This is a genomic window from Methylohalomonas lacus (assembly GCF_024808875.1).
GTDB lineage: Bacteria > Pseudomonadota > Gammaproteobacteria > Methylohalomonadales > Methylohalomonadaceae > Methylohalomonas > Methylohalomonas lacus.
This window is the reverse complement of record NZ_JANUCT010000020.1, coordinates 1-50705: the sequence shown is the minus strand read 5'-3', so window position 1 is coordinate 50705 and position 50705 is coordinate 1. Positions and strand designations below refer to the sequence as shown.

Annotated in this window: 37 protein-coding genes; 21 read left to right on the top strand and 16 right to left on the bottom strand. The window is 47.1% G+C overall.

The features are described 5' to 3' along the window. Positions 1–141: 141 nt before the first annotated feature. Positions 142–3234 (bottom strand): efflux RND transporter permease subunit, encoded by a 3093-nt coding sequence (locus J2T55_RS11800; RefSeq protein WP_259057151.1) that lies wholly within the window; start codon positions 3232–3234, stop codon positions 142–144. Continuing rightward, positions 3231–4334, bottom strand: coding sequence for an efflux RND transporter periplasmic adaptor subunit (locus J2T55_RS11795; protein WP_259057149.1), 1104 nt, complete (start codon positions 4332–4334; stop codon positions 3231–3233). Before J2T55_RS11795 ends, J2T55_RS11800 begins: the two co-directional genes overlap by 4 nt. A gap of 165 nt (positions 4335–4499) precedes the next feature. Here J2T55_RS11795 and J2T55_RS11790 point away from each other — a divergent pair, with 165 nt between their 5' ends. Continuing rightward, complete coding sequence (locus tag J2T55_RS11790) at positions 4500–4973, top strand: MarR family winged helix-turn-helix transcriptional regulator (protein ID WP_259057147.1); 474 nt, start codon at positions 4500–4502, stop codon at positions 4971–4973. A gap of 175 nt (positions 4974–5148) precedes the next feature. Here J2T55_RS11790 and J2T55_RS11785 read toward each other — a convergent pair whose 3' ends face one another. Next, complete coding sequence (locus J2T55_RS11785; RefSeq protein WP_259057145.1) at positions 5149–5841, bottom strand: OmpA family protein; 693 nt, start codon at positions 5839–5841, stop codon at positions 5149–5151. Between the two features lie 298 nt (positions 5842–6139). Beyond that, positions 6140–6286 (bottom strand): lmo0937 family membrane protein, encoded by a 147-nt coding sequence (locus J2T55_RS11780; RefSeq protein ID WP_259057143.1) that lies wholly within the window; start codon positions 6284–6286, stop codon positions 6140–6142. 224 nt (positions 6287–6510) lie between these two features. On the opposite strand from J2T55_RS11780, the gene J2T55_RS11775 reads away from it, so the two are divergent. The 5 genes from J2T55_RS11775 to J2T55_RS11755 all read left to right on the top strand — a co-directional run bounded on the left by J2T55_RS11775 (position 6511) and on the right by J2T55_RS11755 (position 12120). Beyond that, positions 6511–7335: a Crp/Fnr family transcriptional regulator gene (locus J2T55_RS11775; RefSeq protein WP_259057134.1), complete on the top strand. Its 825-nt coding sequence runs from the start codon at positions 6511–6513 to the stop codon at positions 7333–7335. A 316-nt stretch (positions 7336–7651) separates the two neighbouring features. Next, positions 7652–8359: a Crp/Fnr family transcriptional regulator gene (locus J2T55_RS11770; protein ID WP_259057132.1), complete on the top strand. Its 708-nt coding sequence runs from the start codon at positions 7652–7654 to the stop codon at positions 8357–8359. A 190-nt stretch (positions 8360–8549) separates the two neighbouring features. Further along, positions 8550–9257 carry a Crp/Fnr family transcriptional regulator gene (locus tag J2T55_RS11765; protein ID WP_259057129.1) on the top strand — a complete coding sequence of 236 codons (708 nt, stop codon included), beginning with the start codon at positions 8550–8552 and terminating at the stop codon, positions 9255–9257. A 563-nt stretch (positions 9258–9820) separates the two neighbouring features. Then, complete coding sequence (locus J2T55_RS11760; RefSeq protein WP_259057127.1) at positions 9821–10828, top strand: NAD-dependent epimerase; 1008 nt, start codon at positions 9821–9823, stop codon at positions 10826–10828. Between the two features lie 5 nt (positions 10829–10833). Next, positions 10834–12120 carry a nucleotide sugar dehydrogenase gene (locus tag J2T55_RS11755; protein ID WP_259057124.1) on the top strand — a complete coding sequence of 429 codons (1287 nt, stop codon included), beginning with the start codon at positions 10834–10836 and terminating at the stop codon, positions 12118–12120. A gap of 144 nt (positions 12121–12264) precedes the next feature. Here J2T55_RS11755 and galE read toward each other — a convergent pair whose 3' ends face one another. The 3 genes from galE to J2T55_RS11740 all read right to left on the bottom strand — a co-directional run bounded on the left by galE (position 12265) and on the right by J2T55_RS11740 (position 17978). Then, positions 12265–13305 (bottom strand): UDP-glucose 4-epimerase GalE, encoded by a 1041-nt coding sequence (galE, locus tag J2T55_RS11750; protein ID WP_259057116.1) that lies wholly within the window; start codon positions 13303–13305, stop codon positions 12265–12267. 71 nt (positions 13306–13376) lie between these two features. Beyond that, the gene (gene prsT, locus J2T55_RS11745) at positions 13377–16127 is read right to left on the bottom strand and encodes an XrtA/PEP-CTERM system TPR-repeat protein PrsT (protein WP_259057114.1); all 2751 of its coding nucleotides are present in this window, start codon (positions 16125–16127) and stop codon (positions 13377–13379) included. 399 nt (positions 16128–16526) lie between these two features. Next, positions 16527–17978 carry a TIGR03013 family XrtA/PEP-CTERM system glycosyltransferase gene (locus J2T55_RS11740; RefSeq protein ID WP_259057112.1) on the bottom strand — a complete coding sequence of 484 codons (1452 nt, stop codon included), beginning with the start codon at positions 17976–17978 and terminating at the stop codon, positions 16527–16529. 457 nt (positions 17979–18435) lie between these two features. On the opposite strand from J2T55_RS11740, the gene prsK reads away from it, so the two are divergent. The 13 genes from prsK to J2T55_RS11675 all read left to right on the top strand — a co-directional run bounded on the left by prsK (position 18436) and on the right by J2T55_RS11675 (position 38186). Then, the gene (prsK, locus tag J2T55_RS11735; protein ID WP_259057108.1) at positions 18436–20541 is read left to right on the top strand and encodes an XrtA/PEP-CTERM system histidine kinase PrsK; all 2106 of its coding nucleotides are present in this window, start codon (positions 18436–18438) and stop codon (positions 20539–20541) included. After that, positions 20538–21893 carry a PEP-CTERM-box response regulator transcription factor gene (gene prsR, locus J2T55_RS11730; protein ID WP_259057107.1) on the top strand — a complete coding sequence of 452 codons (1356 nt, stop codon included), beginning with the start codon at positions 20538–20540 and terminating at the stop codon, positions 21891–21893. The genes prsK and prsR overlap by 4 nt, the downstream gene beginning before the upstream one ends. A gap of 74 nt (positions 21894–21967) precedes the next feature. Then, complete coding sequence (locus J2T55_RS11725) at positions 21968–22603, top strand: XrtA/PEP-CTERM system exopolysaccharide export protein (protein WP_259057105.1); 636 nt, start codon at positions 21968–21970, stop codon at positions 22601–22603. Between the two features lie 38 nt (positions 22604–22641). After that, positions 22642–24240, top strand: a complete 1599-nt coding sequence (locus tag J2T55_RS11720; protein ID WP_259057104.1) for an XrtA system polysaccharide chain length determinant — start codon at positions 22642–22644, stop codon at positions 24238–24240. Positions 24241–24244: 4 nt separating this feature from the next. Then, positions 24245–25225 (top strand): XrtA-associated tyrosine autokinase, encoded by a 981-nt coding sequence (locus J2T55_RS11715; protein ID WP_259057103.1) that lies wholly within the window; start codon positions 24245–24247, stop codon positions 25223–25225. After that, on the top strand, positions 25225–26676 hold the full coding sequence (locus J2T55_RS11710) for a TIGR03016 family PEP-CTERM system-associated outer membrane protein (protein WP_259057102.1): 1452 nt from the start codon (positions 25225–25227) through the stop codon (positions 26674–26676). The genes J2T55_RS11715 and J2T55_RS11710 overlap by 1 nt, the downstream gene beginning before the upstream one ends. A gap of 6 nt (positions 26677–26682) precedes the next feature. Then, entirely contained in the window at positions 26683–27561 is an 879-nt protein-coding gene (locus J2T55_RS11705; RefSeq protein ID WP_259057099.1) for an XrtA/PEP-CTERM system-associated ATPase, read from the top strand. A gap of 13 nt (positions 27562–27574) precedes the next feature. Next, positions 27575–28444, top strand: a complete 870-nt coding sequence (locus tag J2T55_RS11700) for an XrtA system polysaccharide deacetylase (RefSeq protein ID WP_259057098.1) — start codon at positions 27575–27577, stop codon at positions 28442–28444. A 30-nt stretch (positions 28445–28474) separates the two neighbouring features. Beyond that, positions 28475–29971: an exosortase gene (xrt, locus tag J2T55_RS11695; protein ID WP_259057097.1), complete on the top strand. Its 1497-nt coding sequence runs from the start codon at positions 28475–28477 to the stop codon at positions 29969–29971. 4 nt (positions 29972–29975) lie between these two features. Further along, a complete protein-coding gene (gene asnB, locus J2T55_RS11690) occupies positions 29976–31922 on the top strand; it encodes an asparagine synthase (glutamine-hydrolyzing) (protein ID WP_259057095.1) in 1947 nt (648 codons plus the stop codon). Between the two features lie 218 nt (positions 31923–32140). Continuing rightward, on the top strand, positions 32141–34558 hold the full coding sequence (locus J2T55_RS11685) for a GNAT family N-acetyltransferase (protein ID WP_259057093.1): 2418 nt from the start codon (positions 32141–32143) through the stop codon (positions 34556–34558). Between the two features lie 169 nt (positions 34559–34727). After that, a complete protein-coding gene (locus tag J2T55_RS11680) occupies positions 34728–36242 on the top strand; it encodes an oligosaccharide flippase family protein (RefSeq protein ID WP_259057073.1) in 1515 nt (504 codons plus the stop codon). A gap of 291 nt (positions 36243–36533) precedes the next feature. Further along, positions 36534–38186: a hypothetical protein gene (locus J2T55_RS11675; protein ID WP_259057062.1), complete on the top strand. Its 1653-nt coding sequence runs from the start codon at positions 36534–36536 to the stop codon at positions 38184–38186. A 145-nt stretch (positions 38187–38331) separates the two neighbouring features. Here the strand turns inward: J2T55_RS11675 and J2T55_RS11670 are convergent, their stop codons facing one another. The 9 genes from J2T55_RS11670 to J2T55_RS11630 all read right to left on the bottom strand — a co-directional run bounded on the left by J2T55_RS11670 (position 38332) and on the right by J2T55_RS11630 (position 49350). Further along, positions 38332–39303 (bottom strand): glycosyltransferase, encoded by a 972-nt coding sequence (locus J2T55_RS11670; RefSeq protein ID WP_259057059.1) that lies wholly within the window; start codon positions 39301–39303, stop codon positions 38332–38334. Between the two features lie 246 nt (positions 39304–39549). Next, positions 39550–40896, bottom strand: a complete 1347-nt coding sequence (locus J2T55_RS11665) for a phenylacetate--CoA ligase family protein (RefSeq protein ID WP_259057050.1) — start codon at positions 40894–40896, stop codon at positions 39550–39552. Positions 40897–41033: 137 nt separating this feature from the next. Beyond that, the gene (locus J2T55_RS11660; RefSeq protein ID WP_259057048.1) at positions 41034–42185 is read right to left on the bottom strand and encodes a glycosyltransferase family 4 protein; all 1152 of its coding nucleotides are present in this window, start codon (positions 42183–42185) and stop codon (positions 41034–41036) included. Then, positions 42182–43345, bottom strand: coding sequence for an O-antigen ligase family protein (locus J2T55_RS11655; RefSeq protein ID WP_259057046.1), 1164 nt, complete (start codon positions 43343–43345; stop codon positions 42182–42184). Before J2T55_RS11655 ends, J2T55_RS11660 begins: the two co-directional genes overlap by 4 nt. 621 nt (positions 43346–43966) lie before the next feature. Continuing rightward, positions 43967–45091, bottom strand: coding sequence for a glycosyltransferase (locus J2T55_RS11650; protein WP_259057043.1), 1125 nt, complete (start codon positions 45089–45091; stop codon positions 43967–43969). Between the two features lie 53 nt (positions 45092–45144). After that, complete coding sequence (locus tag J2T55_RS11645) at positions 45145–46146, bottom strand: polysaccharide deacetylase family protein (protein ID WP_259057033.1); 1002 nt, start codon at positions 46144–46146, stop codon at positions 45145–45147. After that, positions 46131–47273, bottom strand: coding sequence for a glycosyltransferase (locus J2T55_RS11640; protein ID WP_259057031.1), 1143 nt, complete (start codon positions 47271–47273; stop codon positions 46131–46133). Before J2T55_RS11640 ends, J2T55_RS11645 begins: the two co-directional genes overlap by 16 nt. Before the next feature lie 19 nt (positions 47274–47292). Further along, entirely contained in the window at positions 47293–48444 is a 1152-nt protein-coding gene (locus tag J2T55_RS11635) for a glycosyltransferase family 2 protein (RefSeq protein WP_259057029.1), read from the bottom strand. A gap of 12 nt (positions 48445–48456) precedes the next feature. Further along, positions 48457–49350, bottom strand: a complete 894-nt coding sequence (locus J2T55_RS11630; RefSeq protein WP_259057028.1) for a glycosyltransferase — start codon at positions 49348–49350, stop codon at positions 48457–48459. A 425-nt stretch (positions 49351–49775) separates the two neighbouring features. Here J2T55_RS11630 and J2T55_RS11625 point away from each other — a divergent pair, with 425 nt between their 5' ends. Together J2T55_RS11625 and J2T55_RS11620 are read left to right on the top strand one after the other, a co-directional pair. Then, complete coding sequence (locus tag J2T55_RS11625; protein WP_259057026.1) at positions 49776–50375, top strand: PEP-CTERM sorting domain-containing protein; 600 nt, start codon at positions 49776–49778, stop codon at positions 50373–50375. 100 nt (positions 50376–50475) lie between these two features. Continuing rightward, a partial coding sequence (locus J2T55_RS11620) for a transposase (RefSeq protein ID WP_259057024.1) occupies positions 50476–50705 on the top strand: 230 nt, incomplete at its 3' end.

The following is a 50705-nucleotide window of genomic DNA, read 5'->3' as shown; positions in this document are numbered from 1 at the left end:
CTTCAGCGACTGATGACGGACTCGGCCTTGTTCCCCGCCCCTGGCTCTATAGCAATATCCTATGACCACAGAGTTGCTGCAAGCATAGGATGACGGTTTGAAGTTCGCGGCGAGGTCGCCGCTCCCACCAATCAACCAGCCTCAATGCGCCGGTGATGGATCGTCATCCGGTACCTCGGCGGCCATTTCCTGTTCATGCTGCTTGACGTGGTCGCGAGCGAACAGGCAGTAGACTGCCGGCACCACGAACAGCGTGAACAGCGTACCAATGCCGAGGCCGGTGGCGATCACAAGGCCGATGTGGAAACGGCTGACGGCGCCGGGACCGGACGCCAACAGCAGCGGCACCATGGCGACGATCAGGGCGACCGAAGTCATCAGGATCGGTCGCAGGCGGATGGCCGAGGCTTCTTCAACGGCCTGGCGTTTGTTCAGTTGTTTGTCGATTTGTAGCTTGTTGGCAAACTCGACGATCAGAATGCCGTTCTTCGCGATCACACCAATGAGAGTAATCAGTCCCACCTGGGTGTAGATGTTGACCGTGGCGAAGCCGAGCGTGATGAATACCAGCGCGCCGGCAATGGTCATCGGTACCGACATCAGGATGATGAGTGGATCGCGCCAGCTTTCGAACTGGGCCGCCAGCACCAGGTAAATCACCAGCAGTGACAGGAAGAAGGTCAGCACCAGCGCGCTGCCCTGTTGGGCATACTGGCGGGATTCACCCTGATAGTCGTAACTGTAATTGTTCGGCAGTATTTCGTCCGCCTGGTTCTGCAGATAACTGATGACATCCCCCATGCTGTGTCCCGGTGCGGGAATGCCCTCCAGCGTCAGTGAGTTCAACTGATTGAACTGGGTCCGCATGCTCGGCTGCACGGTCTGCTCGAAACTGACCAGGCTGTCCATCGGTACCAGGTCGCCGCCGGCGGTTTCGATGTAATAATTGCTCAGCATGTCCGCATCGAGGCGCTGCTCGCGTTCGACCTGCGGGATGACCTTGTAACTGCGACCCTGCAGGCTGAAGCGGTTGACGTAGTTTTCGCCCAGCATGCCGGCCAGGTTCTGGCCGATTTGCTGCATGCTGATGCCGAGATCACCGGCGCGATCACGGTTGATGACGACCTTCATCATCGGCCGATCCATGTCAATGGACTTTTTCAGGAACATGAAATTGCCGCTCTGCATGGCTGGCCCCAGCAGTTCATCGGCAACCCGGTTGAGATCATCGTATGCGGCATCCGTGACAATCGTGAATTGCACCGGCAGGCCGCGGCTGGCACTGGGCAGGCTGGGGCGCGGAAATATGCCAATGTTGAATCCGGGATTATCAGCCAGAGCCGCCTGTACGTCCGGCATGACTTCCATCTGTGAGCGTTCACGCTCGGAGACCGGTGGCATCTTGAAGCCACCGAAAATCACGTTCGACTCGTTACCCTGACCGAGGATGTAGAAGCTTTCCTGGTACTCGGGAATCGTCTCGAAGGCTTCCTGAATCTGACGACCGTAAGCCTGGGTGTAGTCGATATTGGCGGTCTTCGGACCTTCCGCCTGGAAGAACAGAATGCTCTGGTCCTCGGTCGGTGCCAGCTCGTTCTGGCTGGTGATGAACATGAAATAAATGCTCGCCAGCACGATAAAGCCGAATACGATGGTGACCGGAATGTAGTTCAGCGTGTTGTGCAGCGTACGCTGGTAGCCGTTCGCCAGACCGGTAAAGAACCGCTCGACACCGCGCTCGAACGGCCCCGGATGATGATCGTCCTTCAGTACCTTGGAAGCCAGCATCGGCGACAGCGTCAGCGCCACCACGCCGGAGATCAGCACGGCGCCGGACAGGGCGAAGGCGAATTCCGTGAACAACGAACCGACCAGACCGCCCATGAAGCCGATCGGTGCGTACACGGCGATGATTGTCGTTGTCATGGCGATGATCGGCACGGCCAGTTCGCGCGCGCCCATCAGGGCTGCCTGCAGGCGCGTCTTGCCTTCCTCGATGTGCCGGTGCACGTTCTCGACAACGATGATCGCGTCATCCACCACCAGACCAATCGCCAGCACCATCGACAGCAGCGTAAGCAGGTTGATCGAGAAACCCATGAGCAGCATGAGGAAGGCACCGCCGATCAGTGACAAGGGTACGGCGACCGACGGGATGATTGCCGCACGCAGCGAGCCCAGTGACAGGTAGATCACCAGTAGCACGATTAATACCGCTTCACCCAGGGTCTTGAAGACTTCCTTGATCGAATCCTCGATAAACACACTGGCATCGTAGGCGATAAGCCCTTCCATGCCCTCCGGCAGCTGCGACTGGATCTCGGGCATGACGTCATGTACGGCCTGGGCCACGGTCAGCGGATTGGCGCCCGGTGTCGGCTCGATACCGATGAAGATTGCAGGTTTGCCCTTGTACCAGTTGAGCGAATCGTAGGTTTCGGAACCCAGTTCCGTGGTCGCGATGTCGCGCAGGCGTACCAGCGTGCCGTTCTCGGCACGCACTACCAGGTTGTTGAAGTCGTCCGGGTCGCTGACATCCGTGGTCGATGACAGATCGATGGAGATGAACGGTCCCTTGGTCTTGCCGATACCAGCCAGGTAGTTGTTCGAACTCAGTACCCGAGCGACATCATTGGCGGTTACGCCCAATGCGGTCATGCGTTCCGAATCCAGCCAGATGCGCATGGCATAGGTCTTGTTACCGATGATTTCCGCCTTGGAAATGCCCGGCAGTGCCTGCAGCTTGGGCTGGACCACGCGCAGCAGGTAGTCGGTGACCTGCGACGGTGACATGCTTTCGCTGTAGTAGGCGTGGTACATCAGCGCCGTGCTGTCGCCGGTAGTACTGTCGATGATCGGGCTCTCGGCCTCTTCCGGCAGGACATTGCGCTGGCTGGCGACCTTGGCCTGGATCTCGGAGACGGCATCGTTGGCGTCGTAGTTGAGATCCATGTGTGCCTCGATCACCGATTGCCCCTGGAGGCTGCGCGACAGCATGTAGTCGATACCGTCGGCCTCGGCGATGGCCTGCTGCAGCGGCGTCGTAATGAAGCCCTTGACCAGCTCGCTGCTGGCGCCGGGGTAGGGCGTCGTGATCGTGACGACCGTATTCTCGGTCTTGGGGTACTGACGCACTTCCATTTCGCCGATCGCACGCAGGCCGATCACGAGGATCAGCAGGCTGATAACGCTGGCGAGAACCGGGCGTTTTATAAATATATCGGTAAACTTCACGGTGAGCTCACTGCGTCCTTGTCATTGACCTCGATGTCGTTATTGATCTGCACGGGCTGGCCGTTACGCAGCTTGTTCTGGCCGGCGCTGGCAACTTCATCGCCGAGTTCCAGGCCTTCCAGTATCTCGACCCGGCCGTTGCGAACGGCACCGGTCTTGACTTGCCGGCGCTGCACGACCTTCTGGCCGTCCTGCTCCTCGATGACGAATACGGAGTCGCCGTACGGTGCGTAGGTGATAGCCTGTTGCGGCAGGGTCAGTATGTCGTTCTGTTCGGACAGCAGGGTGCGTATTTCGGCGAACATGCCCGGTCGTAGCGTGCCGTCGGGATTGTCGAGAACCCCGCGAATATGGATCGAGCGCGTACCGGGGTCGATACCGGGGTTCAGCGCCTCTATACGACCGCTAAAGGTCTGACCGGGATAGGCCTGCACATTCAGATCGATGGTCTGACCGACACTCAGGTCCGACAGATGGCGCTCGGGCAGTGTGTAGTCGACATAAATCGGATCCAGCGACTGCAGCGGTGCGATCTCGGAACCGGCGGCCAGATACTGGCCGAGATCGATCTGGCGGATGCCGATGATGCCGGAAAAGGGCGCGCGGATACTTTTTTTCACCATCTCCGCTTTGCTGGAAGCCAGGTTGGCCCTGGCGCTTTCCAGCCGCGCCTTGGCCTCGTCGAACTCCGACTGGGAAACCGTACGCTCCTTGACCAGCTTGGCGGCTCGATCGAACTGGACCTGGGCGAGCTGCAGATCGGCTTTCAGGCCTTCAAGCTGGGCGCGATCGACGTTATCGTCGATCTGCAGCAGTACATCGCCTTTTTCCACCCGCTGGCCCGATTCGAACTGGATTTCCTCGACGATGCCGGGGACCTCGTTGGTGACAGAAACGTCGTTGACGGCCACCATGCTGCCCACCGAGTTGAGTCGCGGTTGCCAGCTTTCCTCGGTGACGGTGGTGCTGGCAATGGTGGCCGGGGGCTGGCCCTGTTCGGCCATTTCACTCATGGCCTCCCACTGCTGCATTTTCATGTAGTACACGCCGCCGATAATGCCGCCGACGATCAGGAGCATGAGAATCAAGCGCAAAAACATGTCATAACCATTTGATCAGATTGGTAAAATACAGTCCATGTAAAGCGATCGGCGCAGTCGCCAACTCGGGAGCACCGACGCTGCCTGGAAATGATATTATCTTATAAATTCAGCTTATCATAAGCATGATTATAATTGTGCAAACAGAGAGTAATATAGCCGGCCATGAGTGAAAACCACGCCAATCAGAATTTCGGCTGCCTGCTGCATGATACAGCACGTCTGTTGCGGCGCGATTTCAATCGCCGTGCCCAGAAACTGGGCCTGACGCAGACCCAGTGGCAGGCTCTGTGCGTGCTGTCGCGCAATGAAGGCATTAACCAGGCCACGCTGGCGGAATTGCTGGAAGTCCAGCCGATTACTCTGGGCCGTCTGGTCGACCGCCTGGAAGCCACCGGCTGGGTTGAGCGACGTGCCCATCCGACCGATCGGCGCGCGACGACGCTTTATCTTACGGCCAAGGCCGAACCGATTCTTCTGGATATGGGCAAGCTCGCCGAAGAAACCCGCGAGCTGGCGTTGCAGGATGTGTCTGATGCGGAATGCAATCAGATCATGCAGGTACTCGAGCGTATCAAGGCCAATCTGCTCAGTCAGGAAGAGTCTACGGGAAATCCGGCACAGCGCCGGGCCCAGTAACAGAACGACGTAACAGAACGACTATAATCCGCCGGGGTAATCAAAGGCGGAGTTGATATGCTCGGGTGGCCGAGCACCAGGGCTGAATATCTTCTGTTACAGCTCCATATGGGACTGTAACAAAAGCCCCGGCTTAAGCCGGGGCAATCCCATATTGCTTTACTTCGTGCCTTGCTTATTCCTCGACAACAAACTCAACACGACGGTTCTCGGCGCGTCCTTCCCCGGTCTGATTGGTACGAATCGGTTCAGCCTCACCACGGCCATAAGCCCGAAGACGATTCGCATCGATGCCACGGGCTACCATATAGTCATGCACGGACTGGGCACGGCGCTTGGACAAGTCCTGATTATAGGCGTCACTACCGGTACTATCGGTATGACCCGTGATGGCAACCGTTACACCCTGGTTATCACGCAGTACGCGGATCGCTTCATCCAGGGTTGACCTCGCTTCAGAGCGGAGTTCAGACCTGTCGAAAGCAAAGTGAACACCCTCAATCGTGAAGATTTTTGTGCCGGCCAGCGGGCAACCATGTTCGTCAACCTCGGTATTGGCCGGAGTATTCGCGCAACGATCCAGGTAATCGGCCACACCGTCACCATCGGCATCCAGCGGGCAACCACGGCTGTCTACCTTGACGCCCGGCGGTGTCCCGGGGCAGGCATCCCTGCCATCCGGTACGCCATCACCATCGGCATCCTGCTCTTGCGGTTCCGGGTCCGGTTCGGCCTGTGCCATCAAGTCCGGATCACAGGCTTCCGTGGCCATATCGGGAGTCCAATGTCCGCCACGCCAGCATTCGCCGAAACCACTCCGCCAGACCTTGCCGGAAGAACTGTTCCAATAGCCGACGTCGTCAGCCATTACCGCTCGGCTGCCGCCGCCGGCGCCGATTGCAAGCATGGATAGAACCACTATTGCGCTCGTCAGACGTGCACAACAATCCCGATTTTGCCACGTTTTCAATAACTGTGTCAGTTGACTCATTGTTTTCTCCTGGCCTGATTGATCAAGCCTGAATCCTTCACTTCCGAATGCCGGAGTGCAGGAATCGCATCTCACGCTCAGTAGTTAGTGCCGCTATTTTAGAAACAGGCATATTGGTTTTTCCTGGAGCTTCAGCTGAAACCCAGACAGGTGATTACAGGACGGAGAGAAAAAATCATAACCTTCTACCCTGGATCACCCGAAGTAATATCACGACGATCGCAATGACCAGAAGAATATGAATAAGTCCGCCCATGGAATAGGACGTAACCAGTCCCAATGCCCACAGGATCAATAGAATGACGACGATTGTTTCCAGCATTGCTCCAACCTCCTATTGCTGTGCAAACCCAATTCGTATTGGGACAGATTGAATCAGGGTGAACGCAGTGTCTTAACAGGTCTGTACGCCAGCGCACGCAGACTAATGATCCGGTGCCGGGTCGGCCGAGGAGAGGCAAGCTTTATATGTGTTATAGCGAACACACAGGGTGGGTGGCCTTTGCTATAAATTTAAATATCGCATGCTTCCTAGGAGGAAGTGATATGCCCAAGAACGACGCCCTGCAAAAAAACCACCTGCTGGCCAATTTGTCAGGCGAGGTATGCCAGCGTGTTTGTCCATGCCTCGAACTCGTGTCTATGTCGCTCGGCCAGGTTCTGTATGAGTCTGGCGACACCTTGCGCTATGTCTATTTTCCCACCGACTCGATCATCACCCTGCTCTATGTCATGGAGGATGGCACGTCGACGGAAATCTCGGTGGTCGGCAACGAAGGCGTTGTCGGCGTCGCCCTGTTCATGGGCTGCGAGAGCACCACCACCCGCGCCGTTGTGCTAAGCACTGGCAGTGCCTATCGGTTACCGGGACGCTGGATCAAGGATGAGTTCAATCGCCATGGCGAAATGATGAATCTGCTCCTGCGCTATACACAATCGCTGATCGCGCAAACGGCCCAGACCGCGGTTTGTAATCGATATCATACGATCGACCAGCAGCTGTGCCGCTGGCTGCTGCTGTCGCTGGACCGGCTGCCGGGCAATCAGTTGATCATGACCCAGGAGCAGATCGCCAATATGCTGGGCGTTCGCCGCGAAGGCGTGACCCAGGCGGCCGGTAAGCTGCAGAAGCTCGGCGTTATCAATTACAACCGTGGTCATATCACGGTGTTGGACCGGCCCCACCTGGAAAAGCTGTGCTGCGAGTGTTATGCCGTGGTCAAGAAGGAAACCGAGCGCCTGCTGCCCTATCTACACAGGGTCAACGCGGAAACTCCGGCAGGTCCGTCCGGTGATGCTCATACGCAACTAAACATAGCTAACCATGTTGTTGGCAGAACTAACAGGTCATCATACGGAATTACCCGCTGATCGTTTCATAATTAAGAATTATGAATAAATCCGCCCATGGAACAGGGCGTAATTCGCTCAAATCTCCTATTACAGTACAAGCCCAATCCGTATTGGGACCGATTGAATCAGGGTGAACGCGGTCGCTTAACGGGTCTGTACGCCGGTACACACAAAATGGCGCGCTTGCCTGTCATCAGCGGGTGAGGCAACCTTACTATGTGCGATAGCGTACGCACAAGGGGGGGGCATTTGCTATAATTTAGGAAGATGACAGTAACGCACGCCTACGGGGGCTTGTATGCCTAAGATCGATGCTCTAGAAAAGAGCGACGCAATGCAAAGTAACCATCTTCTGGCCAGTTTGTCAGATGATGTGCGCGAGCGTGTTTTGCCACAACTGGAATACGTGTCCCTGCCGCTCGGCAAGGTTCTGTATGAATCCGGTGATACCTTGCGCTATGTCTATTTTCCCACCGACGCAATCATTTCCCTGCTCTATGTCATGGAGGACGGCTCTTCGGCGGAAATCTCGGTGGTCGGCAACGAAGGCGTTGTCGGCGTTGCCCTGTTCATGGGCGGCGAGAGCACCACCAGCCGTGCCATTGTGCAAAGCGCTGGCGGCGCCTTTCGTTTGCCGGGGCAATGGATCAAGGATGAGTTCAATCGCCACGGCGAAATGATGAATCTGCTCCTGCGCTACACGCAATCGCTGATTACGCAGATGGCCCAGACCGCGGTCTGCAATCGGCATCATTCCATCGACCAGCAGCTGTGCCGCTGGCTGCTGCTGTCGCTGGACCGGCTGCCGGGCAATCAGCTAACCATGACCCAGGAGTTGATTGCCAACATGCTGGGTGTGCGCCGCGAAGGCGTGACCCAGGCGGCCGGCAAGCTGCAGCGACTCGGCATTATCAATTACAACCGTGGTCATATCACGGTGCTGGACCGGCCCTATCTGGAAAAGCTGTGCTGCGAGTGTTATGCCGTGGTCAAGAAGGAAGCCGAGCGCCTGCTGCCCTATCTACACAGGGTCAACACCTGACAGCGGTGCTCCGGAAAGCCTGTCCAGTGGATTGCCAGGTATAACTAAACACGGCTAAACGGCCTGTGGTAGACTGCTTTGTGCTAGAACGAACAGATCATCATCCAGTCATTGGTTAATCTCAGTAGCTAGATTGGTGCTGCACTCTCCCAATTTAGCCTTTGGTTCCATGATCCGCACAGGATGATTCATGTCAGCTGCACTACCATCAGCAACCGAAAATACACTGATCAATCGCCTGCCCAAAAAGCAACGCAGTGACTTTATTGGCTGCTGCAGCCATGTCGATCTTCCTCTTGGTACGATCCTGTGTGAACGGGATGAACCTATCCGCCAAGTATATTTCCCGCTGGATGGTTTCATATCGATAGTGGAAATCATGGATGGCCATAATCCTCTGGAGGTTGGCCTGATAGGCAATGAAGGTATGTTCGGTTCGACGCTAACGCTCGGTATCAATTCCGCCATCCAGCGCGCTGTAGTTCAGGGCGTTGGTACAGCGTTGTGCATGAGCACGCGACAATTCATGTCTGAATTGAGCGACAGCATCGCTTTACAACGTACGCTCGAACGTTATATATATGTCATGATCTCACAGCTTTCCATATCTGCCGCCTGTACGCATTTTCATGGTGTCGAGAAACGCCTGGCGCGCTGGTTACTTATGACACATGATCGCGCCCATGCTGATAAATTTAGTCTAACTCATAAGTTGCTTGCCGATATGCTCGGCGTACGCAGAAGTGGTGTCACCATTGCCGCGGGCGCACTGCAAAAGAAAAAACTCATTAGTTATGTTCGTGGACAAATAACTATTCTCGACCGCAAGGAACTTGAAGCGGCATCCTGTAGTTGTTACAAGACGATAGTCAACGACTATGCGCGGATCTTGACTTGAACCTGACGGTTGAACTGCTGGCGGATCGATAGAATTGACCCGGCAGGGGAACTATCCAAACGCATACAGGATGATGGTATGCCGTAAATGTGCGATAGCGTACAGATTTGTTTCTTTCTTATAGCTATATTTAAGCTTGCTGAATATGCATGCAGCCCCTCTTGAGTACAGTTATCACTCCCCCTAGATAATTGTTCTCGGCATATTCAGACTTGGCCCGTTTATGCGAGAAATCGCATAAACGGGTTTTCTTCAACGGGTTTCTCAGGAGTGATAATGCACAGCCAGTCTTGAGTCGGCAAAGCCCACCGGCTGTATAGTGCCGGGGAACGCCGAAAGTCAATAAAAGGTTGAGCATAGGCGGTAATTTGGCTTCATTACGGTTGACTTTTCGTATCTCGTGGTGGCTGCTTCCAGCGGCGATACCGAACAAATTGAAATAGCGGTAGGTAGCCCTTACGGTTCGCACATGCCACAATTTCGAGACAATAACTCTGCCGCTTTCTGGAAAATAATACTTCAGGCGCCGATAGCCTGACCTGATTCGAGAAATAATTTAAACCATGCGAACCATCGTCACCGGCGCCGCCGGCTTTATTGGATTTCATGTCGCTAAACGACTGCTTGAGCGCGGTGACCAAGTCATTGGTATCGACAATCTTAGCGATTACTACGATGTCAGGCTAAAACTGGATCGCCTGGCGCAGATCAACAATCAATCAGGCTTCACCTTCCACAAGCAGGACCTTGTAGAGCACGAACCGGTTGCGCAATTATTTAAGGAAGTCGGAGCACAACGTGTTATCCATCTCGCTGCCCAGGCCGGTGTGCGCTACTCTCTGGAGAACCCCCATGCTTACGTGGATTCGAATGTGGTCGGTTTTCTGAATGTGCTCGAGGCCTGTCGGCATAATAAGATTGAACATCTGGTGTATGCTTCATCCAGTTCGGTCTACGGTTCGAATACAAAAGTACCTTTTTCTGTCCACGATAACGTCGATCATCCGGTCTCGCTGTATGCCGCCACCAAGAAGGCCAACGAACTGATGGCACATACCTACAGTCATCTCTATCGAATTCCCATGACCGGCCTGAGATTCTTCACAGTGTACGGGCCCTGGGGGCGGCCGGACATGGCGCTATTCAAGTTCACCCGGTCGATTCTGGCTAACGAGCCTATCGACGTGTACAACAACGGCGAGCACCAGCGTGACTTCACCTATATCGACGATATTGTGGAAGGGATAATTCGCGTTGTTGACCGGGTACCGGCACCTGATCCGGACTGGAATGGTCAGAGTCCGGACCCTGGCACCAGCAGTGCCCCATATCGCCTGTACAATATTGGCAACCACTCTTCGGTACAGCTGATGGATTTCATCGCAGCCCTGGAGACGGCCCTGGGTAAGAAAGCGGAAAAACGCATGCTGCCCATGCAGCCGGGTGACGTGCAAGCCACCTATGCCGATGTAGAGGATCTGGCTCGCGATGTGGGTTTTTCGCCCGATACACCAATTGAAACCGGTATTGCCCGTTTCATAGATTGGTACAAGGATTACTACAGGATCTAATGGATATGGCACATGAACGTCTGATCTCTGTCATAGGACTGGGTTATGTAGGCTTGCCGGTCGCGGTCGCCTTTGGCAGACAGCACAAGGTTATCGGCTTTGATATCAATGAATCACGCATTGCGGAACTCCAATCTGGTCATGACAGTACTCTCGAAATCGAGGCTGCCGAATTTGCCCGGACGGATATCCGATTCACCTCTAATCCTGTTGAACTGAAGCAGGCCGATTTCCATATCGTGGCGGTGCCAACGCCGATCGATGCGGCTAAGCGCCCCGATCTCGGACCCTTGCTCGCGGCGAGTCGGATACTGGGCAAACAGATCAAGACCGGCGATATTGTTGTTTATGAATCAACGGTTTATCCCGGTGCTACAGAAGAAGACTGCATCCCCATCCTGGAGCAGGAATCAGGCTTGCATGCCGGCATGAATTTTTTCGTTGGCTACTCGCCGGAGCGCATCAATCCTGGCGACAGGCAACACAGATTTACTTCCATAAAGAAAGTAGTTTCCGCCCAGACACAGGAATCATTGGAGACGGTGGCAGCGGTCTACGAGTCCGTAGTAGATGCCGGCATACACAAGGCGCCGTCCATAAAGGTAGCCGAGGCAGCCAAGGTTATCGAGAATACCCAGCGCGATCTCAATATCGCCCTCATGAATGAATTGGTCCTGATCTTCAGCCGGTTGGGGATCGACACACACGATGTGTTGGAGGCGGCCGGTACGAAGTGGAACTTCCTGCCGTTTCGGCCGGGACTGGTCGGCGGACATTGTATCGGTGTCGATCCGTATTATTTGACCCACAAGGCTGCCATCATGGGGTATTCGCCCCAGGTGATCCTTTCGGGACGGGGAATCAACGATGGTATGGGCAACTATATCGCCAGTTGCCTAATAAAGACGTTGATTGCCCATGATAATCGCGTTAAGGGCGCTACAGTGACCATATTGGGCCTCACATTCAAGGAGGACGTGCCGGACCTGCGTAACACGCGTGTTATTGATGTCGTCAGGGAATTGCAAAGTTTTGGTGTTAACGTGCAGGTGCATGATCCGCTCGCGGATCCGGAAGGAGCGGAACATGAATACGGTATTCGGCTGTTAAAGGACAGGGATCTGCAACCGGCAGCAGCCGTAATACTGGCAGTGCCGCACGTTGAGTACGTCAGTCAGGGGTGGAAAGCCATTAGTAAGTATCTGGAGGAAGGGCAGGGCATCGTGTATGACATCAAGGCGAAGCTCGATAGAACAACCATACCTTCCGGTATTACCCTGATGCGATTGTAATCTTGATTGTTATGTCAGGTTCTGAAAAAAAAACAGGCTGATACTGAATTCCATGATAGGCGATAGTGTTTATCGTTTTTTCAAACAGTTATCTTCAGACAAATACAGTCTGCAATGACCACTAGAATTATAACGAATCAATACTTACAATAATGTTTTGTATACTGATGCCGGTTGGTTTTGACGCGGTCGTAAAATTGGTTTTATATTAAGCTTTTCCCATTCCACCGCGTCACTCAGGATCTGTTTCAAGTCATTGTATTGTGGTTCCCAATTCAATAAGGAACGTAGCCGGGAACTGTCGGCTACCAGCTCTGCAATATCACCGGGGCGACGCGAACCATACCGTATGTTCAAAGTATCATCCGATATGCTCTGCAGTGTGTCCAGAACCTGTTTGACTGAATATCCCACACCATAGCCACAATTTAATATTAGGCTTTCATTATGTGACTGCAGGTACTCTAGTGCACTGACGTGTGCAGAAGCGAGATCGCTGACATGAATATAATCCCTGATGCAGGTTCCATCTGGCGTGTCATAGTCGTCACCAAAAATCGTAATTTCACTACGTTTCCCTAGAGCGGTCTCACAAGCTACCTTGATCAAGTGTGTTGCATTTTCTGTCATTTGTCCGGTACGGTGCCAGGGATCGGCGCCGGCGACATTGAAATAGCGCAAAGAAATATAGCGCAATGGTGAGCAGGCAGCGACATCGCAAAGAATTCTTTCGATCATCGCTTTTGAAGCTCCGTAGGGGCTGGCTGGAAACAGTGGATCGGATTCCGATACAGGACTTGTTTCCGTATTACCATATACTGCCGCCGTAGAGGAAAAAATGAATTGATAAATTCTCTCGTCAACACAAGTCTGGATCAGACCGCGGGACACATCAGTGTTATTCCTGTAATATTTCAACGGATTGTCGACCGATTCTTCTACAATAATAGATCCTGCAAAATGCATGACCGAACCAATCCCGTATTTTCTGATCGTAGAACTAACTAATATGCTGTCGCCCGCATTGCCATGGATGAATTCGCACTCACTGGGAATTAATTCTTCATGTCCTGTTGACAGGTCATCCAGAACTATTGGTATATAACCTGACTTTAGCAGTGCCAACACCACATGACTGCCGATGTATCCGGCTCCTCCGGTAACTAAAACAGTTTTATTTGACATAATTTTAATCAGTATTTCTCTGCCATGAATTTGACTGAACAAAATATATATAGAAGTTCAGATCTTAAGTGTTATTTTATCGTGACGTATAAATCTTCGGCTTTGGTTCTTTCCAGAAAAACATTGTCACTTGCGAGTATCATGTCGAGCTCATTTCTGGCGCGCTGTTCGTCGCCGGTAGCGACCAGAGCATAAGCAAGATGGTAACGCATGTCTGGTGAGTCAGGACTCAACTCCAGCGCTTTGCGTAACAGTTCTATTCCCTGCTCATGCTTTCCTTGCTTGACCAGTATCCAGCCTAGAGTATCAATGACCCCGCTGTTTTCAGGCACAAGATTGTATGCCTTCTCGGCCAGTTCATGAGCATGAGATATGTCTTTTTCTATGTGGAGCCAGGCCAAATTGTTCAGTGCGACTGTATCGTTAGGCTCTTTCTCAAGGACATTTTCATAATGCTTTATTGCCGTTTCAGGATGCTCTGCAAGCCATTGCTCAAGGACGGTCATGGCCTTATTGGGGTTCCCAGATACTTGATAGGCTCGCGTCAGTTTGCTGGCATTAGTGAATGATCGGTCAACCTGATAGGCTTCTTCATAAGCTGCGATAGCCTCATCGAATCTGTTTTCGGATAAGTGTATATCGCCTCTCAGAGTTGCTGTAGCTGATGAATCAGGCTGCAGCTTTTTTAACTTATTGGCGTATCTATCAGCCAATGAAAGCTCATTGTTCCGGATTGCCAGATCAATTCTCATCCTCAAAGCACCAATATGCTCCGGCATAAGGCTTATAACCTTATCGAGATTATTGCTGGCGGCATCAAAATTACCAAGATCTGATTGTACGCGGGCTAGTTCATAAAGTATGTCAGTTGAATCTGGTAGTTTTTTTTGCAGAGCTGTGAGGGTTTTCAGCGCCTCATTAGACCTGCCATTCAGATGCTGAGCCTGTCCAAGCAATAACCCGACATCATCATCCTCTGGTGCCAGTTTTGCTGATTCTGGCGCTACTTCAATAAGTTTTCCTTTGTTTCCAATTGCCATGTAATAACGGCTCAGAATGACACGTGGTCTAATTGCATCAGGATTTCCGGCCCTGGCTTGTTCCAGAAACTCAATCATTTTATCGTTGTTACCACGCTCGACCTCAAGTCTGGCAATTTGAAGGAGAGTCTGGAGATGGTTGGCATTGATATTAAGGATCTCCTGATAGTGCTTCTCTGCCATCTCTATATTACCTTGCACCTTTTCCATCTGAGCCAGATTGTATAATGCTGAGATAAGCTCTGTATCCAATTTCAAGGCATGTTCGAACTGTTCTCGCGCCAGCTTTGTGTTACCACTTCTGTTATAGGCCACACCCAAAAGATTGTGGGCCATGGCACTGTCCGGATTGATGTTTGTCAGGTCATTTGCTGTTGTAACGGCAGCCTGATGCTCATCATTTCTAATATGGGTTGCTACCACCAGTACTTTGGATTGTAGAATGTCTGGTGTCTCACTAATGGCAACTTCTAACATAGATCCGGCCTGGTCAGCTGAATCCTGATTTAGATAGGCGCTCGCCAACAAATTACGTAGCTGTGGATTGTCGGGTGCCATCTCAAGGGCACGTTCAAGCAGTTTAATACCTGTATTAACAGCACCAGATTCTATATTGGCTCGCGCCAACATGGTAAGTAATTGCGGACTTTCACCTTCGCTGGTGATAATGCTCTTGATTGTATCGATCGCAGCTTCAGATTCTTTTAGGCGTATCTGGACTGCTGCCATCAGTTTACGTGCCTGAATATAATCAGAATGTTGTCCAAGAAAAGCTTTGAGGAAATCCTGTGACTGTTCAAGCTGTCCTTTGCTATAAAGCAGCTGTGCCATCAATAGTTGGCTTTCTGCATGATTGGGAAGTGCCTTCAGAACCCTCTGAAGATGGGTCCGGGCTGATTCCACATCATTATTTCGGAGGGCAAGTATCGCCTGGAAATAACTTACCATTGGATGATTCGGGGACAGCGTATTTACGCGTTTAAGTGGTTCAATCGCGGCGTCATACTTGTTTTGGGCCAGTAAAGCCCGTACCAGGCCGAATTGCGCGGTGATATTGTAGTACGCGATAGCTGCTGCCTGGGCATACGACTGTTCGGCCGCTTCAGGATTGTTTTCCCTAAGAGCCAGTTCGCCTTTCAGGATCAACATATCAACTTCATTCGGTGCAATATCTTCTGCTTCTGTGATTAATTTTCGAGCCTCTTCATGGTTGTTATTGTCCAGAGCGATTCTGGCTAGCCCCAGTCTTGCATTAATAGAATCACTGTCCATGGCCAGTGCCTGCTTGAAACTGCTCTCTGCCTTCTGGGGCAGGTTCAGACCCTCAAAGGCTTCGCCTCTGAGGCCAAGAATGTCGGCGGAGAGAGTCTTGCCCTCGGCGGAAGTGGCGGTATGATCGATTACTTCCTGATATTTGTTCTGAAGTAGATAAGAACGCAACACGCCCTGTGCCAGTTTATTTTCTGTATAGCCAAGATCCCGGGCAATAGCATATTCACGCTCGGCAGCGGCACCTCTACCGTACTGTAAATAGACGTTACCTAGCAGCCACCTTCCTTCTGGCTGGTCAGGATCTTTTTGCAGAGCATTTTTGAGTTCGATTATCGCGGCGTTAAGCTTATTCTCAGCAATATAACCACGAGCTGTCTCAAGATGTTGCTCTGATGTAGATCTTGTATTGCAGGAAGCTATAAGAAACAACAGAGTTAGGCCAACAACCAGGCGGACAATACGCCAGTGAGATATAAAACTAATTTTGAATATTGATTTAGCTGTATGCATAGAACTTTCCTTTAAGGCTTATATCTGCTCTTCATTCGAGGGCATAAGATTATCGTCATTTATATACTCAGAAACAAAAGGCCTGTGCATATCAATGAAATGATCATGCCTTGCTCCTTTTGAGAGTATTTGATACGAGTAGTCAATCAATATCGCGAGGCATTTTATTAAAGCCATGTCGCCGGTCTTGAATCGCAGCTCCTTGGTTTCATTCATTTCGTCAACTCTTTTTTTAAGTCCAATTCAATAACCAATTCATTGCCTTTTGCGTTGTTTTGATGTTATGAATCATTCTAGACATCTGTTGAGCCGCGCGTCGTTTTGTCCGTGTTTTTAGCAATTCATAGAATGGCTGGGAAGAACCGACATCAGTGGTTTCTTTGTTTATTGACGGTTTCATTACCTGGCACCCTTGCCAAGTAGTACAACAGCCATCGTCTGTAGAATAATGTCGATATCCAGGAATAGACTGTAATTCTTTATGTAGTACAAATCGTACTGCAGTTTCTGTCTGGCTTCTTCGACAGAAGCGCCGTAGGGATAGCAAATCTGTGCCCAGCCTGTTAAGCCCGGTTCCGCATTGTGACGCAAGTTATAAAACGGTATTTCTTTGGCTAACTCGGCCACGATCTGTGGGCGTTCCGGGCGAGGACCTACCAGGCTCATTTCTCCTTTAAGCACATTGAACAGTTGGGGCAGCTCGTCAATGCGGATTTTTCGGATAAGTCGGCCAACCCACGTTACACGTGCATCATTCTGCTCCGCCCATATTGCAGTGCCATTTTTTTCTGCATTTTCAATCATGCTTCTGAATTTCAAAAGATTGAATGGCCTGCCACTCCATCCGACTCTTTCCTGCCGGTATATAATCGTGCTTCCGGCACCTGATTCACAACGAATCGCAAGAGCTGTAATAAGCATTATGGGTAAGGATAATGTCAGAATAAACAGACTGACACATATATCCATGAATCGTTTGGTTTTTAATCTGAATGCCTGCATAAATCCTTCAGAATAAATAAACGAGCCAGGTTGAAAGCTTTCGAGAACTATACTACCAGTCTCTCGCTCAAGAAATTGGGTTACATCAGTGACATAGATTCCGTTCATACGGCATTCAATCAAGTCATCCATTGGCGTTTTGTTTCTACGGTCATCCATGGCAACGATTATTTCTTCGATTCGATTATCTTTTGCATACCTGCATAATGGGGTTCCATTAACCACAATGATTCTGTTCTTGTTTATAAGGGATGGGCCATTGCTTCCCGGTATATCAACATATCCAGTAATAGCGGTATCGGTATGGCACAGGAAACTCTTCGCTCTTTTTGCAGATGAAAGACGCTGCTCCAGCTGTGAGGCTTTTACGCCGGTCCCCACAATCAGTACGCGATGATTCCCTGATGTGTTTACCTTATCTCTACAGAGTAGAAGACGGTTGGATAGAATCGCTATAAAGGCACAGCCGAGAGCAAGGGATTGTACCTGCAGGTCAAAGTAGGTTTGTGGCAGCCAAATATTGACCAGACTGAGTGCGAGAATGCCTAATAGAAATAGAAGGATGCCCATTATAAAACTGAGCGAGATCCGTAGAAATTGTGTTACTACTTTGTTAGACAGGTCTCTTTGATACAGACCTGCAGAGATCATGGCCAGGTGCATGCTCAGAATAAAAAACGCTATAACAATGTATATACTGGGGTTCTGGTTCCGATCGGGCGAATCCTGGAAAGCAATGTTATAAAAAAACAACATTGCAATTGTGATTGAAAAAAACAGTATAACTACTTCCAATAAATATAGTCGTAACAGAGTTCTTGGAATGTAGTGTCCGAATATCTTATACATCTAAACTGCTCTCCTCATAGATGCCGCCGGGTAAAACCGGTTCTGCTCATTGGTTCAATCCTGTACCAATTCCTGGCGCTTCTTTGAGTTAGTTATAGTGGTGCAAAGATTGAGGTGATTATGATCGACTTTTAGAGTTTCCCGATCTGTGCGATTGCATACACAAATGAGTAAACAGCGCTAACGAATGAAAGAAGCCTGTCTATGCGGGGCCAGACAGTACCTGGGAGGGTGTGCCTGGCTTTTATGTACTCTACCGCACAGACTGGAAGGCCTGTCTAAAGCGATTATGAAGGCTGAATCCGTGCGTGATCAGCCTTTGGTTCGGTCATCTAATAACGGATACAGGCTTGATCCGCTGTTTCAAATGTCCGTAACAGTATTAAAGTCAATTAATAACCATTACGGCAATTGTTCAGGGGCAGGTTAATGGATCACGACAGCGTTGGCCTAAATTATGCTTGACCTTGCTTTACTCGGTAATGCATCAGGAACACTCATGTTTCTGATTCTCTCAGCATTATTACTGGCTAACTGGCGTGGTCAGATAATCGGCGGGTTACTGCTTTTATCCAGTGTCATATCCGCGGTTTGGTTCGCGGTGTTGGTTTTCAATCCTGTTACTGCCGGAACATTGCCATTATCGGCGCATATGTTTGAAATTTTTCGCAATGCAGCATGGATGATGTTTTTGTATACCGTCTTGAGCCGACAATCGACAGATTTCTCCCGCCCGGCGCTGCGAGGTGTTTTGCCACTAATATGTGGATTACCACTCATGCTGCTTTTACTTGCGACCTATTCAGTTGCATCGGGTGATGGACTGATATCGCCCTTATTTGGTGCAAATCTGACTTACATTGGTCATATAACAATTGCTTTGCTGGGCCTGCTACTGATCGAGAAATTATACAGTAGCACGAATCCCGGCAGACGTTGGGCACTAAAATTCATGTGTTTCGGTATCGGCGGTCTGTTTATTTATGACCTTTTTATGTATTCAGATGCGTTATTGTTTAAAGGTATTGATATCTACCTTATGGATGCACGCGGCGCTGTCAATGCTCTATGTGTTCCTTTAATTGCCTTGTCTGTTGCCAGGAATCCGGACTGGCAATTGGATTTGTTTGTTTCCCGCCACGTTATTTATCATAGCACCGTCGCAGTGGCAGCAGGTGTTTATATGATGACCATGGCTCTGGCGGGTTATTATGTCAGGAGCTTCGGTGGTGAATGGGGTCCTGCGCTACAAACCATATTCCTCTTCGGCGCCATCCTGATCCTGGTTATTCTTTTCTTCTCGACGGAATTACGTGCCAGGTTAAGAGTCTTCCTTGCCAAGCATTTTTACAGAAATAAATATGATTATCGCGAAGAGTGGCTGGGTTTCGCACGTACGTTGGCAGAGAACAAGGATAATTCGAAGATCTATGAAACGATAATTAAGGCAGTCGCTGGTGTGGTAAAAAGCCCCGGAGGCACATTATGGCTGCCTGATAACGAGGACTGCTATGTTCTTTCCGGAAACATCGGTGTTCATGATGCTGTTAATGACGACATACCTGCCAATAAAAGGTTTGTCCGATTTATGCAGGATAATACATGGATAATAAACCTGGATGAATACAGGACAGACCTAAGTAACTTCGACGACCTTGAAATACCGCAATGGATTATCTCATGCAATTCAATATGGTTGGTTGTTCCATTACTCAACAAGGGTTCGCTGACCGGTTTTATTATGCTTCAGCGACCACACGGAAACGCATCGTTTGACTGGGAAGATATTGATTTGTTGTCAACCGTAAGCTTCCAAACTGCTGCTTATCTGGACCTGCTCAAGACAACAGAGGCGCTTTCCGAGGCGAGGCAATTTGAGACATTCAATCGTCTATCGGCATTCATGGTGCATGATATAAAAAATATTGTTGCACAGTTAAATTTTGTTACCTCAAATTTTCCAAAATACAAGGAAAATCCTGAATTCCTGAATGATGTAATGGAGACGATCACGAACGCTTCAACCAAGATGAATAACCTGCTCGGATACCTAGGAAAGGATCAAGTTATTATATCCTCCGCACCTCAGAAGCTCGATATCGCCGTTCTGATTCAGCATGTTATCGGCACAAGGCGCATCAGCAAACCGGTACCTGTCTTGAAGAATTCTGACCTCAACCTCTTTGTCAGAGCAGAAAAAGACAAACTGACTTCAGCCATTGAGCACCTGATCCAGAATGCTCAGGAGGCGGCAAGCGAAGACGGCGAGGTATGGATAAGCATTGACCGACAGGAGAGCCTGGCTCGAATAATGATTGCCGACGACGGCCATGGAATGGACGAGAAATTTATAAAAACCAGACTGTTCAAACCCTTCGATACAACCAAGGGTAACGCTGGCATGGGTATTGGTGTTTATGAAAGCCGTGAGATTATCCGTGGACTCGGCGGTAGTATCAAGGTGATCAGTGATTGCGGCATTGGGACGGTATTTACTATTACCATTCCCTGCCTCCAGGAGGAGACCATTCCAAATAATTATGCGGTCGCGATGAATTCATGACTTTCCCTCCTGAAAAAAATCGGTCCATACTAATAGTTGAAGATGATCCCGGCCTTCTGAAACAGATGTACTGGTGCTTCCCTGATTACGTTGTATTCGAGGCGGGTGATCGTGAGACAGCTTTGGATCAAGTCCGGCGACACAGACCGCCAGTGATTACGCTGGATCTGGGACTACCCCCTGATTCGGCCAATGCCACAGTAGGCATGGAGGTATTGAGCGAAATCCTTTCCTGTGCCCCTGAGACCAAGGTTATCGTTGTCACCGGCAACGGCGAGCGAGAATATGCATTAAAGGCTGTCGAGCTGGGCGCCTACGATTTTTATCAGAAGCCCATGGAACCGGATGTTCTATCTCTAATTGTAGACAGGGCATACAAACTGAGTGAACTGGAACAAGAAAACAGACGACTGGCCGAATCGAACCGACATGGTGAGCTCTCAGGCCTGGTTGCCTCAAGCCCGCAGATGGCTGAGGTGTGTCGAATGGTTGAGAAGGTCGGACCGACCGAAGTGTCTACACTGCTTCTGGGTGCTACTGGTACTGGAAAGGAACTGTTGGCTCGTGCCCTGCACAACTTGAGCCCGCGCAGGAATGAACTTTTTGTCGCCATCAATTGTGCGGCCATACCGGACAATCTTCTGGAAAGTGAATTATTCGGTTACGAGAAGGGTGCCTTTACCGGTGCTCAGAAGCGGACTCCAGGGAAAATCGAGTATGCCGCCGGTGGAACACTGTTCCTGGATGAAATCGGCGATCTGCCATTACATTTACAGGCAAAGATCCTCCGTTTTCTACAGGAAAGGCTCATAGTGCGTGTAGGTGGTAGAGAGGAAATACAGGTCGATGTGCGCATTATCTGTGCAACACATCAGGATTTGTCCGATAAAATTGAAATCGGTCAGTTCCGCGAAGATCTGTACTACCGCATTAGTGAAATTACCATTCACATACCTTCTCTGCATGAGCGCAGTGGCGATTCAATAGTACTGGCCAAACATTTCCTGGAAGTCTACTGCCGGGAAATAGGCAAGACATGTCGTCTGGATAAAAGCGCAATTGCTGCAATTGAAGAATATACCTGGCCAGGCAATATTAGAGAACTCGAAAATAAGATTAAAAGAGCGATAATAATGTCTGAGGACGGCCAGATTAGAAATATCGATCTGGAGCTTCCTGACAGCAAGCCCGATATGCCCGAGCTTCGGGCAATAAGGAGTGATGCCGAACGTCAAGCTTTGGTAAAGGCCATGGATATAAGCAACTTCAAGGTGTCCAGGGCTGCTAAACTCCTGAACGTCAGCAGACCAACATTATACGATTTGCTTGAAAAACATGGTATTAAAAATTGAGTATTCACCTCAACAAACAAAATATATATGGGGCTAGACATGGAACATAAATTTTATCTTAGAGAGAGAGCGACATGTTTATATATGCTATAGAGACTACCGTTAAAAATACATTTCTTTTTCTGTTACTAACTGTAATGACTCTATCAGGTTGTGCGCAAAGCTTGGTTGAAACGGGTGATCCAGCACCTGCGGTTAAAGATTACAGCTATACCATTGCTCCAGGTGACAGACTGGATATCTTCGTCTGGCGCAATGAGGACATTTCGGTCTCTGATATTCCCGTGATGCCAGATGGACGCATTTCGTCCCCGCTTGTTGGCGACATCATGGCCAGTGGCAAGACACCAATACAGCTTGCCAAGGATATCGAGATGGCGCTGGTTGAAGTAATTAGAGATCCACTAGTCACTGTGACAGTAGTAGGCATCGTAGGTGCGCATTCTCAGCAAATAAGAGTAGTCGGAGAAGCAGCGGAGCCCAGGGCAATTCCCTATCGTAACGATATGACCCTTCTGGATGTGATGATTGAAGTCGGTGGTCTGACTGAATTCGCAGCGGGTAACAGGGCAATTATAGTGCGCAATATAAATGGCTCGGAAAATAATTTTAATGTAAAGATCGATGACCTGATTAAACAGGGTGATCTAAGTGCTAATACAGAGGTTGCACCTGGAGATATCCTGGTGATTCCGGAATCCTATTTTTAACAAATGTATAAATTACTTTTTAAACGAGCCCGACCGTGATGAATGAAATATTCGAACAAATTAATCATTATAAATGGGTTTTGTTTCATAACTGCTGGATTATGCTGGCCAGCACTATTTTGATCTGCCTAGTTGGATGGACTGTGGTTCAGTCTATACCTGATAAATTTCAGTCGGAAACAAGAATTTATATTGACACTGAAACAGTCCTTAAATCACTGCTTTCGGGAATTGCTGTTGACAGCAGTATGCGTGAACATGCTGCACGTGTTATGCAACATACATTACTTGTACGTCCCAACTTGGAAAAAGTTGTAAGAGAGACGGATCTAAATCTTGCGATCAATGAATCTGATCCAGAGCAGATAGAAAAGCTATTGAGCCAGCTTGCCAGGGACATACGTATTTCTTCGGAATCCATAACACGAAATGACTCCAGTAATATATATAGCATCAGTTACTTGCATACGAACCCTCAGATGGCAAAAGATGTAGTAGAAGTTTTATTGAATATTTTCATTGAAACCATTCTTGGTACAGGCCGTAAAGATAACCAGCAAGCACAGGAGTTCGTTGATAATCAAGTAGCTATATATGCGCGTAAACAAAATGAAGCAGAAGATAGACTCAAGAAATTTAAGCAGGAAAATGCCGGCATTATGATGGAGGAGGGTAATGGTATCTATTCCAGAATTAATGCACTTGAGACCAGAATACAGGAAACGGAATTGTCGCTAAACGAAGCCGAAAATCGGACACGTACCCTTCAGGCCCAGATCGCTTCACTACGAGATAGATCATCAAATAGTCCTTCTTCTCCAGAAATAGCGCAGACACCGTTGGAGAGCAGAATCGAGAGCATGGAAACCAGGCTGGATGAACTGTTGCTTAAATACACCGAACAGCATCCCGACATAATCAGCACGCGGCGTGTGCTGGAGCAGATGAGAGAACAAAAACAGGTTCAGGAGGAGGGGGCTGAGGAGCCACAAGCCAATCAGGTTAGTCCAGGCCTACAGAATTCTACACTGTACCAGGAGCTTAACATCCTTTTGGGTGAGACGCAGGCAGAAACCTCGGCGCTACGTGCCAGATTGGACGAGTATCGTAGACGTCGTACAGAAATGAATAATCAATTGTCAACACTGCCCGAGGTAGAGGCACAATTGGTTAGTTTGAACCGGGATTATGAGGTGACCAAAGAACTTTATGAACAGCTTGTAATGCGACAGCAGTCGTTGCAACTCAGCTCTGAGGCTGGTCAAACTGGCGAGGAAATGCAATTCAGAGTACTAGAGCAGCCAATGGTGCCGGTTAGCCCTGTGAGTCCAAACCGTATACTTCTTAGTACGCTGGTATTACTGGCTGCTATCGTAGCAGGTATTGGTCTGGCGATTGTCTATGAGTTGATTCGACCGACCATTTATAGCAAGCGTCAGTTGGTAGAAAACATTGAATTACCTGTTTTAGGTGTCGTATCTATGTTCTGGAATGATGAGGCAGTTTCTAAACGGCGGCAGAGATTCATTATGTTTAACATGTCATTGGTTATATTATTTATTTCTTATGGCGGCCTGCTAGTTCATAACGGTCTCGACCCCGGCGTTACAACGTTCATAAATCGGCTAATTGAATAATATCATGAGTATAATAGAAAAATTATTAGAGAAGCTGGATAAAGACACGCCTGATAAGGCAGCACGTCCCAGTGAGGACAAGTTTGATCCTGAACAGGATTCTGTTGTATATGAACCAATGCACTGGGAGGGTAAGAGGTCTGAAATATCAAGTATACAAACAGAAGAACAAGAGCATCAGAAATCGGCAATGCTTGCCAATGAAGAAGCAAAAAAATCCAGAGAAATAGCTCTCGACCTAGAGATGCTTAAGAAGTCTGGTTATTTAGTACCAGAAGCTGTCAATATAACCCTGGCTGAGCAATATCGGCGTATAAAAAGGCCTATTCTTATTAATGCCTTTGAGGCTGAAGGTGCGCATCTGGAAAACCGCAATCTTGTTATGGTAACCAGCGCAGTTTCAAAAGAAGGTAAATCATTCTCTTCATTGAATATCGCCCTAAGTATAGCCAGAGAGTTTGATCGTACCGCCTTGTTTATTGACGCGGATATAGTCAAGCATACGACCAGCAATTATCTCGGCCTTGAGGAAGAACCTGGGCTGACTGATTATCTAATGGCAGATAATACCGACTTGTCAGATTATATGTTGAAGACAAATGTTCCTAACTTGACGATACTTCCAGCTGGTACCTACTCTGATGCCACTCATGAATTATGGGCTACAGAAAAGATGCAAAGATTATTGTCAGAACTATCTGCCCGTTATCACGATCGTATAGTTATATTTGATGCTTCACCGGTATTGCAAGATTCATCTACTCAAATCCTGGCCAGACTTGTCGGTCAAGTAGTATTCGTTATTGAGGCCGAAAAAACATCCCAGCAATTGGTCACGGACGCGCTGCAGGCTATTGCCGATGTTCAGTATATTGGTATTTTGCTGAACAAGAGTAACAAACGTCTCGTTTCAGAGTACGGTTATTATAGTCACGTAAATTTCCCTCTGGCCACAAAGATGAAAGCAATGGATGGTTCAGTCTGATGTGGCGCGCTACTTTACCAGCTGTTTTGCAATGGTTGTCTGCGCCAGTCATGCTGGCAATCGTCTCCAATGCTTATGCTGATCCATGGACATTCACACCGTCACTCAGCGTTAGCGAGATTTTCACTGACAATGTCGGACTTGCGCCGTCTGGTCTCGAGAGTAGTGATTTTATAACAACTGTAACACCTGGTATATCCATAGCACGGGAAAGTAGGCGGCTGAAGCTTGATTTAAATTACCAACTTCAGGGAAACTTTTACAAAAATCATTCCGAGGAAAACCAATTCATCAACCTTCTGGATGCGACTGGTACTGGTGAATTGCTAGAGGACAGATTATTTCTAGATGCGTCAGCATCCAGCAGTCAGCAAAATATAACAAATACAGGCGGTATCACGCTGGATAATACTTCACTTACTGACGATCGTGCTAGTGTCTTGACTTACAGTGTAAGTCCTTATTGGCAGGAACGAATAGGCAACTTTATGGATGCCGAATTACGCTATGAAAGGAATGCTGTCGAATCCAGTCGAACATTCGACAGTGTCAGTAATATAGTCTCCTTTGATCTTTCCAGTGGTACTGAATTTAATCGGCTGCTTTGGGGTGTGCACTTCAAGAATGAAGAAATAGACAATGATGGAGCAGGGTCAACACGATTTCGGAATGTAACTGCCGAGGGAGTGTATCTGATCACACAAAAGTTTGGATTGAAGGCAGTTGCTGGATACGATGATAATGAGTTTGCGAATTCTGGTGAAAGCATCGACGGTCCGTTGTGGCGACTGGGCGGTGTCTGGAGGCCTTCACGCAGAACTTCACTGGAAGCAACATTCGGCGAACGTTTTTTCGGCACTGATATAGTTGTCGACGCCTCCCACCGTACCAGGAAAACCCGCACGCAACTCACCTTTCAACGACGTCCGGATGTCACCAGAACTGTTCTTTTTGAGCAGCAGGTATTTTCCCTGGTCGACAATTTTGGCAATCCAGTAACTAATCCGAATACTGGCGATCCGGCAGTGCTTAACGTCAATGTTCCGGTGCAATCTCCGGAAGTTTTCATACGTGAACGACTCGACTTCGCATTCAGGTACACTCATAGAAAAAACACTCTGGATTTGTCGATATTCATGGAGGACCGTGAATTTCAACTCAGCAACCGGAGTGAGGAATCTAAGGGTGCCGAGCTATCCTGGTTGTGGGATGTCAACAGAAAACTGGATTCTCGGCTAAGCCTGTCGCTGAGCACAAACGAAAGTGGTAGAAATCTTTTCCAAAGAGGCAGAGAACAGGATTTCAGTGTGATTGATTACAGTTTAGTCAGAAAGATCAATCCTGGTCTCGATGCCAGAGTAGGCTATCGTTACATTGACGCCAGCTCAAATATTTCACGTGAATCGTATACCGAGAATCGTCTTTTCCTCAGCATTAACAAAAAATTCTAGAACTTTATGTACGAATCTTTTTATAAACTCAAGCGAAATCCTTTTTTATTAACGGCAGACCCTGGTTTCTTTTTTAACAGCAGAACCCACAAAAGAGCTTTATCGTATCTATTATACGGTCTGCAGCAAGAAGAGGGATTTATTGTCATTACAGGAGATGTTGGCGCCGGAAAGACTACACTGGTCAGTTATTTGCTGAAAAAAATAGAAAATCAGAATTATACAATAGCTAATATTGTAAATTCCAAGCTGCAGGCAGAGGATTTGCTGCGCCTGACATCAGCTGAATTCGGGCTCCGCTATAAAGATATTAATAAGGCCTATTTACTTAAAAATATGTATCAATACTTCAAGAGTTGCGCGCATGCTGGCAAGCGTATCCTGTTGATTGTCGATGAGGCCCAGAATCTACCCTGGGACTCTTTAGAAGAGCTGCGTATGCTTTCCAACCTGCAATGGCAAGGGAAACCATTGGTACAGTGTTTTCTTCTCGGTCAGAAGCAATTTAAAAGAATTTTACAAGCGGCGGATCTGGAACAATTGCGCCAGAGAATAATTGCTACTCATCATCTTGAGCCTTTGGATCTGCAGGAAACCAAAGAATATATAATACACCGTCTTAAGCTATCGGGCTGGCAGAATGATCCGATTATCGACAATGACGTGATCGAGGGTATACATCAATTTACGGGTGGAATTCCACGAAAGATAAATCTGCTATGCGGACGCGTACTTCTTTATGGCCATGTGGAGGAACTTCATCGAATTGATAATCAGTCTTTCGAGGCAATTCTGGATGATGTAAAAAATGAATTCTGGAACGAAAATTCAGACGGTTCGTCCGAAAACCAGATCACCGCGGAATTCTCCTACGATGCGGAGTGAAATAAGAAATGCAATGACGGTGGATGTCGAAGATTATTTTCAAGTCTCTGCCTTTGAGAATCATATCACCAGAGAGGAATGGGCAAGTCTGCCTTGTCGTATCGAGAAAAATATCGACCTGATATTGTCTATGTTCGATGATCATGGTGTAAAGGCCACATTCTTCACACTGGGCTGGATCGCGGAGCGGCATACCGAGATGGTGCGTCGGATTGCCAATGCCGGTCACGAAATTGCCAGTCACGGTTATTCCCATGTCAGGATCAATAGACAAGACCGCGAGGCGTTTAGGAACGACATCATCCGAACCAAGCATCTGCTTGAAGATATCAGTGGCAATATTGTTCACGGATACCGGGCTGCCAGCTTTTCTATTAACGCTGAGAACCACTGGGCGCACAAAGAACTGGATTCAGCCGGATACAAATACAGCTCCAGCGTTTATCCTATCCATCACGATCTGTATGGCATACCTGGTGGCTACCGCTTTGCCTATCGGCCGGGCGGTGGCAGTTTGCTGGAGATCCCTCTTTCGACGTATCAATGGCGTGGCCACAGGGTGCCTTGCGCTGGTGGCGGCTATTTCCGTTTATTTCCATATATGATCTCCAGATCTATGATCAACCGAATAAACCGAAATGATAACAAGCCCTGCATATTCTATTTTCATCCCTGGGAACTGGATCCAGGCCAACCGCGCCCCAAGGGGCTGAATCTGAAAACACGATTCAGGCATTACAAGAACCTGCATCGTATGCAGAGCAAGCTTTCCCTGCTGCTTGCCGAGTTCAATTGGGGAGCACTACAGGATATATTCATGGACGAACTGGGCCTGCCGAGCCCTCTTTCTGGTAGCGAGCAGACCAGAATGGTCGCCGGTTAATAGACGAACATCCTAATGAATAATAGAAGGATGCAATCCGTCGTCAATTTTAATGTCCCGCAGTATAAATCACTCGGCCTGTTCTTGCTTTGCCTGGCATTTATCGCTTTTGTCTTTCAGGACGCCCTGTCGGGTTTGTTCTCATTATGGCTGGTATTTGACGAAACCTATGGGCACGGTCTTCTAGTTGCTGCGACTAGTCTCTTCCTGACCTTCCGGGCTCTTAACGTGAAGCGGTACGACCCGATCTCTCCGAACTGGTATTATGCCTTGCCACTCCTGTTGCTCTCTATGCTCCTGGAAGTGGCAGCTGTCATTGGAGTTGAGCTGGTACAGTATCTCCTGCTGCCTGTTATTATTCTGCTGTCGTTTGCATTAGTCGCCGGTACCGGAGAGGCTAAAAGGATTGTTGTACCTCTGGGATTGCTTTACTTCGCCATACCCCTTTGGGATCACCTTAATAACGCTTTACTGGCACTCACTACGGTAGTTGTTCAGTATCTGGTTCAGCTTAGCGGCATCACTGCCCATATAACGGGCAACAGCATCTTCATTCCTTCCGGCGAAATTATGATTGTCTCTGGCTGTTCGGGTATTCGGTATTTCATAATAGGCTCATTTCTCGGCGTGCTCGGCAGCTACCTGAATTGCATAACGCTGAAGAGACAGTTGCTGCTAATAACAGCAGCGGTGTTCCTGTCACTGCTTGCAAACTGGGTTCGGGTCTACATCATAATTCTGATCGCTTACTTCTCGGAGATGCAAAGCCCTTTGGTCGACGATCATGAAATGCTTGGCTGGGTCGTTTTCCTTCTATTCATACTGCCGTTGCTTATTTTAAGCAGCAGATATAGTTCTCCTGGCGATACCGGCGGCCATACGCAGGCGGCGGATAACAGTCCCGGGCAGCGCTTGTATAAAAGACCGGCCATGGAACTCGCCGGCGTCATAATCGGTTTCGCCGTGCTCTGGCTGTCCATCTCGGCTGCACCGTACATGCTCGACCGGTACGAGGACGCGGGGAGGGCAGATGTAAAATTAAGCGATGTATCATCGTCGTTCGGAGGTGGCCGGACAGAAGAAACCGAATATATCCCGCTTGCCTATGAATGGCAGCCACAGATCAGCGTTCCGGAAGATATCTCTGTGACGCAGTACGGACAGGATGCGGGCGCCGTGACCGTCTATCGGTTTCTTTACCTCAAGGGTAAAGGGCGCGGGGAGATATTGCCCTACATCAATAATATCTATGGCCGTGCCGACTGGGCGGTAAAGGATAAGGGAGAACTGGGCGGCTACCAACAACTCAGGTTAGTCAACAAGAATACACAGGAAGAAGTCCGGGTCGTTTACCGTTTCGACGTAGGGGGATTTACAACTTCCAGTTATTCGATCGCAAAACTCTACCAGTTCCTGGCAGTAGCGAATGGCCGCCCCTATGCGCTGTTTACCGCCGCGTCGACCGCCTGTCAGGCGGACTGCGGACCGGCCTATGAACGGCTTGCCGTGTTTACCGGCGGTCGGTGACTCCATGTGTGGACTGACCGGCTTTTTTAGCAGAAAGATCCAGCCCGAGTCCACGGTCATGGATGAGCTACAGCGTATGTCCTCGACACTACGGCATCGTGGCCCTGACTATGAGGGTGCCTGGTCGGACCCGCAGCGTGGCATCGCCCTCGCACACAGGCGGCTGGCCATCCAGGACCTTTCGCCGCTGGGACACCAGCCCATGTTTTCCCGCTGTGGGCGTTTTGTGATCGTTTTCAATGGGGAGATCTACAACTTCCTCGATCTGAAGATGGAGCTGCAGGCGAAGGGCGAGACGTTCCAGGGACACTCCGATACCGAAGTCATGCTGGCGGCTTTTACACACTGGGGTGTCCCGGACTCGCTGGAGCGATTTGACGGCATGTTCTCCTTTGCCCTGTGGGACAGGCACACTCAAAAACTTTACCTGGCGCGGGACCGCATCGGTGAAAAACCGCTCTACTACGGCTGGCAAGGCAACACCTTCCTGTTCGGTTCGGAGCTCAAGGCCTTGCGCCGCCATCGCGCCTGGCGCAATGAAATCAACCGGGACGCGTTGACCCTGTTGTTGAGACACAATTATATCCCGGCCCCGCATAGCATCTTCACGGATATCCACAAGCTGTCACCGGGGACCTTTCTGATCCTGGATGCCGGGAGTGCCCATATCGAAATCCGGACATACTGGTCATATCGGAAGGTTTGTGAAGACGGAATTGCCGACCCATTGACGGGTAGTCCCGAGGAGATGGCAGAGGCGCTAGAATCGCGGCTCCGTGCCACAATCAAGCGGCAGATGATCGCGGACGTGCCCGTTGGCGCCTTCCTCTCCGGGGGTATCGACTCCTCGACCGTCGTCGCCCTGATGCAGTCAATCCACGCCTCACCCGTAAAGACCTTCACCATCGGCTTTAGCGAGGGCGATTACAATGAAGCCAGCCAGGCAAAAGCTGTCAGTGAACATCTGAAAACCGATCACACTGAGTTGTACGTCAGCCCCGAGCAGGCCCTCGAAGTAGTTCCGCAATTGCCGCAGATCTACGATGAACCGTTTGCTGACTCCTCACAGATACCGACTTACCTGCTTGCCAAACTGGCCGGAGAAAAGGTTACAGTGGCCCTCTCAGGAGATGGCGGTGACGAGCTGTTTTGTGGTTACTCCCGTTATTTTTCCCTGCAGCGACACATGGAAACCATGCAGAGGTACCCCCGGCCGTTACATCGGGCCGGCGCACGCCTGTTGAAGCGCATACCCAAATCACTGCTGGACCCGGTTGCCGGCTCCGCCTTGCGACTTTTCACCCAACGCAGTCATCACCACGCAGGAGAAAGACTGCGTGACCGCGCGGACGACTGGCTGCATGCCTCACTGCGGGAGGCCTATCAGCGCAAAATCTCCTACTGGCGGGAGGCGGGTATCGTCCACGGCGGCCGCGAACCGGATTACGTTCTAAACGATACGGCGCCGGCGCTGGTTAACGGGTCCATCCTGCAGAACCTGCAGTACCTGGACATGCTCAGCTATCTGCCGGACGATATTCTGGCCAAGGTCGATCGCGCTGCCATGGCAAACAGCCTGGAAACGCGCATCCCGTTGCTGAGCCGGGAGATCATCGAACTCGCGGCCCGTATCCCCGATCGTGTGAACACACTGCATGCGGACGGCAAATGGCCGCTTCGCAGGATTCTCTCTAAATATGTCCCCGAGGAACTGACGGAGCGCCCCAAACAGGGTTTCGCCGTTCCCGTCCGCGAATGGTTGCGCGGGCCCTTGCAGAGGTGGGCTGACGACCTGCTCGACCCAGCGCGCCTGAAGCATGAAGGCTACTTTGATGCCGACCAGGTACAAGAGAAATGGCGCCGCCATACCCGCCGAACCGAGGACGCATCATTCAAGTTATGGGGTATTCTCATGTTCGAGACATGGCTGGAGTCATGGCAACAAAACTAAACAAAGAAACACATGATATGGATAAAAACACATCAGTCTTAATGACAGCATACAATGCTCAAGTTTTATCAAGATGGCGGATTGTGATCTCAATAACTGTAATGAAAGAAATAAAATTAGAATGTATATAAAAAGCTGGACAGCTCTTGAGTCAAGACTACCGGGTTACGTAATAAACAACGTTTGGTACGTGTTTAAAATCATTAAGATTACAATATATGAAAAATGATATTATTTCTAATTTACGGTCACAACTTGAAAAACATTGTGATTCGAAGTCACCAGTTATCTGGGTGCTAGGAAGCTCTATTAATGCACTTAGCTTTGTGCGTAGTCTTGGCCGAAAAAACCTGTTTTGCATTGTAATTGATGACGTTGCGATGATAGGAGCTTCCTCAAAATACGCATCCTTTGCCAAGGCAGCTATTACCGATCTTTCATCAGAAACAGGTCTTGCAGTTCTTGATAATGCAGCTAAGAAAAGCAGGTGCAAGCCTGTTATATTTGCAACCTCCGATAGCCATAATGAATTTTTAGCTAACTATGGTTATCGTCTTAAGTATTCGTGTCGGTTTTGCATACCTGATCCAGATACCATTCATGCATTGATCGATAAAAAGGAGCAGTACACTAGAGCACAAAAAATTGGCATCTCTGTGCCTTACTGCATTTATCCATCTAATATTGAATATATAAAAAATAATGTGGGACTATTTACCTTCCCCTGCATTATAAAGCCCTGCAAAGCTCATCTGGGTAGAAAATTTCTTAATGGAAAAAAAGTCAAGGTGGTGGACACTATTGAGGAACTCATAGAGTCATGGTTCTCTTTGGGAGATGCAGCTAAAGAGTTTATGGTTCAGGAAATAATTCCCGGTGGTGATACAGGTTTATACGGCTACCTTGCTTTCTGGTCCAGTGATAGTGAAGAAATTGCCTGGATTACAAAACAAAAACTTCGTCAGAACCCACCTTTATATGGTGATGGTGCGTTACAAATCACTATTGACTGCCCGGAAATACGGGAATTAAGCATACGCTTGTTAAGAGAATTTAATTACAAAGGATTTGTTGGAGTTGAATTCAAACTGGATCCTAGAGACAGGGAATTTAAACTCATGGAAGTAAACCCACGCACTGTTTCTGGAAACCAGTTGGCTATATCAGCTGGGGTTGATTTTCCATATATCGGATATAAATATCTAACAGATAAACAATATAGTTACCAAGGCACTTTTGAAAATGGCATAAAGTTTATAAACGAAGACTGGGATTTGCGAAGTTGTTTGATGCTGAGAAAAACCAACGAAGCTGATCTTATTGATTATATTAAGGATTTATATTTTTCCAAGTCGAAGGCTATTTGGGCTTCTGATGATGTTTCTCCCTCATGGTTAACTTTTAAGGATGCATTAAAAGCTTTAAGCGGAAAAATGGCAAGGAAGTTTAAGCCAAATCATATATCCGGCATGACGGAGCCAGTGGCACTGGATGCTAGCGCCGATTTGTTTATACAGAGATTGAGTGAAAATGATTTTGCTAATATGGAAACTGAGTGGTCAGCACTATTAACTTCGTCTGATTCAGATTGTTTATTTATGAGTTGGGCATGGCAATATAGTTGGTGGCAAGTATGGGGGCATCGGCTTGGACTAGAGCTTATGCTTATAGCTGCGTATGATAAAAATAATAACCTTGTTGGTTTGGCACCACTATATCGGCATATAATAGACAGCCAACTTGGTCTGTCACTAACCAGATTGCAATTTATAGGCAATGCTCGGCAGCTTAGCCCTTCTATTCGTACAGAATACATTGGCATGATTTCTATAGTTGATAGAGAACATTCTGTAACTACTGCAATTATAGAATATATTAAGGATCTAAATTGGGATGCTTTGACAATCTCGGATTGCTGTGCATCAACTCTTAAGAAATTTGATCAGGTGATTCCAGTTTGTACTAAAGCTAGTCAGATTGTGCGTAGCGATGACCTAGGCGTGATCATAAATACTGCCTATACCTTCCAAACCTGGCTTAATGGACTGGGTAGAAATACAAGGCTGAAAGCATTTAATCGACGGAATATTTTCTGCGATGAGTTGGGTGGTGAATTTCGTTTTATTGAAAATGCTTCTGAAGATGACTGTCTAAAATTTATTGAGCGTTTGAACAAATTTCATTTGATTCGTTGGGGAAGCGTATGTTTTGACGATTTAGCGATAGAATTTCACCGCAAACTGTTAAGTCGACTCTCGTCTGATAAAGTCGCCAAACTTTCTGAATTGGTAGTTAATGGTGAAACTGTTTCGGTATTATACGATATCCAATGTGGATCACGAATTTATAATTTGCAGTCTGGATATTATGAATCTTTTCATTCAAAAATTTCATTGGGCACATTACATTTCGGATTTGCAATTGAGAACGGATTCCAATCAAGCCTCATCCATTCCTATGATCTTCTTGCGGGCGCCGGAAAAAATAGTTTCTATAAATCACGCTTTAATGGTGAAAAAGTAATATTTAATACAGTTGATTTTGTGAGATCGCCGTTACTAAAAACGGCTTTCATGTTTCGGCCATGGTTACCAAAAAAAATCACATCACAAATAAATAGACTTTTTCGCTTTTAATAATTTCAGGAAAATTTGTCATTTATCATTATTTAGTGACATAAAAATTATAGAATTAAAGCAGATATTTTAATTAAGTTTCTGCGCTATAAGTATTGATTACAGCGTAGAGCAACTGGCAACGAGCTAAACTACGCATTGTTGCATAAATTTAGTATATGGGTCTTTAATGTTTAAAAGATTAGCAATTAATACTGGCTCGAATGTTGTAATGACAGTTAACCGTGTGATTGTAATATTTATTATGGCGCCAATTTACGTTTCTAACCTTGGTCATTATGATTATGGTCTCAGGGAAATGTTGCTTGCCATAACTGGATATATGGGGATGCTGGATCTGGGTATGCGTACAGCAATAGGGCGATTTGCATCTATGTATAATGCCAAAAATGACAATGAGTCTCTTCTCGTCACCTATACAACTAGCTTGACATTTATGATCATGGTTGGATGTTTTCTAGCAATTTTGTTGTGGTTATGTGCTGCGTTTTGGTCGGGTTTGATAACGCCTGATGAAGGAGACAAGGTTAAATATATTTTATTCTTGGTGTTAGTTGGTGCGCACATACTTTTTTTATTTCCACTTTTTGTTACTGAAAGTTACTTGGAAGGTCTTCAGGCTTATTATTTAAAAAATACCATTAATATCATAACATCCATTACAATAGCGATAATAAGTTATATTTATATAACGCCGGCTAACGGTTTGATCCTTTTAACTGCATTGGCAGCAGTTATGACATTGTTGAAATTTTTCATCTTTGTCGTAATTCTGTTAAGGCCGACTTTAGGTCGAATTGCGCCAAGTTTTAAAAAATTCTCGCTATCTAGGTTGAAGGAGATGCTATCGTTTAGCATAAAATCCTTTGTCCAGGGAGCTTCTTTCCAGATTGAAACATCATCAGATCGACTTGTTATAGGTTCTATATTAGGTCCTTCAGTAGTTCCTGTTTATAGCGTTCCTGCCAGCCTTATAAATATGATCTATGATTTTACCCAGACTCTGACTCATGCGTTTATGCCATTATTTAGTGACTTAAATGCCAAACAAGAGCAGGAAAAAATAAAGCAGATATACCTTATTTCAAGCAAACTATTTGTTGGTTTTTTTATACCGGCATCTATAGCTATAATAGTGGTTGGCGGTCCTTTCATTGAAACCTGGATGCGGGGCGAATTTAGTCGGGAATCTATGGATGGAATAATATTGTTATTAATGCTTTATGTTCTTATACCGAAACTAAATCCATTTGTTAGCCGTTATCTTACGGCTATCGGATGGCACGGTATATTTGCAAAAGTAGCACCAGTCGCGGCAATTATAAACTTAGGCCTTAGTGTTTGGCTGGTTTTTGAAATTGGTGTGATTGGTGCCGCATTTGGTTCTGTTATACCTGTATTCTTCGTTATGCCTATATATCTTATCTATTCTTGCCGGCATCTACATGTTTCTATAATGACCTACATAAAAAAGGTTGTTTTGCCGGTAATGTTACCTAGCGTACTTATGTTGAGTTGTTCTCTCTGGTTAAGGATGACATGGGGTCTTAATAACTATTCCGAAATACTGGTGTGTGCATCAATCGGAGCGGGAGTTTACTTTGTCTGCTACTGGTATCTGTCAATGGGGCCTAATGAAAGATATATTGTATTGAAATGGTTAAGAAAATATCTGTCGTGGTAGGTTTGTCAACTTCAATTTTCCTATCTTTCTAGCTCATGAGCTCCACTTCTGGTTGAATTTTATTTTCTATATAGTGTGATATAAGTCAAATAACCTATTTAAATATTAGACAATCTATAATAGTACGCTCAATATATGTATCTATCATAAAATAAGGTTCTATTGTGTCGTGAACATAAAATATATTCAGTTTTATGAGCATGGTATAAGCAGGTATAAATTATGAAATATCTAATTTACTTTTTTTTACTAATCTGCTTGATTAATCTAAGTCATGCTGAGAGCCCAGTTATGAAATGTATCGATGCGGACGGATATGTGACTTATACCCGTATCTGTTCTCAGAATAATACTGTCAGCGAGATACAGATGGATGTGACAGGAAATGTCATACAGTCAACTGATGATGACAATAGAATAACTACGTATAATGCCGGCACGGTTGATGTCGAAGCTACCCGAACTAAACCGACAGCTAATATGAGAAACGGAGGTGCCAAAATAACCAATAAAAATCATAGTAGCACTATAACTGCTAAGGCTAGTAATGGAGATAACAACACTATAAGTATCAATACAACAGCAGATGCTCAGGATACAATATCTACAAATAATACTGATTCTGTTAGTGATCATACTAACAATAATGACAGCATTATAGAAAATGCCAAACAAGAGAAAAATCCTGATTCTAATTCTCTTGATAATAACACCGCTACCAGGATAACGGATAGCGATGGACCTGTTATTACAAATGCTAAAATTGAATTAGAAAAACAAGATGCGAGAGTTGTGATAACAGGAAGTCAGTTCGGGTCAAGAGAAGGGCAGGCAGCACCAATACTTTTTGATTTTACTGAAGTGGCTTATGAAAACGGGGTTGAGAATGCGCATCATAAATCCTTCGAAGATGGCCAGGCTATATTACGTATAGACGAGGATCCGAAAGCATTATGGTACAAATCGTCTAATCATCCACCTCCTTTATTTACTTTATCCCGTCCACAAAGGCATGAAAACAGTAAAGCACATTATTATTTAGAAGGAGAAAATTCGTTTCTAGGTTGGCCTAGTGCTTATGGCGGCTTAGATCCGCCCGTAAATAATAAAAAGTTATATATAGCTTGGTGGCTAAAGATTAAATATGATCCTCGCTACTATTGGTCGGTTTCTAGGGAGGACTCTAGCGGTACTTTTAAGACTCATGAACTAGTCGAGATTAACGGCATACGTGGAATATATATTGGACAAAGTAATAAAGGGATTAGTAAGAATATGGAACAATTTATATTTAGCGGACAAATTAATGCTAACAAAATGAAAGGCCACATAATATCAGGACTAAAGTCAGGGGCAACAACAAGGTTTCCCACTACTTTTGCCGGTGCAACAGGTGCTGGATATTTATCCCCGGGAGCAAACAAATATATTAGGGTGTGGAATAAATCGGATGGTCATGATCTACGACTATCATGGACACAAAGACAAGTTTGGCAAAAAAGCATAAGTGACTCAAGTTATCATGCAGATATAAATGTTGGCGGATGGTCTCTAATGCAGCTTTGGCTTGATTTTGATAAAGGTAATGTTACTGCAAGGGTTAATGTGAATGGTGCTGAATTCACAAGCGATATTAATATTGATACAGTTAATAGTATTTTAAGTCCAACAATAGCACTTCTCGGATTTAATGGAAAAATACAAGTATTTCAGATAACCGAAGTAGACGATATATATTTTGACAATCGTTTTAGTCATATAGCAATTAGTGAAAAACCAGAATATTCATCACTAAACTCATATGAACACCAGCTTATAACATCTTGGAAAAATAATCAGATTGAATTTAAACTCAATCTTGGTTCAATTAATCCTGACCAGGAATATTATCTATATGTAATAACTGAAGAGGGTAAGGTAAACAAAAATGGATTCAAATTGTGAGATTCATAATAATATTTTTATAGAGTTTATAAATCGTAAATAATCTTCAAATATATGTGTCTACTCTTAATAAGATTTTTTTTGAATAAATAGATCAAAGTTACTAACTCTCATTCTTATATAAAACATCAGTAAGTGTATAATTCTAGGCTTTTGAAATCTTCTTATTAGATTTAGGTAAGAAAAAAGCCTTCATGCCATTTACTATTCCAATCGCCCTTCCCGTTAAGTACAATATATCTATAAAATAGATGTAAAAAAATTCATAAAACCTGATTTCTGCTTTACTTCTATATATACGTTTTATACTAATAATAGCAGGCGGTAATAATACAAAGCCTAAGAATAGAGCCAGAAATTTGACTCCAAAAAAAGGCCAAAGAAATAGTCCAAATATGCCTAATGTATAAGCAATACTTAATAAAAATATCTTATCCCTAAAAGAATGTGGTAATTGAGCTACACAGTCAACAGAATGCCATGCTTGTCTCCTGATAAATCCTTTTATTGTTGTTGGATACCCCAAGTGTACTACACTCAAACTAGGATCAATTTCAACAGAATAGCCTTCTTTCCTCAGTCTTTCAGAAAGTTCATTATCCTCTCCAGAATTCAGGGATTCATCAAATTGACCTATATTGTTTAACACTTCACGCCTGATGAATATACAGCTTCCAAGAAGGTTTTTTTCATGGATTATTTCTCTTGAACTATTTAATACCCAATACTTTTCGATCCATGATGGATTCTCTCTTATCAAACACTGCCCCCCTATTGTTGCTTTCTGCTTTAACTCCATTTTATTTATTCCTTCTGACAACCAATGTGGTTCTACCACACAATCAGAATCAAGAAAAACAATTATTACTCCCTTTGCCTTAGAAGCACCATAGTTTCTCACTGCACCGACTTTTACTCCAGGCTTTTCAAATATTTTTACAGGATATTCCTTAGCAATATTCATGGAGTTATCACATGATCCATTATCCACAACTATGATTTCAAGGGATTGACTTGGGTAATCCAGGTTATAAAGAGATTGTAAGCAGTTTCTTAGATATCGCTCCTCATTTAATACGGGAACAACTATTGAAACCAGAGGGTTCTTAATGCTCATATATATAGATCAATAAAATATTTTATAAAAATAATAAAGTTTTCTAATTTAATGACAACGTCTTAAGGCAAATCACTGCCTTAAATAAACTGACTACAGATATCTAAGAAACAATCATCGTGCTGATTGTTTAACATTACGGTATCAATAAACACATTGTCAGCTCACCACCATCAGTTTAATCTTGGTTCTATTAAATTCACTCATAATATTTAAATAGTAATTAATTTTAATTAAAAAAATCTGCTAAAAATCTTTTTTGATAAGTCTTATCTTTCCCGATTTTTCAAGGATAAGCTCATCTACCATGTGGTAATTAATTTTTATGTCATAACCAAAATCTTTTTGTAAGTGTTTTGTGATATATTTTTTTATTTTATCTAAGCTAGTAGAAATATTCAGATAAATATCGATATTATCTGGAGACGTTTGTATAACTTGATAACTATTAATTACTATGCCTTTCCTTTTAAGTTCCTCGAATAAATATAAAAAATATTCGCCATGAAAATATTCACCCGATTTATTCACCAAAAAGTCATATTCGCGTCCAACTATCTTTTTTAAAACTGGAAGTGTTCGTCCGCAATCGCACTTATCACTTGACAGTATGCATTTATCACCAAGCCTGTAACGAATCAGTGGCATTGCAAGATTATTCAGATCAGTAACTAAGAGATTCCCTATCTCTCCATTATCTACTCGATCGCCGTTGTCATCTACTGTCTCAAGTATCAAGTTTTCAGAGTTAATATGCAGACTTCCGTTTTCACACTCATGAGCGATAGTTCCAACTTCACCGCATCCATATTCATTAAAAATATTGCTTTTAAAATATTTCTTAAATAAAGCACGGTCTTCTTCAGAAAGCAATTCGGCCGTAGATATGACTGATACTGGTTTAAATTTTAATAGTATATTTTCACGTTGCAAAAATAAAGCTAATTGCTTTAACATCGATGTGTAACCGTAGAAATATAGCGGCTTGAATCTATCTAATACTTTAATGTAGTCCCTGAGATTGACGTCGCTGAATTTAAAGGCAGAGAATCTCTTTCTATTTGTAATTAAATCGATTAGTCGCGCTTTCCATAGTTCATATTTAGTTATAGGCACGCCCCAGAATCTTGCTTGTTTGCTACCTATCCCGACGCCGGCCCATTCATAACCCCGCCATGCTGCCGCTAATTCCTGAGCCATTGCCTTATTATTCTTTAATATAGATACAGGAGTACCAGTAGAGCCTCCAGAAATTTTTCTAGTAGTAGATTTATTAAATTTTTTATTTATTAATTGATCAGGATTAATTTTTAACGTTTCTTTATTTAGTATTGGAATGGAATTTAATATATCGTTAATTGGAAGCTCTGGATCGTAGTTTATTTCTTTATAATAAAGTGTGTTTGACTTTGCTATATTCAATAACTTCTTTAATTTTCTAGATTGTAATTCCTCTATAACTTCGCTTGTAGTATATTGTGTCTTATTTAACTCAGAAAGATATGGGTAAAGCCATTGTCCTTTTACCAATAATACAGGGTTGTAAACAAGGTACTTATATATAACTGTATTTATATTATATAAGTCAAACATCGGAATATTTTATCCTGCGCACGATAGCCTGATATTTTGCAAAGCAGACGACGTGCAAACTTTTGCGCTCTATTATGTTAGAATTCAATATATGTATATTACAGTTTTCAGATCTAGTAGCTATAAAATGCCCGTCTTTATACATTGGCTTCTATCGCTACTTCATTATAAAGCTGTCGTAATTGTTTGGATGTACTATCAGCATTAAATCTCTTTTTCGCTTCAGAAATGTATTCTTTAAATTCATAATTTCTATTATCGAAGATACAATCTCTGATAGCTTGTGCCAGTGATTGAGAATCTTTCGGTTCAACAACAAATGTCGGGGTTCCGGCCGTGACTTCGCGCAGACCTATGCAACTAGAGGCAATTAACGGCACACCGGATACTAGAGCCTCCATCGCCAATAGTCCGCAAGATTCCCATAGGGATGGCATTGCAACTACGTCCAAACCTCTTAATGTTGATGCCACATCATCAACGCCGGGCAGAAAAAGAAAACTGTTCTCCAGTCCTTTGGCAGCGATTATCTCACGATCCTCTCGGATAAAACCGCCATAACCAAAGGCGACAACTAACGGTTTCCGTGGTAGTTCGCTCTGTCTATTCAGAATATCGATAGCTTCGATCAGGTATTGGAAACCTTTTGGCGACATATACCGGCCAAGAAAGCCTATAAGTAATACGTTTTTCGATATTGCCATTTCAGAACGAATATTTCTTTCTTGTATATTCTCGTATTGAGAAATATCAATTCCGTTAGGTATTGTTAACAATTTCTTTCTATGCAAAGTGGGGAGCACATCAACTAAGTTTTTTTCAGCATCATGAGATACAGAATGAATCCTCTCAGCCCGATTTAAAAAAATAGGTAATAATATCTTTTTTAATTTTCCCTTAAACCCATAAAACTGTTTAGCCAGAAGCATGTCATGAGACGTCATGATATGAGGCACTGAATACAAAGAGGTGGCAATAGCAGTACAAATAGCTGAAGTAAAACCATGCGAATGAACTAAATCGTATCGATTTTTTCTTAGTGTTTTAAATATGGTTAACGTAATTGATCTGGTCGTATCTTTACACTGGATATACTCTACATCTATACTTTTATCAGTTGAAAATAAATTAGGCATTTGACCCCCCTTGGGAAGAATAACAGTGAAGCTATGGTTGTCGAACCAAGGGGATTTGTATACGTATTTTATATAGCTTTTAATGCCTCCGATTGGATGTCTTATGACCAACAATACTTGTCGTTTACTCTTTGTATGAAAATTATCATTCATGACAAAGTCTTGTTCGGCAATATGGTCTTTTCAGTTATTTGCCGGTGCAATACTACCGCTGCGCCGGCCAGAAAATACCAATGATATCGAGACAGACCATACTGGGCAAAGCTAAATATTATAAACATCCAGAAAACGGCGATTAAGGCCATAAGTAGGTTTCGCTCATAACGCAGAAAATCGCTATCTGAATACGGTTTTCCTTTTTTTCTCTTTTTGTCCTGGTTGTCTGCTTTGAATAACCGTCCGTTAGCTTGTTTTAAAGTGTCATGAACTGCTTTTAGGAAAAACAGATAAATAAGCAGACCGATGATCCCTGTCTCCATCAAAGTCTCGAGATACAGGTTGTGAGAGATTTGAGCCCCTCCGGCCACATTATACATTGCTTCTCTTGAGGTCCCCAGACCATGACCTACCACGGGCCTTTCCAATGCCACTCCCAATTCTGTCATCATGCCATCGGTACGCCCCCGAAAGGTACTCGCACCCTGTACTTCTTCAGCCCCGGTTATAGAGATGTATCGATCTTTTTGTATCTCTGTCATATTGGTCCAAGCCATTATGGAGATAATGCAACCAGCAATAATAAGAACCAGCTTGTATCTGGATTTTATGAATATATTCCAGGCAATGATCAGCATAGCTATAAAGCCGCTACGGGACATTGTTAGCACCAGGACATATAACAATGCTGGCACTAAGCTTAAATAACTAAATTTGGCTAGAAAACGGCCATTTCCCCACAAATAATGCAGGAAGGGGAACAACATTGCGATGAGGAAGGCCAGTTCGTTTGGATTGATGATGTCGGACGGAGCGCCGCCAAGTCGATCGGCAAATTCTCCATATCCCAAGTAGGTCTGGCTGCCCCAGTAACCATACAACTCGTGCAGATATAACGGTTCCAGTATTCTTACTATCTGGCATGCCATAAAAATAAATATGAAGTGTTTCAGACGCACATCCGTATCTACGATCAATATCGTGAAATAGAAAAATACGATGGCTTTGATAAAATCTACTAGGTTGCCACGCAGTACGCTACCTGGCCACTCAGTAAAGGGTGTAGATATCATTATGTAGGCGATGAAGAGCAACAAAATGCGACTGCATGAGCCAGAGAAACGGCCCGATAACTTGCCTTGTTCCAGGATCAGCATGAAAAAAATGCCACCGGCCAGCATTAGATCCGGACGCAAAACACTGATTCCGGGGATTCGTGCGGAGAGATGCAAGAAAAAACTGACTATAAATAGCAGATACAGACACCAAGTAAAACTTGTTACCGATAGTCTGGATTCCTTGCGGGAAAATAACTGATTATATGTTATTGCCATTTAGCAGAGGGCTGTTTCTGATTTCTGGCGAAATACGTACTTTATAATAATTCTATTATTAAGAGGGTGTATAGCGATCCAGAATCTTATTTGCGCATGGTTTTAGCTGGATCATACGAAGCCAGTATTCCTTTGTTCCGTCTATTTAGCCGTACTGATCACCGAACCAATCCGAAAGCATTGTTTCGACGGCATACAGATCAACTGATCTGCAGGTGAGCACATACACAGATTTCATACATTTAAATTAACTTTTGGACGTATCCTCGTCTGTGCGATAGCGTACATTTAGGTAGTCTGATGATCTGAAGTTTTTGTCTCTTTGGGGTAGGAGAATATCTGACAGGAGCTGTAACTAATGCCATTTCAGAGACTAGATCTAGACAACAAATGCCTATTTTCCTCTGCTAGATTTAACGAGACAAACAAATACATTGAACAACCCTACTGGTAGAGTTGTTTATAAATATTCAGATAATTCTGTGCCATTGTTTCACTGGAATAATGATCCTTAACCCTGTTTTCCGCTTCCTGGGCCAGTAGAGCGGCTTGTTTCGGATCCTGTTTTATTTGTGCTATCGCTTCGGCCAGCTTTTGGGCGTTACCGGGGAGAACCAGAATGCCTGATTTACCGTTCGCGAGTACCTCCGGAATGCCGCCTACCCGGGTTGCGACTACGGGGACGCTGGCCCGCATCGCCTCTAGCAAGGCTATCGGCAGGCCTTCGCTGAGCGAGCTGATCACGAACACATTGAAAAAGTGCAGACAGCGGCCAGCGTCCTTCAGATACCCCGCGAACAGGACGTTGTCCTCGATATTAAGCCGTGCCGCTTTTTCCTGTAACTCGGCCTTTAAGGGCCCGTCTCCGGCGAGCACCAGCCTGACCCTGTGCCCTCCCTGGTGCAGCCGTGCGATTGACTCCAGCAGGTATACGTAGCCCTTTTCCCTCGAAAGGCGGCCTACTGCACCGATGATGAAGCCTTCGCGACAGAACTCGCGGATTGTGTCTAGCACCCCTGAGGTATCCGTTGTTCCTGGCTCCAGTGTAATGCCGTTGTTCACCACGTGAAGCCGGTCCGTGGGTATATTCGCGGACATCAGCCTGGCGTCGCCCAGCATCAGTTGGTTCACGGCTACGACCGCATCCTTATAGCGCAGCAGGCGACGATCAAGCCATTCGTACAGCGCCATCTTCGATACGGCGCTGGTGCTGGTCCAGCCGTGCACGGTGCATAGCAGTGGCATTTTTCTGACGGCCCGGGGCACGCACCCCGCCAGTATATTCCCTTTGTAGCCATGGGAATGCAGGATATCCACCCGGTTGTACCGTGCGGTACGTAGAATCCGGTAAGCGCCATACAGGTTCAGGCCGGCACGCATTCTTAGTGAAATGACCTCTAGATTCTGCTGTGTCGCATGCCGTTCTATTTCCTTCTCTCCGCAGGCGTGGGAGCCGATACTGCAAAGCAGGGGCCGGAGTCCCTGTTTAACCTGTTCAGACATGAGGTCAAGCAGCATATTCTCGGCGCCGTATAACCCCCCGCTGTCGATGATGTGCAGTATTTTCATGTTTAGCGCTGAGTGGTATAAAACTGAGAGTGGCCGGAAGAGGACATAACTTATTATTGAAGCCGATCAGAAAGGTATTCGATGCCGTAGATCGCTTTGCGGAACTGCACAGGGTCGGCACCCACCCCGTAACGCCGGATCTCGAACGGGTCCTTCCAGACATGTTTGTCATGAAAGGCAACTGTGGCACTGGAATAGCCGCAGTCGATGACCATGCGTTTAACTTCATCGTTATAATCGGCTGGTTGGCCGTTGGGATAGCAAAAGTCAGTCACTGATTTGCCGATAATATCCTCGAGCTGTTTTTTGCTGCCGTGTATCTCCTCACGAAGCCGATCCCTGTTCAATCGGCTCAGAACGGGATGACTGCGGGTGTGTGCGCCGATCTCGATGCCGTTTTCTGAAATTTCTCTGACGGCCGTCCATGACATGGGGGCGTGGGTGGTAGGCGGTTTGGCGTCGACGTCAACTGCAAGATCACGGCCGAGATTTTCGATGAAACTCCACCGATCCTGCTCACCAAGGGTCAGGCAGTGATCGATTAATCGGGACCAGGTTCCGGACCGATCGGCGGCTGTCAGCAAAGACAGTACCATCTCGCTGCCATCTGCGAGCCTGAGCGTGGTTTTGTCTGAGCTCGTATTGTTCAGTATATAGGTGATTTTGTCCGGCCACAGCCACAGTTCACCGTCAATGAAATCGGTGGTGATATAAATGGTCGCCGGTAGTCCGTATCTTTTCAGGATCGGATAGGCAATGCGATAGAAGTCGTCATAACCATCATCGACGGTAATGGCAATTGTGTTGGGGGGGAGGGGGTTGCCCTCACGAACAAGCTTGAAGAGGTCGGAGAGGGAACGTACGTTGCAGTTTTTCTTAAGTTCGATGACCTGCCGCTCGAAGGTCGCTGCGGAGACTTTGCCGCTTTCTTCCAAAGCGCTGAAGCGATGATACATCAGAACCCGGGGGTGGTTCCTGGTCAATAACCGGGCTAGGCGGTAGCCCCCCATAGAGCAGGCAGCCCTGATGATCCGTCCCTTTATTCGCTCGGGCATGTTTTTTTGTCTCCGGCGTTTACCCTCGAGTCGGCTAAACCCGCATACAGCGCAGCATGTCGCGACAGCATGGATTGCATATTGCATAATTCGGCCACGCGAGCGGCGGCCCTGTGTGCCATGATGGCGGCGCGGTCGGGCTCCTCCAACAGCTGGCCGATCTTTCCAGCGAGCATATCGATGTCTCCCACCGGCACCCGATAGCCCGTTTCTCCATCCTGCACCAGTTCCCTGTTGCCGCCGGTGTCGGTACAGACGACGGGAACGCCACATTGCATGTATTCGATGATGGCGTTCGACAAGCCCTCGGACTCCGAGCACAACACGCCGACATCGAATTGCCTGATTATAGGCGGAATATCCGTTTTCGCCCCTGTAAAATGCACATGATCGGCCAGATCCAGTTCCCGGGCCAGTTCCTGCAACGGCCCCGTATCGCCGGATCCCACAATCACGAGCTTTACATCGGTGCGGTTCCGACGTAGCAGGCCAAAGGCGCGGATCAGATCATCGATTCTTTTTACCGGCCGGATATTCGCGACGATCCCGATAACCTTTTCCCCGTTCTTTAGGTAAGATGAATTTTCGAGTGCACTGTCATCAACCGGATTGGTGGCTGGCTGCGCATGGCCGTTATAGATCACCTGGATTTTCTCCAGGGGGACTCGTTCCTTGTCGTGCGTTACCCGTTTTACGGCCTCGCTGTTGGCAATGACCCTGTCGATAAAGAAGCGATTGCCTCTAAGAATCGCCAGCTTGCCCGGTGTATACCAGAATCCCATATCGCGTCTGGAAATGACGACCCGGATACCGAAGATCTTCAGAAACACCGGCGCAAGAATGGAGGCGTCATTGAAAAAGATGTGCACCAGCCGGTAATGCTCCCGTCTCAGGGCCAGGGCGAAACGGATCATTGTTATCAGAGTGCGCGGACTGAACATCCGGCGAATGTTCAATACTTCGACGGGGCAGGGGAAGCCGTATTGGTCGATATGGGCCGACGGACGGAACAAAGTCAAAGCTGGCGTGAACCGGGAACGATCCAAGCCATCGATTAGATTGTATAATTGCTGCTCGGTGCCGGCATAAGGGTCCCGGTAAGCGTCCATAAGGTACATGATCTTCATGGCGTGGCAATAAGGTGGATCAGCCCGTGCGGGGGATCCACAGAACCTGCTTGTGACCCTTCAGAAACTGAACGGCTGCGCGAGCGGCAGCCAGGTTAATGAGGATAAAATAATAGGGGGCAGAGAAGACGAATGGAGCCCGCCTTCCCTGACGCTGAAGCCGGTATCCCGTGTACGCGGATAGATAAAACAACACCTGCATGCACAGCAGGATGGTGTAAAACCAGCTGCCCCTGGCCAGCACCGGATTCAATATCAGCAACACGCTCAACGGTAACCAGGCACCGTAGCGCAACAGCTTGTGCGAGAGCAACTGCCAACTGAACAGCGGATAGGCGAGGGGGTTCAGCAAATGGCGCTTATCCAGTAGCGCCCACAGAGCCCGTAGCGACACCCGTACCCGCATCCGGTATTCGGAGGCCTGGTCCGCACACGCGGTTTCCTTCAGGACGGCACGCGGTTCGTAGATGACCCGAAAACCCTGTTCGACAACGGTCAACGGCTGCACGAAATCGGGCAGTTGATCCGGGTTCATCGGCCGATACAGGGATTTGCGCATTGCGTCGATGCCGCCGTCCACACCGACAATGGAACCGAAACTTGATTCCTGCCGGCGAACGGTATTTTCATAACGCATGTACGCGCTACAGCCGGTTCCAATCAGTGAGCCGTCCATGTGGACATACATCATTTTTCCCGTTACATATCCGACCCGTGGATCGGAAAAGTTCTGCAGCAACTGCCTGATGGCGTCTTGCTGGTAGATGGAATTGGCGTCGGAGAAAACGATAATCTCGCCCCGCGCCTGCTCCACGGCCCGGTTCACTGCAGCAGTTTTGCCCTGTCGCGGTTGCTGTAGGAGGAACCTGACACTGCCGCCGGCAAAACCCTGCACGATTTCGTCTGTTCTGTCCGTGGAGCCGTCCGAGATGACGATAAGCTCCAGTTTGTCGGCCGGGTAATCCTGCTGCAGTTTGTTCTCGATGGTCTCGGCTATATACGCTTCCTCGTTGAAAGCCGAAATAATGACCGTGACAAAGGGTTCGTATTCCGCCGTCCGTACGGGCCTCGGCGCCATGCGGGCAAGCAGCGCGGCACAGGCGGGATAGCCGGCATAGATATAAAGTACCAGGATCAGGCAAAACAGGAAAAGGTTTTCAATTATGAACATGTCGCCCACCGGTCAGTGCGGACTGCCGATTTTTTCCCTGCGCAGTAGCACACCCAGGGCCCGTGCAGGGTCGTTCAGGCCTGCAAGCAACAGATTCCGGAGTGCCCTGAGGCCGGGTTGATTCTCGCACGCGCACTGAAACAGTCGGAAATACAGAACCGCCTTTCGCTTGCGTATCACTGCTGGCGGATAGGGATAGCGTTTTCTGGCCTTTTCAAGGATGACAAAGCCGTTGTTCCAGCGGCTAACGGCACCTTTATTACTTTTGCTGATGGATTCACCGTGGCGTCGGTAGTGAAACAGGTGCTCGTCGATATAGGCAAGTCGCGCGACCTCGGCAATTCTGACGGCCATATCATGGTCCTGTCCGGCCCGCAGGGTTTCATCGAAATAGCCCGCCTTTCTCAAAAGACCCATACGCATCAATGCATTACTAGGCAACGAGAAATAACAGTTGAGGAGGACCTTCTCAGGCTTGTTTTCTTCCAGGTGCGTGGGTGGATAAATGTTGTACAGGAACTCGCCGTTGCCGGAAACAGCGGTGCCGTTACCGTAGACCAGGCCGATCTCCGGATGCTGTTCGAGATATTCGACCTGGCTTTCGATCTTGTTGGGCTCCCAGTAATCGTCGCTATCGAGTATAGCGAGGTATTCGCCACTGGCACGATCCAGTCCGAGGTTGATCGAGGCCGACTGTCCACGGTTCTGGCGACCATCGTGTTCCAGTAGGGTAATCCGGTCACCGTAACCCTCCAGGATATCCCGGCTGTCGTCAGTGGAGCCATCGTCGATCACGATCAGCTCCATATTGGTATAAGTCTGATTCAATACAGATTCTACTGTCTGGCGGATATAACGGCCGCGGTTGTAGGCGGGGATAATGACGGAAATTTTTTCCTGGAACATGGTGGCAGAATTAGTAAAACCGGTTGGTGTTTGTTTTATTTATCATGCCACAAGCGGACACAACGGTATGTTTGATACCGCTCATGCGGGACATAGGACACAGACAGTAATGCATAGGAATTTCAAGGACCTGGGAGCGATGGCTAAACCTTACATGCCCCGGAACGGACGGCGGCCGGCTGGTAGGTGATATAACTAACTGAATATATTATATATTTCTCTTAACGCTAGATTGATAAAGAGGTCATGGCCCTATTTCAGCGTCGGAATTGTTTACACAATCTCGTATTTGGCAGGCGTACGGATTTATCTAACTCATTGATTATGTGACGAATAACAAAGTTGGCGCATGCATTGCATATGTGAGTATTACCGAATCAGAATGGTTCGTTAACACCCGAGAAATTGGGTTTAAGGAGTAAAAAATGAAAACTTTACTGAATGGAATCTTGGTAGCAGCGCTTGCAGCGATCAGTATGACCGCACAAGCAAACCTTATTACTATAACGGGTACTACGGCAACAGTTGATTGTACCGCTGGAGCCACAAGTCCTGCATGTCAAGGATACACTGGCGGGGATCCTAGTTCCGACACCACCGGCCCCAACGCTGGTCAACCGACGACTCTGGGTTCGCTCTCCGCTACCATGGCCGATATTTACGGCATAATTGGTAGTGAGCAAGCCGAGACAAATGCGTTGAATACGCTCGCTGGAACCAGTTTCCTGTCAACGGATGCAGTACAGACAGATACTGGCGGCGTGGATAGTTTCTCGTTCTCTACCGACGCCCTTTATTTCTCCATCAAGACCGGTCTAGGTACCTCCTTCTTCAGGAACGAAGCAGGGTTAACCGCTTTAGATGTTCTATATGATAAAAATAACACGCAAGGCGGCGGCATTAGTCATTACACCCTTTATGGTGGAAGTTCGACTAACGTCCCTGAGCCCGCGCCTCTCGTGCTGCTCGGACTGGCCATGCTAGGCCTGGCGTTTTTCTCGAACCGTCGTGGACAGGCGAGTTAACCAATAAGACTAGGGCCTGTTGATCTTTGCGGTTTAATTAAGGATGGGCATGGTGCCTGTTATCATTGTTTTTCCGACAAAACAGTGAGTTGAGGCGACCATGCCCAGAATGATGTTAACAGATGCCGACTGGTCACGGCTATCGAGCCTGCTGCAGCTCAGCGGGCGGGTGTACAACAAGGCGGAACACCGGCTGACGCTGGAAGGGATCCTGTATCGGCTGCGCACGGGTTGCCCGTGGCGCGACCTGCCGGCGGCGTTCGGCCACTGGAACACGGTGTTCCGGCGTTTCAATCTGTGGTCGAAGAAAGGCGTATTGTCGCAGCTGTT

Bases quoted from the DNA above. Each gene is read 5' to 3' on its own strand.
- prsK (WP_259057108.1), top strand. From the start codon at position 18,436: ATGCTTGACCTTGCTTTACTCGGTAATGCATCAGGAACACTCATGTTT.
- J2T55_RS11675 (WP_259057062.1), top strand. From the start codon at position 36,534: ATGAAATGTATCGATGCGGACGGATATGTGACTTATACCCGTATCTGT.
- J2T55_RS11790 (WP_259057147.1), top strand. From the start codon at position 4,500: ATGAGTGAAAACCACGCCAATCAGAATTTCGGCTGCCTGCTGCATGAT.
- J2T55_RS11680 (WP_259057073.1), top strand. From the start codon at position 34,728: ATGTTTAAAAGATTAGCAATTAATACTGGCTCGAATGTTGTAATGACA.
- J2T55_RS11630 (WP_259057028.1), bottom strand. From the start codon at position 49,350: ATGTTCCAGGAAAAAATTTCCGTCATTATCCCCGCCTACAACCGCGGC.
- asnB (WP_259057095.1), top strand. From the start codon at position 29,976: ATGTGTGGACTGACCGGCTTTTTTAGCAGAAAGATCCAGCCCGAGTCC.
- J2T55_RS11705 (WP_259057099.1), top strand. From the start codon at position 26,683: ATGTACGAATCTTTTTATAAACTCAAGCGAAATCCTTTTTTATTAACG.
- J2T55_RS11785 (WP_259057145.1), bottom strand. From the start codon at position 5,841: ATGGCTGACGACGTCGGCTATTGGAACAGTTCTTCCGGCAAGGTCTGG.
- galE (WP_259057116.1), bottom strand. From the start codon at position 13,305: ATGTCAAATAAAACTGTTTTAGTTACCGGAGGAGCCGGATACATCGGC.
- J2T55_RS11720 (WP_259057104.1), top strand. From the start codon at position 22,642: ATGAATGAAATATTCGAACAAATTAATCATTATAAATGGGTTTTGTTT.
- J2T55_RS11715 (WP_259057103.1), top strand. From the start codon at position 24,245: ATGAGTATAATAGAAAAATTATTAGAGAAGCTGGATAAAGACACGCCT.
- J2T55_RS11685 (WP_259057093.1), top strand. From the start codon at position 32,141: ATGAAAAATGATATTATTTCTAATTTACGGTCACAACTTGAAAAACAT.
- J2T55_RS11775 (WP_259057134.1), top strand. From the start codon at position 6,511: ATGCCCAAGAACGACGCCCTGCAAAAAAACCACCTGCTGGCCAATTTG.
- J2T55_RS11770 (WP_259057132.1), top strand. From the start codon at position 7,652: ATGCAAAGTAACCATCTTCTGGCCAGTTTGTCAGATGATGTGCGCGAG.
- J2T55_RS11635 (WP_259057029.1), bottom strand. From the start codon at position 48,444: ATGTTCATAATTGAAAACCTTTTCCTGTTTTGCCTGATCCTGGTACTT.
- xrt (WP_259057097.1), top strand. From the start codon at position 28,475: ATGCAATCCGTCGTCAATTTTAATGTCCCGCAGTATAAATCACTCGGC.
- J2T55_RS11760 (WP_259057127.1), top strand. From the start codon at position 9,821: ATGCGAACCATCGTCACCGGCGCCGCCGGCTTTATTGGATTTCATGTC.
- J2T55_RS11640 (WP_259057031.1), bottom strand. From the start codon at position 47,273: ATGAAGATCATGTACCTTATGGACGCTTACCGGGACCCTTATGCCGGC.
- J2T55_RS11650 (WP_259057043.1), bottom strand. From the start codon at position 45,091: ATGAAAATACTGCACATCATCGACAGCGGGGGGTTATACGGCGCCGAG.
- J2T55_RS11625 (WP_259057026.1), top strand. From the start codon at position 49,776: ATGAAAACTTTACTGAATGGAATCTTGGTAGCAGCGCTTGCAGCGATC.
- J2T55_RS11765 (WP_259057129.1), top strand. From the start codon at position 8,550: ATGTCAGCTGCACTACCATCAGCAACCGAAAATACACTGATCAATCGC.
- J2T55_RS11725 (WP_259057105.1), top strand. From the start codon at position 21,968: ATGTTTATATATGCTATAGAGACTACCGTTAAAAATACATTTCTTTTT.
- J2T55_RS11795 (WP_259057149.1), bottom strand. From the start codon at position 4,334: ATGTTTTTGCGCTTGATTCTCATGCTCCTGATCGTCGGCGGCATTATC.
- J2T55_RS11665 (WP_259057050.1), bottom strand. From the start codon at position 40,896: ATGTTTGACTTATATAATATAAATACAGTTATATATAAGTACCTTGTT.
- J2T55_RS11660 (WP_259057048.1), bottom strand. From the start codon at position 42,185: ATGAATGATAATTTTCATACAAAGAGTAAACGACAAGTATTGTTGGTC.
- J2T55_RS11755 (WP_259057124.1), top strand. From the start codon at position 10,834: ATGGCACATGAACGTCTGATCTCTGTCATAGGACTGGGTTATGTAGGC.
- J2T55_RS11780 (WP_259057143.1), bottom strand. From the start codon at position 6,286: ATGCTGGAAACAATCGTCGTCATTCTATTGATCCTGTGGGCATTGGGA.
- J2T55_RS11670 (WP_259057059.1), bottom strand. From the start codon at position 39,303: ATGAGCATTAAGAACCCTCTGGTTTCAATAGTTGTTCCCGTATTAAAT.
- J2T55_RS11655 (WP_259057046.1), bottom strand. From the start codon at position 43,345: ATGCTGATCCTGGAACAAGGCAAGTTATCGGGCCGTTTCTCTGGCTCA.
- J2T55_RS11740 (WP_259057112.1), bottom strand. From the start codon at position 17,978: ATGTATAAGATATTCGGACACTACATTCCAAGAACTCTGTTACGACTA.
- J2T55_RS11710 (WP_259057102.1), top strand. From the start codon at position 25,225: ATGTGGCGCGCTACTTTACCAGCTGTTTTGCAATGGTTGTCTGCGCCA.
- prsR (WP_259057107.1), top strand. From the start codon at position 20,538: ATGACTTTCCCTCCTGAAAAAAATCGGTCCATACTAATAGTTGAAGAT.
- J2T55_RS11645 (WP_259057033.1), bottom strand. From the start codon at position 46,146: ATGCCCGAGCGAATAAAGGGACGGATCATCAGGGCTGCCTGCTCTATG.
- prsT (WP_259057114.1), bottom strand. From the start codon at position 16,127: ATGCATACAGCTAAATCAATATTCAAAATTAGTTTTATATCTCACTGG.
- J2T55_RS11700 (WP_259057098.1), top strand. From the start codon at position 27,575: ATGACGGTGGATGTCGAAGATTATTTTCAAGTCTCTGCCTTTGAGAAT.